Consider the following 57,671-nt stretch of genomic DNA (forward strand, 5'->3'; position numbering starts at 1 on the left):
ATGGAGCAGGTGGTAGCTTCAACGGCTACCACACTCACATTGATAATGATGGCACCATTTACACTAGCAAACTCAATCTTAAGTCGGCGGCAAGCGGTGGCAGGCAAGAGATCACATCCGACCGAACCTCTATTTACGACGATACCAATAGCTTAGTGTTCCGATTTGGGAGGCTAACTGAATGAGCGTTGGCGTGGAAGTGTATCCAACAGATTCTGGGGTATTCAGGCTTGATGAGTTAAGCCCCATCGCCTTGATTGATTTTATTCCCAATCTATCACATAGCCCTCATACATTAACTCGCTCATACCCAGCGCTTGCAGGCCATGTATCCGAGTTTTACGCGGTGTGTTCGTCGGGCTCCGTTATGAGCACTAGGAACGTGTTTAGCTTCAGCTACGACCTTTCTACCATGTCTATCACTCTGACCGTATCAGGAACGGTGTATTCCAACACTATTCACGGTTGGGAAATATACGCGAGGTTTTAATGACTGTTTACGGACTAGAAATGAAAAACAATCTGCATGGCATGCTGCGTTCGGACCAATCGATTATGGTGTGTGTGGCGCGTGGGTACATTGATTACAACAAGGGTACATCCGTGAATGGTAGTGGTTATAACGCCGCAAAGTACGCCGACCTTGGTCGAGTGACGCTAGAAAAGCTTGTCCCAGGCATGACGTTACTTCATCAATACGGCAGTGCTTGGAAGTGTCCTAAATATTCCTTTTATGTGCATTCAACGGGAGGGCACTGCGGCACTTGGGGTGGCAGTGCCAGCATTGGCCGTAGCAGTTATTGGGGCGAGAACGACAGTCATATTTGGGCGGAAAACTGGCGTCTTACGGCGGGTAATGGCAGTGCGTACAGTTCGAATTGGGTCAGTGGCCGCCTTTATATTCTCATCTTTGCGCCGTTTTTAGATATCCCAACGCCCGTAACGCCAAAGTGGGGCATGCAGATGTTTAATTCAAATAAGCAGCAGTCGTACAACACGCACTACATGCCCCATGTACTGAGAGGCTTATCTGATATCCCCCCGTATAGCTTGGATGTATTGGACTGGAATAACGGGATTGCACCACCAGATACCGTAGAACCTGCGCGATTACCAGCCGTTCCACCTATCACTCTGGGAGCCGCATCGAGAGGCCAAACAGGCACCACGCTGGTGACCTATTACGACCCACAAAACCACCGAGTTTCGGCTCGCTCTGCTGGCACGATGACCACGTCACAGCGGCAGCAATGGCGCTACGACATATACGGCAACAGCAAACCTCAATTCAAAGTGCCAATAATCCACGCCGCAGACTACTTTTAAGGAGATTCACTATGCCTTGGCTACATTTACCGTCCGTGACCGCGACACAAGGAAGCGTAACCGTTAACGTTTCTGGTGCGTTTGACACCCATTCGATTCAAGTTGGCGATGGGCTGTTAATAGGCCAATTTGCGTTGGTCGAAATTGCCGATATTCACTCACAGCAACTTACCTTAAAAGCGGCTTGGCCAAACGTGACTCAAACACATCGTCCAGCCGCGATTATCCCCACCGCCGCCGACTTCCAACTTGCGGCAAACATGCTCCGCGAAGCCATGACCACCACCCATGGAAATTACGCAGCAATGGAGCGATGGTGGACGGAAAACGCAGACATCGAGTTCACCGCCTACGATAGCTCAAAGCACAAGGTTCGCAGCGCCAAAAAAATGGACAGCGAAGCCAAGGCGCTAGAGCAATCATTAAGCCAAAGCGTAAGTGTATTAATGGGAGAACTGCGCTCTGGGATGGATAATTATTTGCTGAAAAGCGAAGCGCAAGTGGAAGAGTCTAGAGCGAAGAACCTGCGTAAGTTTCCTGCTAGTGGTTATGTGAATTTTGGTAATCATCGTAATGATAATTCAAATTATATAGCCATAAATAGCGGCCTATTCACTGAGCTTTCGGCTAAAAATCTTTTAAACCTTGGGTCAGGGGTAGGTAACTCCGGGTCTGCAAAAAAAGGAAGTTCTGATACTGATTGTTCAGTGATTCATATTGCTGGGACCGTTGCGCCAATTCGAAATATGAACGTCGTAGATACTGGGTATCAAGCGTCTCGCTTTATCTTCCCTGAACCCGACGACGGCACAGTTTCATTTGATTCAAAAACCGGAACTATCTTTGATTATGTGAACGAAGTTGATCCCAAGTATGGCAATAAGCCTACCGGAACGGCGGTAGAAATTCATAATGAGGCTGCTAGTCGGAATTTTGAGGGTTTGGTTAAGAATGGGGATTTTAGGTTGGGTGACGTTAATTGGAATAGGGCTAACGTGACTATAACCACAAGTGGAGTTACTGCCACAGCTGATAGTGCTTATATTTTCCAAGGGACTAGTCTAACGATAAATACAGATTACTTAGTAGAGATAGTCTGTACTCAAGGTTCAGGACAAGTACGCTTAGATACATCCGGGAGCGCTTTTGGTTATTTTTCCGTTGGTACAAGCAAGCTAATTATATCCACAGGTGGGAGCCTTACAGCCGCTCGCGCTCAACTTTTGGGTATGGTGAGCGGGACTAAAGTTACATCATTTTCAGTTCGACCAGCCACCAACCAGCCACGCATCGACCGCAAAGACTTGTCAATGTTCGAAATGTATGACGAGCTAGTGACGGACGATGAAATCTTTCCATTCGTTATTCAGAATGTGAATCGAAATGTTATTGCTGGCGTGCCTATGGTGTTATCAAAGCGCCCTCAATCCTATTTTTGGAACTTCGATAAAGAAACCGCCGACGGAACGGCAGCAAATAATAAATACTTCTGTTGGAAATGGTCAGCATTAACGCCAGAGCAAAAGGCAAAAGTGGCAACGTATTTAGGCGATGCGATTTATCTTGCTGTTACACCAGACGCTAATGGTAATGATGTTGTGAATACTCGTCTTCGTAATAAAGCTATTGCAGGGGCGGGTAATGGGGATTGGGAGACATTGCGCAGTTACGGGTCGCCACTTGCTTTCAGTGGTAATTATTTGATTTCCCCGCAAGGTGTTCGTAACTCCACACCGATTCATAATGCGCTATACCCTATCTACTCGGGTGTCGGTTACTCCCTGTCAATAACCAATGAAGTAGGGGTGTTTGCCGCGCAGAAGGACCGCTCGAATCCTGATGATACCTCGGCATACAAAGGTCGATGTTTCGCATATGTGAATGGTGTGCTTGATAGACTGAATAAAGGGGCCGGGCATATAGGAGTTAATGACAAAGGAACAAGAGCATGGAACGCTACTCACGCAGGGCAACATGCGGCTTGGTGGGCATCAAGCGCACCAAAAAATGTAACCACCGCAGACGCTTTCCATGATGCAACTCAGGATTACGCTACGAGAAAAGGCTACCGAGTAGATAGTGGCTATATTGGGCGCCCATCTTTTCACAAGGCTGGTAAGTTTTTCGACGCTGCTTATGCGTCGGGCGAGGGTGGTTTCATTGACTTGCGAATGTCAGCTTGGGACTCGCAGACTTATAAAGGGGATGTGAAAGAGAAGTTCAAGAACGGTAAGTATCGCGGGATGCAGAAGTTGGTTAAGACCACCGTCCATGTACCTGTCCAGTACGGCAGCCACCCAGATGCAACATGGACAGCAATTCCAGCATCAGGCTCTATATCGGTAGCAAAGCTTCGTGTGAGTACAGCTAAAATAATGACTAACACCGAGAAGGTCGATGGGTATGTATCCAATGGTACTAACGTATATCGTGTAACGAACAGACACCCTAGTACTGGTAGTTTAAGTGAGTGGTCTGTGTATCTTGTTGGTGATGATGGGTATACCGAAAAGAGGCGCACGTTAGATTTTTCACTGACTACACACTTTACTGTTACCAACAAACTAAACTCATCAATCTCAGGTGATTACACCGAGCAAATGGTGATTGCTGACCCTGCTAACATCCCGAAAACGGAAGCTCTTAAAGACGGTTGGGTGGGGACTTGGGGTGGAAATCCTCCATTCGTAAATAACGGCGTTATATTCACCAGAAAGAATTTAATTTCGACATCAAAAGTTACGTACTCGACTGATTCTGGTGCTATCTGGGGGACCGCCACATTAAGCGCAACCAATGTAACTAACACGGCAACAGGTTCTATATCTGATGCTGATGAAGTTAGAGTTTACACGTACACTGCTTTTGCAAAGCAAACAAAACCAGTTGCGAACGGTAAGGTTTATCGCGGTGAAGAAGGGGTTGGGGATGTGTTTGCTACAGATAACAATAACGTTATATACGGTGGGTTGCTTGGTGAAACATTGCTAGGGAAGGTGTTAACTTCGAATAACGATCAAGGCTTTGGAGTCTTCGGGGTTAACAAATTTATGTTACAGGGTGGCACTGGTGTTATCTTGGGTTCAAAGTACGCCCCTAGTCACGATGGAATAGACCTGTCACCTCCACAAAACAACAGCCCGGCAGTTAAAGTCCTTATTTCTGACAAAACAGAAAACCGAGCGTTTAATTTCCAGTTCAACTTTAATGAGTTGGTTTGGGGTTCGCCGACATATATAACTCAGTTAGGGTCAGCCACATCTTGGAGTGCAGGTTCGTATTACCAAGTTACGTCGGGAGCATATAAAGGTTACTACAAGTGCGAAGGAACCTTTAATGACTCGTTAGACGGTAATGCGCAGTTGCACAGGAAGCCAGACTTTAATCTTTACTTTAATGACAACCTAATACTTAGGAATTTAGGTAGTGCGAGTGGTTTCGGTGACGATGACACAATCAGAATCATAAGCAACACTGGTACGTTCAATAACTATAACGGTGATACTTGCCTATACGGTACTCATGAACCCACGCTACAAATCGGTTGGACATTCGATAACACCGCTGAAGCAGGGGAGGAATAACCATGCGCATTGATACCGATTACCAATCTCTATCTGATATCGACCCTGAAATTGTTCGCTTTTACGAAGAGGAAACACGCCGCCGCATTATAGGCCATGAAGGGGAAGGCGAAGATTCAAAGCCTGTTTATGAAGAGTACCTTGTTATTGTGTTGGTTAAACCAGATGAAGTGACTTATCAAGACGTGTCACAACGTCGAGGTGAGCGTAAATCATGGGAGGAGATCAAGGCCGAACTGGTGCGAACGATAGCGTGGGAGGATTTCCAAGTAAATCATGATGGCTATCTACAATGGAAAGCCAGTTACCAGCATTGGCAACAAGAACAACCCACAGAAATTGTCATCGATGCTGATGGCAATGAAGAGGTGGTGTTGATGCCTGCCCCAGTTCGCCCAGTTACCGATATCGAGCATCGTCGTGAGCAGTACCAACAACATGTCACACCCTACGATGAAAACTATGTGGCATCCTTGGGCGAGTATACCCGCGCATGGGATGACTCAGATTTTGTGGTGACCTTGTTACCACAAACAATCCCTAAACCCAATGCAGAGATAGTGGCGTACCATCAACGCATAGCGAAGGAAGAGAGAGACATCGCGGTAAATTCAGCGATTAAAGTACTCGATGTTGAATGGCAAGTGGGTAACAATGCTTTTGATATTCGCACAGTCATTGATGACGCAACGACTATCGGTGCCACCCAAGACGTATCTCAAAACTTTCGCTTAGCCGACAACAGCTGGCGCATGACAACACTAGAAGAGCTTAAAGGGGTGTTAAAGGCTTTCATTGACCGTAAGAGAGGGATTTGGTCAGTGTTTAGTCACTGGGATGCAGGAGACAAGCTGACGCCGTTTAAACCTAATTTATGATTCGAGAAATTTTTCAATCTATCCGGTTTCGTTTTTCAAACGGCGCGGCAGGCTACACGATAGCGAGGTTTTGAGTCAATGGTTTTTTCAAAAAAATAAAAACAAAATATTCTTAGAAATATCTTTACTTTCTTGGATGCCTTATCAGATATGAGGTGTTTTTAGTTATCCACCAAAATTGTGGATAAAGGTGTTAATTGCCCGGTACAAAAGTTATTAACTGACATAAATGAAAATAAGGAGTGTGAATAACTTGCAGGGGATGTTTGTAAAGTTATTGATTTTATTGCGTTTTTCTGGGTTTTTTAAATAATTTAGAGAGTTGAGTTATTCTCATAATTGAGAGTGTTCTAAAAATTTGGGGACAAGCCGTGGATGAAATTTACGATCAACACGTGGCAGCTTGGAGTAGGAGGGCGATTAATATACCTAAACTCGCGGAGAAAAGCGAGCAAAGAGTTGCAAAAGTAGCGGAGTAACGGCGACAATATGAGCGGGATAAACAAAGGACTCGGTATCATGGCAAAACACTTCGAATTAGTTTCAGATTATCAGCCCTCAGGCGATCAACCCGCTGCTATTGAGCAGTTGCTAGAAGGTCTTGATTCTGGTCTCGCGCACCAAACCTTGCTGGGGGTCACGGGTTCGGGTAAGACTTTTACCTTGGCAAACGTAGTCGCAACGGCACAGCGCCCTGCTATCATTCTTGCTCCAAATAAAACACTAGCTGCGCAGTTGTACGGAGAGATGAAGGCTTTTTTCCCGAATAACGCTGTAGAGTACTTTGTTTCTTACTACGATTATTATCAACCAGAAGCGTATGTGCCAACGACGGATACCTTTATTGAAAAGGACTCTTCCGTTAACGCCCATATTGAGCAGATGCGTTTGTCTGCAACCAAAGCATTACTCGAACGCAAAGATGCCATTATTGTTGCGTCTGTTTCTGCGATTTATGGTCTGGGTGATCCGCAGTCGTATTTAAAAATGATGCTACACGTGACTCGAGGAGATGTGCTGGATCAGCGAGATATTATCCGCCGTTTGGCTGAGCTTCAGTACTCACGTAATGATGTTGCGTTTGAACGTGGTCAGTTCCGAGTTAGAGGTGAAGTCATTGATGTATTTCCTGCCGAATCCGATCAAGAAGCTGTCCGGATTGAGATGTTTGATGATGAAATCGACTGTATTAGTCTCTTTGACCCGTTAACGGGGGTTGTCGTTCAACGTGACCTTGCCCGCTATACCATTTACCCTAAAACTCACTACGTAACGCCAAGAGAACGTATTCTTGAAGCGATCGAAGAGATAAAAGTAGAGCTAAAGTCTCGCCAGGCTTACTTAACCGAAAATAATAAATTACTCGAAGAGCAACGAATTTCTCAGCGCACTCAGTTCGATCTTGAGATGATGAATGAATTAGGCTTTTGCTCGGGCATCGAAAACTACTCACGTTATTTGAGTGGTCGTAGTGAGGGTGAGCCGCCCCCGACGCTATTTGATTATTTACCTGCTGACGGTTTACTCATTATCGACGAATCCCACGTGACAGTTCCACAAATCGGGGCGATGTATAAAGGCGACCGTTCTCGTAAAGAAACGTTAGTGGAATATGGTTTTCGTTTACCATCGGCACTGGATAATCGTCCGATGAAATTTGATGAATTTGAGATGCTGGCACCGCAAACGATTTATGTTTCTGCCACGCCTGGTAATTATGAAATGGAAAAATCAGTGGGTGCGGTGGCGGATCAAGTTGTCCGCCCTACTGGCTTGTTAGACCCAGAGCTTGAAGTGAGACCAGTCGCGACTCAAGTGGATGACTTGCTATCGGAAGCCAAGAAGCGAGCGGCAAAAGACGAGCGTGTGTTGGTGACGACGTTGACGAAGCGTATGGCAGAGGATTTAACAGAATATCTGAGCGAACATGGCGTACGTGTTCGTTATTTGCACTCTGATATTGATACCGTTGAGCGAGTAGAGATAATCCGCGATCTTCGTTTAGGTGTGTTCGATGTCCTTGTCGGGATCAACTTGTTACGAGAAGGTCTTGATATGCCTGAAGTTTCGCTGGTTGCCATTTTAGACGCCGATAAAGAAGGTTTCCTTCGCTCTGAACGCTCGTTAATCCAGACGATAGGTCGTGCCGCGAGGCACTTAGAAGGTCGCGCTATTTTGTACGCGGATAAGATCACTAAATCGATGGAAAAAGCGATGGGCGAAACTAGCCGACGTCGTGAAAAACAGCACGCTTACAATGAGCTTAATGGATTGGTCCCAATGGCATTGAAAAGAAATGTTAAGGATATTATGGAGCTGGGCAGCGCGACGAAAGCCCGTAATAAGCAACCGTCTAAGCAAGTACCATTATCAAAAGTAGCGGAGCCATCTCAAACTTATGTTGCAATGTCTTCTCAAGACATTGAGAAACAGATCCTCACACTTGAAGGGGAGATGTATCGCCATGCTCAGAACCTTGAATTTGAGCAAGCCGCCCAAAAACGTGATGAAATAGAAAAGCTTAGAGCACATTTTATTGCTAACAGTTAACAAAACTCGCCATCTTTGTTAGTGTGCTCAAATATTGGTCATAGAAGTGTTGGCCATAGATTAGAATTAGCCTTAGACGTTATGCTCAGTTTGCATTCGTTTATCATGATAGTAGTTAGGAATTATGCAGCAGATTATTAGTGAGCCAAAATCTCGGTATCTATTAATGGTAGAAGATACCGCTTCCGTTGCCGCGCTTTATCGCTCATACCTGACACCGCTCGGTATTGACATTAACATCGTTGGTAATGGGCGAGATGCGATCCAGAGCCTTGCTCACCGCACTCCAGATTTAATATTGCTCGATTTGCGTCTACCGGATATGACTGGAATGGATGTTCTTGATGCTGTTCGCGAAGTGAACCCTAATGTGCCAGTTATTTTCATGACGGCACATGGCTCTATCGATATAGCTGTAGATGCAATGCAACATGGTGCGCAAGACTTTTTAATTAAACCTTGTGAAGCTGACCGGCTACGTGTCACGGTGAATAACGCGATTCGTAAAGCGTCAAAAATGCGCAATGAACTTAATGAAACGGGTAGCCCAAGCTATCAAGGGTTCATTGGTAGTAGTCAGACAATGCAGGCGGTGTATCGTACAATCGATTCGGCAGCGACCAGTAAAGCCAGCATTTTCATCACCGGTGAAAGTGGCACCGGCAAAGAAGTATGCGCGGAAGCGATCCACGCGGCGAGTCGACGTGGTGATAAACCTTTTATTGCGATTAATTGTGCGGCCATCCCTAAAGACCTGATTGAAAGTGAGCTATTTGGTCACGTTAAAGGCGCGTTTACCGGGGCGGCCACCGATCGCCAAGGCGCAGCGGAGCTTGCCGATGGGGGCACGTTATTTCTCGATGAGCTGTGTGAAATGGATTTAGAACTGCAGACCAAATTACTGCGTTTTATTCAAACCGGAACCTTTCAAAAAGTAGGATCGTCGCGAATGAAAAAAGTCGACGTCCGCTTTGTATCTGCGACTAACCGAGATCCGTGGAGGGAAGTGGAAGAAGGGCGTTTTCGTGAAGATCTGTATTACAGATTATATGTGATACCGCTGCATTTGCCGCCGCTTCGAGAGCGGGGTGAAGATGTCATTGAAATCGCGTACTCATTGCTTGGTTTCATGTCGCACGAGGAAGGTAAGAGCTTTGTTCGTTTTTCTCCTGATGTTATTGATCGGTTTATTCAATATGAATGGCCAGGCAACGTGAGGCAGTTGCAAAATGTTCTGCGCAACGTGGTGGTGCTTAATCAAGGCAAAGAGATTTTATTGGACATGCTACCTCCACCACTCAATATTCCCGTTGAAGCGAAAGTGGTGACCATTGAGCCGGTCGCTAATATGGCCTTTCGACCGCAAGACATTGTCCCACTTCATCAAAGTGAGCGAGCGATCATTGAACAAGCTATCGAAGCCTGTGACGGAAATATCCCTATTGCAGCGGGCTATTTAAGTGTTAGCCCATCCACCATTTATAGAAAAATCCAAGCATGGAATGCCAGTGAGAAAAATACATGAATTATATGAATCACGATAAAGTGAAAAAATTAGGTTCTGAGATTGGAATGGATAATCTGCCTATTTTACTTGGTATTTTTACCGGGGAGCTCGTGACCTATCAAGATCAGTTAACAACAGGGACGCTGAGTGACAAAGTGGCGTGCATGAAAGAAATCTCCCATGCGTTAAAAAGTAGTGCGGCCAGTTTTGGTGCTGAGGCGTTATGTGATTTTGCGCTTGCTGTCGATAGTGATGCAAAAGAACATGTGTTGCAGAACGACCAAAGCCGTATTGATGCGATGCTTACTCACTTACACGCAACGCATGGACAATATACTGAATTCTTGAATGGTTTGGATTGAATCGAGAATGAACGTAAGCTCATAACAAACTTAAGCTCATAGCAAACCTAGCAGGGTAAACCCCTAGGTTTGTTATGGGCCATAATTTGCTATCGAACTTGAAGTGGTAAACTCACGGTTTGATACTCAATGAAGCATCTGAGACTACTCTGATGACAACAGCGAGGTGATAGCATGCTTGAGCTTTTCACGATCATGGCGCCAATCGCGATTTGGCGAAGCAAGAGGTCGCGTGATGCATGGCCAATCTTCCATGAGCTCCGGATGCACTTCTTCACCAAGAATAATATCTAGCTTTCGGCCTTGTAGCGCACGTTCGCACCACTCTAGTTTTTGCTTCAACGTCATTCTTCCTGCCGGTCCGTATTCAGGCGACAAGTTCTCGACAAAAACAATTTTTGCCTGCTTGTTTTGATTCATCGCCTTGCTGATGTCTGCGAGCAGTAATGGCGGCATAATACTGGTTAAAAAGCTGCCAGGGCCAAGAATAATACAATCGGCTTGTAATATGGCTTCCACCGCTTCTTTTGTTGCTGGCACAATTGGATCCAAGTCTAAGCGTTGTAAATCTTGCTCCATTTCGTCGACAGAGGTTTCACCAGTGACCCAGCTTCCTTCGACCGATAGCGCGGTAAGATCAGAAGGGTGTTCAGACATTGGAATAATATTGACGTCAACTTTAAGCATGCTCCGGATCAAGTCGATGGCCTCTAATGGACGAACCGACAAGTTATCGAGTGCGGTGAGCATGAGGTTGCCCAGATTGTGACCGTTTAGCTCTCCGGCGCCGCGAAAGCGGTATTCAAACATCATGGAGCTAATCGAAGGCTCGGTGATCAATTGATTGATACAGTTTCGAGTATCGCCCCATGCTATGCCACCTTGGCAGTCACGGATACGACCAGTGGAACCGCCATTATCGGTTGTCGCAACGATGCCCGTTGCGTTGGAACCAAAATCGGCTAATGCCGCCAACATACGCCCAAGTCCATGACCGCCGCCAATTGCCACGACTTTTTTTGATGAATATATGCTCATCTTATTCTTCTTTTATGAATTATCTTATCTATACAAGATAAGGGAATTTGTTCAACTGATATACTCAGCTACAATAAAAATGATGAATATGTAAGGTTTTTTTACATTAGAGGTAGAAAACCATACTGTAATTGAGTATTTTACTCATAAAGCTGTCCTCGTGAAAATAGCGAAGATTGCCATAACTCCGAGCTCTACGCGCTAAGTCTTCGCTGGTATAAGCCAAGATACGCCTCTAGAGCCAGTGACAAGTTGTCACCAGGGCAGAATTGGAAATGATTTTGCCTCCCGTATTTGGAAAGGTGTTCCGTGGCGCAACAATTTGAAGATAAATTCCATCGTAAGTTTTATTACTTGCGCTTGTCTGTTACCGATGTGTGTAACTTTAAATGCACTTATTGCCTCCCTGATGGCTATAAGCCGCCCGGTCAAAAACGACCGGCTTTTCTGACGCTTCCAGAAATTAAGCGCGTGGTTACTGCGTTTGCTGATTGTGGTACGTCCAAGGTTAGGATCACGGGTGGTGAGCCTAGTTTAAGAAAAGATTTCCCTCAGATTATCGAGACCGTTGCTAATACCCCTGGTATTGTTAAGGTCGCGACGACGACGAATGGCTATCGCATGGCTAAACAAGTCGATCAATGGCAGAGCGCCGGTTTAACCCATATCAATGTCAGCGTAGATAGTCTTGATCCTCGTATGTTTTACCAAATAACGGGTGAAAACAAGTTTGCAGAAGTGATGCAAGGTATTGATCGTGCGCTTGAGATTGGCTACAACCAAGTCAAGGTCAACGTCGTATTGATGAAAGATCTCAATGCCAAAGAGCTTCCAGCTTTCCTTCGTTGGATCAAAGATCGTCCTATTCAGTTAAGATTCATTGAGCTTATGCAAACGGGTGAGATGGATGACTTGTTTCAAAAGCATCATGTTTCCGGTGTCGACATCCGCAATCAACTTATCGCTAATGGCTGGATTTTAAAAGCCAGAAGCGAAAACGATGGTCCGGCACAAGTTTTCGTACACGCGGATTATCGTGGTGAGATTGGTTTGATCATGCCGTATGAAAAGAACTTTTGTGAAAGCTGTAATCGTCTAAGAGTGTCTGCGATGGGCAAGCTACACTTGTGTTTGTTTGGCGATCACGGTGTAGAGTTGCGAGATTTGCTACAGCAAGATACTCAAGAACAAGCATTGATCGAGCGCATTCAAGCGCAACTGCAAACTAAATCAGTGAGTCATTTCTTACAGGATGGAAATTCTGGAATGACACCTCACTTAGCTTCAATTGGCGGCTAGTTCGTACTGAGTCGCTCCATAAATTATAAATAAATTTTGATAGGGTGAACAAATCATGGGTCACGCAGAAAGTAAATTTGTGCCAGCTAACATTGCAGTGTTAACCGTTTCTGATACACGTACAGAAGACAACGACACATCGGGTCGTTATTTAGTTGAGAACTTGCAAGACGCAGGACATACCCTTGCGGACAAGAAAATTGTTATTGATGACATCTACCAAATTCGCGCCATCGTTTCACAGTGGATCGCGGATGAATCGGTACAAGCTGTGATGATCACGGGTGGTACGGGCTTTACGTCTCGTGATAGCACGCCAGAAGCCTTAGTTCCTTTGTTTGATAAGCAAGTGGAAGGTTTTGGTGAGCTGTTCCGTCAAGTTTCTTATGAAGAGATCGGCACATCAACGATCCAATCTCGCGCTATTGCAGGTTTTGCGAATCACACGGTGATTTTTGCTATGCCTGGTTCAACGGGCGCTTGTCGCACAGGTTGGACGAAGATTATTAAGCAGCAGATGGACGCGAGTCATCGCCCTTGTAACTTTATGCCACATCTAAGTATCTAAGGGAGCTGGAATGTCAGAGTTTACTCATATTAATGCGTCAGGCGAAGCCAATATGGTGGACGTTTCTGCCAAAGCAGAAACCGTACGCGAAGCTCGCGCAGAAGCGTTTGTTCACATGGCACCTGAAACATTAAAGATGATTACTTCTGGAAATCATCACAAAGGTGACGTGTTTGCGACCGCTCGTATTGCTGGTATTCAAGCAGCGAAGAAAACATGGGATCTTATTCCTCTATGTCACCCGTTGCTGCTATCCAAGGTTGAAGTTCAACTAGAAGCAATCGAAGCCGAAAACAAAGTTCGCATAGAGTCTGTGTGTAAGCTGGCGGGTAAAACTGGCGTAGAAATGGAAGCCCTCACTGCAGCGTCTGTAGCAGCGCTAACGATATATGACATGTGTAAAGCGGTGCAGAAAGATATGGTGATTGAAAACGTCCGTTTACTTGAAAAAACGGGCGGAAAATCGGGACACTTTAAGGTGGAATCATGATTAAAGTACTGTTTTTCGCACAAACACGTGAGTTGTTAGGTACTGATAGCGTAGAGCTTGAAGGTGAGTTCTCATCCATCGAAGCGGTACGCGCTCACTTAGCAAATCAAGAAGGTAAGTGGTCACTTGCTCTTGAAAGTGGCAAGTTATTGGCCGCTCGTAATCAAGATATTGTCGCGATGACCGAATCTGTGATTGACGGTGATGAGATAGCGTTTTTCCCTCCTGTGACTGGTGGCTGATATGAAGCCAAGAGTAACAGTACAAGCCGACGACTTTAACGTGGGTGAAGAGTATGACGCTTTAGCTCAAGGTACCGCATCGGGCGCTGTAGTGACGTTTGTTGGCAAAGTGCGTGACATGAACCTTGGTGATGATGTGGTTGGGCTTTCTCTAGAGCACTACCCAGGCATGACGGAAAGATCGCTGGAAGCTATCTGTGATGAAGCTGAAAACCGTTGGTTACTCAACGGAATCCGTGTGATTCATCGTGTTGGTGATATGGACGCTGGCGATCAAATTGTATTTGTTGGTGTATCGAGTGCTCATCGCGGCGCGGCTTTTGAAGCGTGCGAATTCGTGATGGATTACCTTAAAACCAAAGCGCCATTTTGGAAAAAAGAACGCACGACGCAATCAACGCGTTGGGTTGATTCTAGAGAGTCCGATGCTCAAGCTGCCTCAAGATGGCAACAAGAAGACTAAGTGTTTCAAGGAGAATAAGCGTTCAATGGCTTATTAAATAGGCAAACAAAAACGCTATCATTCAATTAAGCCATTAAATAGAAAAGCACACGTATCCAATAATCCGAATTGGATACGTGTGCTTTTTTGTATGTGCGGTTATCGCCACTCCCCAACAGTTAGTTGAGCGTATCTAAATAGGCGCTGATAACCTGATGAACACCATTTTCGCTGTTACTTGGCGCGCTGAATTTTGCATACGTTTTTACTTTCTCGTGCGCGTTATCAACGGCATAAGAATGATAGCTGGCCTGCAGCATTTCTACGTCATTAAAGTAATCGCCGAAACTCATGGTTTGTTCGTGTGTAAAGCCAAGCGTTTCTTGGAGGTGACGTATCGCTGTGCCTTTTGAAGCTTGGGCATTCATGACATCGAGCCAGATCTTGGCGCTGACGACGACTTGATGGTCATGGCCAAATTCTTTGTCGATAGCGGGGAATACGTGCTTTTCTGTACCATCAAAATGGCAAATGGCGACTTTAATGAAATCATCGTCAACACTGAGTAAATCTGAAACAGATTCACGACGGTGGTAGTACTTGGCAATCTCTTCTAGTGCCTGACTATCATCTGTTTCTATGTAGGCTGAACGCTTTCCACATAAAACGACATACGCGTTAGGGATTTTGCGAACTTCAGTAATGATGCGATGAATAGCTGACCTGTCTATTTCACAGCTATACAGCTCTTTACCTTGGTGCATGACAATCGTGCCGTTTTCAGCGATAAACATCATCTCATCTTGAATTGGCGCAAAGGTTTCTAACAGGCTGTAGTACTGGCGACCAGATGCAGCACAGAATAGGATGCCTTTGTCACAGATTTGGCGGTGTAGGTCCAAGAAATCAGCGGGCAGCTTACCTTGTGGATCAAGCAGTGTTCCGTCCATATCAGAGGCAATAAATTTTATGTTATTAGTAGGCATTCGCACTTTCTCGTTAAGGGTACTGGCCGATTATAAGATGATTCAGTTTCATGTCATAGCGTGAAACTGAATCGTTAAAGTGCTATTTGTTACATCGAGACGTTTTGTAACGAAAGTTACGATAGTAAGCGGAATATTTAAGTCCCATTTCTGTGTTGTACTCACCAGCCCAATTACTAATTTGTGGGTCGATGGCCCAAACATTCATCATGGCTCTGAGTTTCGTGTCCGATTTCATTGGAATCGGAAGGTGTTTTGAGTGCCTGACCTTATAAACAATCTGGCCATCGATAAACCAGCGGATGACGCGGTGGTTCCATTCAATAGCATAGGTATGGAAATCTTCAGAGGCATCAAAATCCAAATAATGAATGTATTCGTTTTTCTGTTCATAGCTATTATCGTTAGTCCAAAAGTTAAACTGGACTAAATTAGTATTGGAACCAAGAAATTCGATGTCAATTTCGTTGTGAAGCCCATTACCACCATCAGGTTGATCATAAGGACCAGCAAACAAGAAAAAGGCACTTATGACACCGTCGGCTTTTATCGGCTTAATGTCTACTTGAAAGCAGCCATTACCGTAAAAATCCAATGTCCTAATTTCCCCAGAAATGATATCCAAATAGCCATGATTGTCTTCAGTATTCTCTAAGTGTATCGCCATTCCACTTGGACTAAACTCAACTTGGCTATCTTGCCAGCGGTTTAGAAAGGGGTATCCATTTTCCCAATCGTGAGCGAGAAACCAGCGTGAACGGTCTAATTCATTGAAACCGTCTGAAAATGGGGTGTCAGCATATGACAGCGAGCTCAGCCCTGCGGTGAGTAGCACTAGGCATTCTTTTTTCATCAGTTATGTCCTTGCTTTAGGCGTCAATAATTCTTCCGTAAACATAACTAGTGTGACGGTTTCTAGAAAAAACTGACGTCTAGTTTTTGAGAAATAGCCAATAAGATGCTGAGCAACGTTATGATTACTCAGCGGGCAGCTAGCGTAAGTCATTGAGGTCGCACAGATATGATGAGGTATGTCGCTTTAGAAAATTAGAGCTTGCGAGAAGAGGCGGCTGAATTACAATTGGTGACTAGTTAGTTAACGCAAGATAAGGGAATGAGCTTGTCAATTATTAAAGAATGTATCAGAACCGTCGGCAGAGGCTCTCGCGGGCGAGGTCCACTAACACAAGAACAAGCCAGAACAGTCATGCAGCAATATGTCGACGGCCAAATCGACGATGATCAAGTGGCGATGCTGCTCATGCTCATTCGTGTAAGAGATGAGACCGCAGAAGAAATCGCTGGATTTGTTGAGGCATTGAAACCGAAAAATCACCATGTTCAAGCTGATTTCGATTGGCCTTTGTACGCAGGAAAGCGCGTAGGTCAAATGTCGGGTAAGCCTTGGCATTTACTTGCCGCGAGTATTTTGGCGGAAAACGGCGTAAAAGTGTTGCTTCATGGCGATCTGGATAAAGAAAGTGAGCGTATTCATGCTCGCGACTGCCTGTTGTCACTCAACATCACCAAGGCAGACGACATTGAGCATGCTGGGCAAATGTTAGCGCAGCAAAATATCGCGTATTTACCGCTCAGCCACTTCTCACCGTTAGCGAAACGAATGCTAGATTGGAAGCATCGCTACGGATTAAGAACGCCTATCAATACGGTGATAAGAGCACTGAATCCGGCAAATGCCCCCTATGGAATGAGAGGCAGCTTTCACCCTGGCTTTCAAGAGTTACATGCTCAAATAGAACACTTGCTCGTTCGTCATGCAGGAAGTGAACATGAATACAAGCGCATGTTGTCTTTTAAAGGACAGTCCGGGGAAACGGAGTTTAACCCTAAGGTAAGCCAAACCGTGTGGTGGGTAGAGGGCGATTCGGTGCATTCAACCTATATCGAAGAAACGATGCAGGACAGAGAAGTACCGAAATATTGTCCGTTTGAGACGCCGCAAGATGAATGGCAACTCATGGCCAATACCGTTGTGGCAACGCTAGCTGCGGCACTTTTCACCATGTCAGGCGATTATTCATTGTCGGTATCAAAAGCTGAATCGTATTGGTCTGCGTATTGTCGCAATACTTATACAACGGATTTAAGCCAGTCTTTAAAAACGTGCTAAACCATGAATAGCAGTTTGCCGTATTATTTGAGCTGACGGTTATCTAGGCGCTAGCGCACTGCTTTCCGAGTAACCAAATCACTCGTTTTGGTTACTCGCTATTGTGTCTGCCGCCATGCTAATCGTTTTATTCATTTTCCAAGGAATTCAATGAATGATGTCTAAAGTCAGCTTGTTGCAAATCGATGAAAACTCTCCGCTAATTAGTGCCTTAGCGTCCATGTTTCACTCTGAATGGCCTGACTTTAAGGTCAGTGACTTAGGTATTTCAAATCCAGAAGTCCCATTACCCATTGCTGCTTTATCAGATGGTAAGTTAATTGGTGGCTTGGCCTTTTCCCTATTTGAGGAGCCGGGATGCACTCATAAAGTCGTTTGGTTAAACGCCGTCTATGTTAGGTGTGATTTCCGTGGGCAAGGAATAGCAAGCCAGCTGATTCGATATGCTCAAAGACAACTCAAACCCTCTCAATCTGGTCTGTATGCATACACAAATGTTCCAGCCCTGTATCAATCACTGGGTTGGTCAGAGATTGATACAGAGTCGGAGCCAAACCATAAAGTCATGAGAGTATCTCGAACCCCTCAACGACAGGTTTAGAGCGCTTTAAAGGACAGACCCCGAAAGCATGATTTAGTTTCTATCGGTGACTTATTGCCGGGAATACTCGATGTAAAGGACGGTCGTGAAAGGTTTGTTAGAAATGCCTGAGCTCTCCTTACGTTCTATCCTAAGACTTATATTCTAATGTCTTCGCCCTCATTTCATACTTAGCCGAGCTAAACATTTACACACAGTTTTGTGTTAAAAATTTGTTGATACCAAGTATATTAATAATTACTCTGATGATGAATTATTGAGGAGAGCAAAGATGGCTACATTTCAATTTTACCAAAAAGATAAAGTACTATTACACTTGGATGTCAGTAGTCCATCATTTTTAGCAGAAAGTGAACAACTCATTGATCAAGGGTTTGAGTGCATTGGTGATATTGTAGAAGCCGAAAATAGTCAGATAGCGCATGAAAAATTTAAAACGATTCATGGTGATGAATTAAAAGTTTTGGCGAAATCGCAATTGGTGGTGGGAGTTGTTACCGCGGGAACTGCTGGGCTGTAAAGCTGAAGTATTGCGTCATATAGGCGTTAGTCAGTACAAATGTTTTTCAATTGCACTGACGTTCGCTTAAAGTCTATCGGTTAATAAGAGAGCTAAACCAATGGTCGTGGGTTATTATGGTTACTCTCTGTTTATCAAATCACATCGGTGCGTTGCATGAATTTCGCTTCAGCCTTTGAGTAGCACTGACCACCTAACATTCGGGTAAATTGAAATTGCCGTGTGTTGGTTGCAAAAGGCAGGCAGAAAATGAAAGCAATTCGAGGGCGTAAGCTTTAATCCCTCTCGTGCTAACTTCCTTACTTCCTTACTTCCTTACTTCCTTACTTACGTTATACCTTCATAAAGTGCTCTTCCAACGTTTCACTATTAGCTTCTGAAAGTAGCGTCATAAACCAGTCAATATCGAGCTCCGATAGGGTTGTTTTTACCACGAAGGCGCAATGAAGCGATTGTGATGTGAGATGTGCCTGCCTAAACCCTAGCGAAGCGTCACCCCCATCCACCGATAGTGTTTTCTCTGCGTCGATACGCATGTAATCAGTGAGTGCCACGATCAACTGCATAGGATTTTGCTGCGATGCAATCCGATATAAATACCCTTCGGAGACCTTTTGTTGCGCCCAATAGTCGATGTTACTCAGGTTCAAAGGGCGTTGGCTAAAGAGCAGGGCTTCACACCGTTGTGGCCATGCTGATAGGGATACTGGCGTGTGTTTGAATTCAGGTTGACCAGAGTTAACGTCTGAGTTTGGCTCAATGAGCGAACAAGGTTTACCGTTGCTGGCGGTTGAGTTGTTCCAATGTATCGGCATAAACAGCTGGTTTGGTGTCATAGCGGTAGAGCAATGAACACGGGCTTGAATGGCTGTTTGATTGTTGTTTATGCTGGCGATGTGTCCATGCTTAACGCCGAAGCGTTGTGCGGTATCGGGGTGAACGGTGACATACGGCTCAGGTGAATGGCTTGCCAGACTGGTTGATAATCCGGTACGGCTCATGGTGTGCCAGTGATCGCGTGCTCGTCCACTGTTAAGAATTAACGGTAACTCTCGAGAGGGGCTACTTTTCGGTGCCTGGTGGCGAACGGCAATAAATTGCGCACGCTTGTTGGGAGTAAAAAATTGATTATCGCTAAATAAACGTTGGTTGACGATCTTAGATTGTTGCTCTGTGACTGGCCATTGCTGGGGGGACAATCGGCTATAGCCTTTATCATCAAGCGAGGTGAGACCAATCAGATTGAGGTCGCGTTGGCCTGCCTCATTGCCGAGTGTTGTCATCATGGCGTATTCGCTGAAAATTTGTCCTTCATGCAAGTAATTAAACGCTGAGGCAAAGCCCATTTTTTTCGCGACCTGACTGATGATCCACCAATCTGGTTTTGCAAGCGCAGGGCTTGGCAGGAGGCGGCGTTGGCGTGAAATACGTCGCTCTGAATTGGTCACGGTACCTGACTTTTCACTCCAACCTTGAGAGGGGAGGATAACGTCAGCGAACTGGGTCGTTTCGGTATCTTGGATGCAGTCCGACACGACAACGAAGGGACACTGACGCAGTGCTGCTTGGATCTTTTGGCTATCAGGAAGGCTCACTACAGGATTGGTGGCCATTATCCATACCGCTTTGATTTTGCCAGATTCAATGGCATCAAACAGTTCAATAGCTTTTAAACCGGGCTTGGTGGCCAGTTGGCTGGTTTGCCAATAGTCTTGGATAAGGGATTGGTGTTGTGGGTTATCAAACTCCATGTGACTGGCGAGTGTGTTGGCAAGGCCACCCACTTCTCGACCGCCCATTGCATTTGGCTGACCAGTTACAGAGAAGGGCCCTGCGCCAGGCTTGCCTATTTTGCCTGTCGCTAAGTGACAGTTGAGTATGGCATTCACTTTGTCTGAGCCTTGGCTGGATTGATTCACGCCTTGAGAGTATACGGTGACGACCTTTTCAGTCTTGGCAAATAATGTATAGAAACGCTCAAGCTTTTCTAAATCAAGCCCTGTTACCTCTAGGGTGTTTTTTTCAGTGTTAGCCATCTTCAGCGCGGCATCAAAACCGTCGGTGTAAGCGTCGATATAGTCATGATTAAGGTGTTTGTGAGTACAAAGATACGCCAATAAGCCATTGAACAACGCCACATCGGAGCCAGAGTTAAGGGCTAGGTGCAGATCTGCGATCTCACAGGTGGCCGTCTCTCTTGGATCAATGACGACAATGTTCATAGTTGGGTTTTGCTGTTTTGCGAGGCGAAGACGCTGAAATAACACAGGGTGACACCATGCGAGATTTGAGCCTGTGATAATCACCAGTTCGGCCTGCTCTAGATCTTCGTAACAGATGGGAACCGTATCGGAACCAAATGCTCGCTTATGACCCACGACACTCGATGCCATACATAGCCGCGAGTTACTGTCGATATTACCGCTGCCTATGAAACCTTTCATCAGCTTGTTTGCTACGTAGTAATCTTCGGTAAGCAGTTGTCCAGAAACGTAGAAGGCGACGGAGTCGGGACCGAATTGCTCAATAGTGCGGGTAAACTGGGTCGCTACGTGCTCGGTGATGGTCTCCCAATCACTGACAGTGTCTACGTGTGTCGTAACCTTGCCAGATTCTTCTAGAGCATGGTTGACTGCTTCGGTGCTATTCGTGGGGGCTTTCGTCAATGAGCGAAAGAGTGGGAAGCGTGCTCGTCCATCTTGAATCACGGTCTCACCTAGCGCAATGCCCTTACTGCAAAGCTTGCCATAGTTTGATGGATGAGATTTATCTCCCCTTACTTCGAGCAATCCTTTCGCGGTAGGTCGTGCTTCTATTCCACACCCTACACCACAATATGGGCACGTTGATTTAGTCCAACTACCATCATCCATAATTTTCTCTCTCTGTTCAGAGTTAATCCACGATATGTATGAGTGAGCAAGTTCCGCGCCATATCGCCTTAAAGTATGGTGAGGCTAAGTTTTCACAATAAAAGTTATATAAATCAATGGATAAAAACAGTACCACTAAAGTGGTATGTGGTGATTTTTAGCCTATCTCTGAAGTAAACTTGAGAAGATGCACTGTTTTGGAAGTAAATGCACTAAAAGTGCTCAAAAATGGGGGTTAATTGTGTTTTTGGCGACAGGGCTTTGATTGAAGACTTCAGGGTTGTTGTTGGTAGTTAATTGTTTTTAAAGTGATTTGTTGATTATTTTCCATAGGGTCTGTTGTGTTGGCACTGTCTTTGCTCAAGCTATAGTAGACAAAATGAGAGTGAGTCATTGAATGACCATGGAGTGCTATATGAAAGGATTCAGCCATCACGCCACTGTTTCGCTGATTGGTGCAGGACCGGGAGATCCCGACCTGCTAACCATTAAAGCGATGAAAGCCATACAAGCCGCAGACACGATCATATTTGATAATTTGGTCAGCGAGCCGATTCGAGACTTATTTCCTAGCACAGCCACGTTAATTTTTGTTGGAAAGCAGAAAGGTTGTCACAGTTCGACTCAAGATGAGATCAACCAAACATTACTAGCGCGAGTGAATGCAGGTGAGCGAATTTGCCGGGTTAAAGGAGGAGATTCATTTGTGTTTGGCCGCGGTGGTAAAGAGATGCTGTGGCTTAGTCAACATGGTATCGACGTTGAGGTTATCCCTGGTATTACGGCGGCGTCCGGTTGCACAACGTATTCTCAGATCCCGCTTACCCATCGCGGGTTAGCACAAGGCTGCACATTCATCACTGCCCATGCAGAGCATGACTTAGAAGTGCGTTGGGATGCGTTAGCCAAATTGAACCAAACATTGGTGATATACATGGGCTTGACCAAGACGCAGCTGATATCCACGGCGCTTATTGATGCTGGCATGGATCCTAATACACCTGTGGCATTGATTGAAAAAGGTTGTTGTCCCGAGCAGCGTACGCTTATTGGTACGTTGGACGAACTGGATGCATTGAAGCAGCAGCACAAGGTGCAGTCTCCAGCGCTTATTGTCATTGGTCAGGTGGTGACCGTCGCTGAAAAAATGCAGTGGCTAGCACAACGCTCAATGAATGCCGTAATGGATGAATCAGCAGTCGACACTGAACTGCGAAGATTAAAACTGACAGCTTAATATTTTTAAAAGGAATTAATGATGAGTAAGCAGAAAATAGTTGTTGTTGGCAATGGAATGGTTGGCCACAAGTTTATTGATTCAATTATTTCGTCTGAAACGGCAGAGTTTCAGGTTATTACATTTTCAGAAGAGCCTCGTTTGGCTTACGACCGAGTACAACTCACGAGTTATTTTGATGAAGGAAAAGGAGCCAGTGATCTGGCACTAACGGACGCCAGTTACTATGAAGAAAACGGCATCCAGTACGTGCTAAATGACAAAGTAGTATCACTGGACACAGACGCTAAAACCGTTGTCACGCAAAGTGGTCGACGTGAAGCTTATGACAAGCTGGTACTAGCAACAGGGTCATTTCCGTTTGTGCCGCCCATCCCTGGTAACGATCAGGCTCACTGCCACGTTTATCGAACCATTGAAGATTTGGACGCTATTGAAGCATCAAGCAAAACCAGCAAGAGCGGCGTGGTGATTGGGGGTGGGTTGTTAGGTTTAGAAGCGGCGAATGCAGTTAAAAACTTAGGTTTGGAAACACACGTCGTAGAATTTGCCCCCCGTTTAATGGCGGTGCAATTAGATGATGGTGGCGGCGCATTACTGAAGCGAAAGATTGAAGATCTTGGCGTCACCGTTCATACGCAAAAAGCGACCACAGAAATTGTTGCGGGTAGTCATTCTCGCTATCGCATGAACTTTGCTGATGGTACTCACCTTGAAACGGATGTGATTGTTTTCTCCGCAGGTATCCGCCCACAAGATGAATTAGCAAGGCAGTCAAATATTACCATTGGAGAACGTGGCGGTATTGTGATTGACGATAGCTGCCAAACCAACGTCAAAGATGTCTACGCAGTGGGTGAATGTGCGTTATGGGATAACAAAATTTTTGGTTTGGTGGCACCGGGCTACCAAATGGCAAAAGTGGCCGCGTCACAAATTCTCAGCAATGGTCAGTCGGGTTCGTTATTTACTGGCGCAGACATGAGCACCAAGCTTAAGTTGCTGGGCGTAGACGTGGCGAGTATTGGTGAAGTGCATGGTCAAACACCGGGCGCGCAATCTTACACTTACAATGACGAAATAGAACAAGTCTATAAACGGTTAATTGTCTCTGAAGATGGCAGTAAAATCGTTGGGGCGGTATTAGTTGGCGACGCGGACGCCTACGGGACGCTATTGCAGTTAAAGCAAAATGATATGCCATTACCAGAAAACCCATCCGTGCTGATTCTACCAAATGTCGCAGACGATAGCGCGACAGGACTTGGCGTGGATGCATTGCCAGATTCGGCCGTAATCTGTTCTTGTTTTGATGTGACTAAAGGGGACATCAAACAAGCGGTGGCAAGTGGTTGTAATACGATGGCCGCGCTAAAAGAGACAACGAATGCGTCTACGGGTTGTGGCGGTTGTTCCGCTCTTGCCAAACAAGTTCTAGACAGCGAATTACTTAACCTCGGTGTAGAAGTCAATAACGATATTTGTGAGCACTTTGCTTATTCGCGCCAAGAATTGAGCGACATTGTGCGCGTCAACCAAATCAAAACGTTTGATGATTTACTGGAAACGCACGGCAGTGGGCTTGGCTGCGAGATTTGTAAGCCGACCGTTGGCTCAATATTGGCGTCATTCTGGAATGACTACATTTTGGAAGAGCAGCATATGGAGCTGCAAGACACCAATGATATTTATCTTGGCAACATGCAAAAAGATGGCACTTATTCGGTTGTTCCCCGTATTGCTGGGGGGGAAATTACGCCAGATAAGCTAATTGTACTGGGGCAAGTGGCAAAAGACTTTGATTTGTATACCAAGATAACCGGTGGCCAGCGTGTCGACTTGTTTGGTGCTCAATTAAACGAGTTGCCGCTGATTTGGAAGCGATTGGTCGATGCTGGCTTTGAAACAGGTCATGCTTACGGCAAATCCGTGAGAACCGTTAAATCGTGTGTGGGGAGTACATGGTGTCGATACGGCGTGGCAGACAGTGTGGGTTTCGCCATTGACCTTGAGAATCGTTATAAGGGGTTACGTTCACCCCATAAGCTTAAGTTCGCAGTCTCAGGCTGTACGCGCGAATGTGCCGAAGCTCAGTCAAAAGATATTGGTGTGATTGCCTCAGATAAAGGCTGGAACTTATACGTATGTGGTAACGGTGGTATGCGCCCTCGTCACGCCGATTTATTGGCAACGGATCTCGATGAAGAAACCTTGATACGGTATATCGATCGTGTGTTGATGTTCTATATTCGCACCGCAGATCGTTTGCAACGTACTTCGGTGTGGTTAGAAAATTTAGAAGGAGGCATCGAGTACCTCAAACAAATTATCGTCGACGATAAGCTTAACCTAGCCGAAGAACTTGAAGCCGATATGGCCACCAACGTTGGAAAATATCAATGTGAATGGAAAACCACGTTAGAGAACCCAGAAAAACTAAAACGATTCCAACACTTTATTAATACTGAAGAACTGGATAGTAACTTGCAGTTCGTCAATATTCGCCAGCAAAGATTCCCAACTAACAATAAGAAACAAGCGCTCATTTTGGAGCAACGTATTGATGTGGTTGAAGTGTAACCGCCAAGTTTACGTCAAAACATAATGGTGTTTACACCAGCAGAAAATAGATTTTGATAGTTAAGGAGAAGACTATGAGTCAGTGGTTAACCGTCTGTTCAACGGACGACTTGGTTCCCCATACCGGTGTGTGCGCCAGAGTGGAAGATAAACAAGTCGCGATTTTTTATTGTCAGCGTAGTGATGAGCTGTATGCGCTTTGTAATTACGATCCTTTTGGTCATGCCTATGTGATGTCCCGCGGCATTATGGGTTCATTTGATGGGCAGCCTTGTGTGGCCTCGCCCCTCTATAAGCAGCATTTTAACTTACAGACCGGGGTCTGCATTGAGGAACCTGCCATTAAGCTCACGCGCTTTGACGTGAGGGTGAGTGGTGGTGACGTGCAACTTAAATTGCCCATAGCGGCTTAAACGGTTCTATTAAGGAGCTCTGGTTGGGAAACTGATCAGTAAAAGGGATTTTATTATGGAAAGCACTAAGTTTAATTTGTTTTCATTTTCGGAAAAGATGAAAACGCTCCACCTCAGTTGGATGGCGTTCTTTATTACTTTTGTGGTGTGGTTTAACTTTGCGCCATTGCTGCAAATGGTCAAAACGTCACTTGGGTTGTCCACACAAGAAGTTAAAACGTTATTGATTCTTAATGTCGCATTGACGATACCAGCAAGGGTCATCATCGGGATGTTAACCGATAAATATGGCCCTAGATTGGTCTACTCTGCCTTATTGGCGGTGTGTTCAATACCTTGTTTTGTCTTTGCGCTGTCTGATTCGTTTATTCAAGCTGCAATAGCCCGTTTCCTGTTGGGTTTTATCGGTGCAGGTTTTGTTATCGGTATTCGTCTAGTTTCTGAGTGGTTCCCTCATGATGAGCTCGGCACTGCAGAAGGTATCTACGGGGGATGGGGCAATTTTGGCTCGGCGGCGGCAGCCTTTACACTGCCGACACTTGCGTTGATGTTTGGTGGTGAAGAGGGTTGGCGTTACGCGGTTGCTATTACGGGTTTGATGAGTCTTTTGTTCTCGTTTGTTTTTTATCGAAGTGTACAAGACACGCCTAAAGGTTCGACGTATTTTAGACCCAAGCACTTAACGGCGATGGAAGTCACGTCAAAAGGGGACTTTTTCTTCTTACTCATAATGAAAATTCCGATGTACGCAGCACTTGCTTTGCTTGCATGGAAACTGTCGCCGTCAAATATCGCCATGCTAAGTAGTACTTTGGTAAACAGTTTCTATGTAGGGTTGCTTGTTCTCTATGTGTATGAAGTTTCTCAAGTATGGAAAGTGAATAAGTCGGTGTTCTCTGAGCCGGTTCCTGAAATACATAAGTATAAATTTAAACAAGTTGCGGTATTAAATGTGCTCTACTTTGCAACGTTTGGCTCCGAGCTTGCCGTGGTATCCATGCTACCGCTATTTTTCTTAGAAACGTTTGAGTTAACCCCTGTTCTAGCTGGGATGGTCGCGTCGGCTTATGCCTTCATGAATTTAATGTCTCGTCCCGGTGGTGGCTGGATTTCAGATAAGTTTGGTCGTAAGTCAACTCTGCTGATTTTAACGGCAGGACTGGCAGGAGGCTATTTCATGATGGGTCAAGTAGACAGTGAATGGCCATTATGGCTAGCGGTTTGCGCTGCCATGGCATGTTCGTTCTTTGTTCAGGCTGGTGAAGGTGCGGTGTTTGCAACGGTGCCACTAATCAAGCGTCGTATGACTGGGCAGATAGCAGGAATGACAGGGGCTTATGGAAACGTAGGGGCGGTAGTTTACCTGACGGTGTTGTCATTTGTTGATTATCAAACGTTCTTCTATGTGATTGCGGGAACAGCCGTGCTTGGTTTTGTCACCTTGATGTTGATGGAAGAGCCAAACGGCCAAATCGCAGAAGTGAATGAAGACGGCAGCGTGACATTGATTAATGTCTCCCATTAATTGGAAATCGGGAGAGAGGGGATTGGCGTAGAATTTTCGAAACCATTCCCCACTCGTTCAAAGGCCTCGCTGCCACGGGGTTTTTGTTCGAATTGTCATTTGCTATTAAGCAGGGAATGAACGCTTTGCTTGCAGCGAGGAAATCATGGAAAGATCTAAGATGGAACACCAAGTGTCTTTATCGTTAAGTTTTGGCGGTGCGTCTTTAAAGGGACCTCGCGAAGAAAATCAAGATGCATTTGTGGTCCGTCATCCTGAAGAAAAAGCAGAAAAAGAAGTGAAAGGGACGATCGCGTGTATTGCTGATGGGGTGAGTTGTAGTGCCCACGGACAAAAAGCCAGCCACACCAGCGTGATGCAATTTGTGTCTGATTACTATGCGACGCCAGACAGCTGGAGCGTGCAGCATTGTGCCAGCCAAGTGTTGAAGTCACTTAATGCTTGGTTATATGAGTCAGGAGCAAAGGAGGCGCTTCGTCACAATGGGTTGGTGACAACATTTAGTTGCGCGATTTTTAAATCCAACACCGCGCATATTTTCCATGTTGGTGATAGTCGCGTATATGTATTTCGAGCTGGCGCTTTACGCCGACTCACCCGTGACCATCAGCGAATAAATGGTGGGAAAAATGCCTATTTGACTCGCGCCTTGGGGATGGATACCAAACTGGAAGTGGACTATCAAACGATAGAATTACACAAGGGTGACCAGTTTTTATTTACCACCGACGGTGTGCATGATGCGCTGGAAGACACATTGCTTTGTCAGGCGATGCTGAAAACACAGGCTGCTGCGGGGTTAGATTCGGTTCTAGAGGAAAAAGCGCATCAGTTATGTAAGCAAGCGATTGATACTGGTGGCCAAGACAATGCAACGTGCCTACTCGTCTCGGTGAATGACTTACCACAGTTAACGTTGTTCGAATTTCAGCAGCGAACGCTTAATCGGGTGATTCCGCCTGCTCTTAAAGTTAATAATCGAATAGATCACTACCGTGTGACAAAAGTTATACATTCGGGAAGCCGTAGCCATGTATATGAAGTGATAGATGAAACCACGCAACGACGCTATGTGCTGAAAGCTCCCTCACAACATTACGCCGATGATACCGACGCACTCGTGTGTTTTAGTAATGAGTACTGGGTCGGAAGTCGGGTGAATAACCATCGCATTATGAAGGTCTATCCACAGCCCGAATCATCGCCTTATCTTTATCATCTATGTGAGCGGATAGATGGAATAACACTGCGGCAATGGATGTATGACAATCCAATGCCGACGTTAAAGCAAGTAAGGTCGGTTCTTGATGAGCTCATAAAAGCGATTCGAGTCCTACAACGCCTTGATATGGTTCACCGAGATCTTAAGCCCGAGAATGTCATGATTAGTGATGATGGGTCGATAAAAATTATTGATTTAGGCGCAGTATCCGTCAAAGGATTGGAAGAAAGCCAGACAAGGAAACGTATTGAGAACCCTTTGGGCGCCGCCAATTATATAGCGCCAGAATATCTATTTGGCGAGTCAGCAACGACGACGTCGGACCTATTTTCAGTGGCGGTGATTGGTTATGAAATGTTGTGTGGGGCATTACCCTATAAAGAAGTCACGGCTTTGTCTGTGCAACAAGCACGGCATCAAAAGTGGCAATATCGAAGCATGCTCCAAACAAGGGATGATGTCCCGTTATGGTTTGAATTAGCTATCAAGAAAGCTTGTCACCCTTTACCTGCATCTCGATATCGAGTGCTGAGTGAATTTGTTACCGATATTACTTCACCCAACGCAATGTTGCTCAAGGGAGTAGAAGCCAGCCCGCTGATGACCAAACATCCGGTACTGTTTTGGAAAGGCATCGCGATACTGTTTGCGCTGATTGCCTTGGTTGAGTTCGTGATACTGACACAAGGCTAGCGGCGGATATGAGCAGAACCATGTCACGCTCTTGTGTCATTTAACTCGCATGAGCTGGTGTTGGGTAGGTCCAAGTTCGAAGACTAGGATTTGAGAGCGTTTCATACACTCAACTTGTTCGAGCATTGACGAGGAATAGCCCTTACGTTGCATCCACTCTAAAGAGGTTTTGAAGCTGTCTTCGTTGACCACATAAGATTGATCTTTGAGTAGCGACTCTGAAACGTGAACGACCCAAATCCGAGAACGGTATTCAACGGCGTCGGCAAGTACCGCGAGTATTTTCTTAAACAATGGTAATAATCCTAAATGTAAAACAGAGGCACAGCTTTGAGATTGTTACAAATTTCTTGTCGGGAAGATAGGCAAAGCTGCCGTTTTCGTCTTACGCTTAGTAAAAAGGAAGGGAATCGAGTGAGGGTTGATAGACACGACCTATGGATAAAATTACTCATTCCAGTTTAGCAAAATCGACAAATTAGACGACAATGAAAATAACGAAGTAAGTTATTGGGGATTAAGGAGAACATCATGGAATCTTTAAAAGTAAGAGATTATATGACCCAAAGAGCAATCACGTTTACCGTTGATATGCCGTTGAGCGCCGCTTTAGATAAGGTGATGGAATCAAAGCATCTAGGTGGACCTGTTATTGATGAAAATGAAAAAGTGATTGGCTTTATTTCGGAACAAGATCTTTTAGAAAAGCTGGTGAAGGTCACATACCACTGTCAAGATACCCACACTGTGGGAGATTGCATGTATAAAGAAGTGCTATCCGTCACGCCTGAAATGTCGATCATTGAACTCGCAGACATGATGAAAGTAGGGAAACCGAAAGTGTACCCCGTTATCGATCAAGGTCGATTAGTTGGAATGATTTCACGCCGAGACGTATTACAGGCAATTGGTAAGAATTTGAAAGAGTGCTTTAAGCACCCAGTGTAGAGCGTCTCGCTTTTCAAATGATTTAAACGGTTAGTAGGCGCGAAAGCGCCTTATTTTTTGGTAACGTGATACAAAGGATTGTGATGACAGAGCCATCGGCTAAGTTTCTAGAAGGATCAACCATGCGCCACATCCTTGTGATGTCGGGCGCTGGTTCCATCGGGTTAATGTCGTTATTCGTTGTTGATCTGCTTGATATGCTGTTTATTAGTATGTTGGGTCAAGTTGAGCTAGCCGCTGCGGTGGGGTTTGCCGGAACGTTAACGTTTTTTGCCACATCTGTCTCTATTGGTACGTCTATCGCTATGGGCGCACTCATGTCGAAAGCGATTGGCGCCAAAAATACCGCCTTTGCTAAGCAAATAGGCAGTAGTGTCTTAGTGATTGCTTTCGTTATTAGTGCCATTGTTACGGCGATAATGTGCGCGTACATTCCTGAACTGCTTACCGCTATCGGGGCTGAAGGTCGTGCTCATGAAAGGGCAGAAGCGTACCTATGGATTATCATGCCGAGTAGCCCATTGATTGCGCTAGGTATGGCAAGTGGCGCGGGGCTGCGCGCTGCTGGTGACGCTAAGCGTTCTATGTGGGCAACGCTCTATGGTGGGTTAGTGAATGCGGTTTTAGACCCTTTGTTCATTTTTGGTTTTGGTTGGAATGTTGAAGGAGCGGCTATAGCGTCGGTTATCGCGCGCTTCACGGTGTTTTATTTCTCGTTTATGCCACTTCTCAAAGTGCATCAATTACTCTCTGCACCACAATTGCATCAAGTCATCAAGAATAGTCGAGTGATACTCGCGATTGCGTTGCCTGCCATTATCGCTAATACGGCAACGCCCATCGGCAATGCGATTGTGACCACGTCTATCGCACAATTTGGTGAAGACTTTGTTGCCGGTTATGCGGTTATTGGCCGTTTGATACCGGTTTGTTTTGCGGTCATTTTTGCTTTATCTGGTGCGGTAGGTCCGATCATCGGACAAAACTTTGGCGCGCTTAGAATTGATAGGGTAGAAGAAACCCTACGTAACTCTCTGATTGTTACCACCACCTATACGATAGTGGTTTGCCTCATTCTGTACCTTGTCAAAGATTACGTCATAGCTGCCTTCTCTTTGACGGGGGATGCTGCCTTGATAGTGGTGACGTTTGCTACTTATGTCGCGATCACGTTTATTTTTAATGGTGCGTTATTTGTGGCGAATACTTCTTTTAATAACCTTGGTCGACCACTCTATTCAACCGCGCTAAATTTGGGTAAAGCGACAGCGGGTACTTTACCGTTTGTTTATCTCGGGGCACATTGGTTTGGTGCATTGGGCGTTCTCTATGGACAAGCCATTGGTAACATCGTGTTTGGCGTGTTGGGGCTGATTGTTCTTAAGTATCATATTCTGGAATTGCGAAGAACGGGGCAGTGCCAACAAAACAAAGATCCGAGTTTGACCAGTGTGAACTCCCAGCCTTTCTGTACTCATGATGCGGTCTTAATTGAAGATGTGGCGAAAAATAAACAAGGAACGTCACCTGTTTCCATGATTGACTAATTAATCCTTGACCTTGGAGTTAGCTCCAAGGTTTAAACTTGTATTAACAGATACTGGTTTATGTCAATCAAGGAGATCCTCATGTGTAATAAACATGATGCATGCCGTACTCAAAAAATTAATGCCATTCGTCCAGTAGGCGCGAGTTGTAGCACACCAACCATAGGCTCTATTTCATCCGTTGAAGAGGCATCATCAAGCTGCTGTTCGACTGAGGGGGAGTGTCGTTCAAATGAACCCGAAGAACCCCACGCCAGAGGTGGGGATATAGGGGGTAAAGGTGAAGATAAAGAGACCAAAGATGAAGATAGAGAGACAAGCGTCTCCCTTCATTCATGGAAAGTCGTGGGAATGGATTGCCCAGCATGCGCCCGAAAAGTGGAATCTGCCACAAGCAAAATTCCAGGAGTAGTTAGCGCTAAAGTACTTTTTGCGACGGAGAAGTTAGTCGTTCGAGTGAATGATGTGGCGCTTGTGCCCAGTGTAGAGTCGGCGGTGATGAATGTTGGTTTTACGCTTCAGTCACTTAATGGCGGTCCCTCTTCCAATACCAATCAACCCCCTATTCAATCGGGTTGGAAAAAAACGCTATTCGATAATGCCCATATTTTAGCCATCTCGTCAGGAATGTTGGTTGCTGCGTTGAGTCGCTCTTCTTTTCCGCAAGTGAGTGAGTGGCTGTTTATCTTAACCTGTTTGTTAGGGTTAATGCCCATTACTAAAAAAGCGTTTCAGCTAGCAAAATCGGGTACGCCCTTTGCGATAGAAACACTGATGAGTGTTGCGGCAATTGGCGCGCTGTATCTCGGTGAAACCGTTGAAGCTGGCATGGTGCTGCTATTGTTCTTGATTGGTGAACGCCTTGAATCCTTTGCCGCCTCAAAAGCAAGAAGTGGCGTACAAGCTTTAATGTCACTAGTACCTGAAGCTGCCACGGTGGTGATCGACGGCGTTCGTTCCAAGAAAAGTGCCTCGGAGTTACAGCCTGGCGATATGATTGAAGTCGCACCGGGTGACAGGTTGCCTGCAGATGGTGAATTGGTTTCGACTAGTGCCAGTTTCGATGAAAGTGCATTAACTGGTGAGTCTTTGCCTGTTGAACGCCTGATTGGTGACAATGTAATGGCAGGTGCTGTGTTGACTGACAAGGTGGTCATATTAAAAGTCACCTCGAAGCAAGGTGAAAACGCGATTGATCGAATCTTACATCTCATTGAAGAAGCGGAATCTCGTAAAGCACCGATTGAGCGATTTTTAGATAAGTTTAGCCGCTGGTATACACCGTTAATGATGCTAGTGTCTCTTGCTGTCATTATTACGCCACCTTTGTTGTTCGCTCAGCCATGGGAAACGTGGGTATACCGTGGATTGGCACTGTTGTTGATTGCTTGTCCATGTGCACTGGTGATCTCTACTCCTGCCGCGATTACCTCTGGTTTAGCAGCGGCAACGCGACGTGGTGCCCTCATTAAAGGTGGTGCGGCGCTAGAGCAACTCGGTAACGTAAAAGCTATCGCCTTTGATAAGACGGGAACATTGACATTAGGTCGACCTCACGTAACGGATACGATAGCGCTAGTAGACTTTACGCAGGATAACCTGCTTGAGGTTGCTGCTGCGATTGAAGCTGGCTCTAACCACCCTCTCGCGACGTCGTTGGTTCGTTATGTTGAAGACAAAGGTCTAACGATTCCAGAAGCAACGGAAAAGAGAGCGTTGGTGGGGGTTGGCATCGAAGGGATTGTTCATGATAAGCACTATGCATTGCTTGCGCCAAGTAAAGTGACGTTCGAACTTACCGTTGATACGCAGTCACAGATCGCCCTGCTGGAAGATCAAGGCAAAACAGTGGTAGTACTCACCAACCAAAGCACGACTTCAATGAATGAAGGACAGGAACTTGGTCTTATTGCTTGGCGAGATGAAGTAAGGGCTGACGCGGCTGAAGCAGTAGAAAAGTTGGCTAAACTGGGTATTAATACCATCATGCTAACGGGTGATAATGCTCGCAGCGCCCACGCGATTGCCACGCCATTGGGTATGGACTACAAAGCGAGTTTGTTACCTGCCGATAAAGTCGCCTATGTCAATGAGCTGGCTCAGCACCAACGAGTTGCCATGGTCGGCGACGGCATTAATGACGCCCCGGCGATGAAAGCGGCAAACATAGGTATTGCGATGGGAGGGGGAACCGATGTCGCATTAGAAACAGCGGATGCGGCGTTGACTCACAATCGTTTAGCGGAACTTCCAGTGATGGTTGAGCTGTCTAGAGCCACGCTTAATAACATCAAACAGAACGTGACATTAGCATTAGGGCTAAAAGCGGTGTTTTTGGTGACAACCTTGCTTGGGATGACGGGTCTTTGGGTTGCAGTGCTTGCTGACAGTGGTGCGACAGCCATTGTTACCTTAAATGCATTACGACTACTTAGACATAAATCGAAATTAGACTAAGCTAGATAAGTCATTATGGATGTGCCCACCTCATTTTGAGGTGGGCGTTTAGTTTTTATAGCAACAATTGGCCGCCACCCCCCCCAAGAAAGTGTGATGCCAAACGATTTAATTTGTAATTTCGTGCAATTACCTTTCCCAAAGTGTGATCTGTGAGCGGAAAGGCTCACGGTTATCTTATAAGCTTGATCCCATAACTAAGAAATAAGAGGAACCACCCTATGTCCCAAGCTGTTTTCCATTTAGGCGTAAACCAAGATGATCTTCAAGGTGCAACGTTAGCGATTATTCCTGGCGATCCTGCTCGCGTACAAAAAATCGCAGAGTTGATGGATGAGCCTGAGTTTTTGGCCAGCCAACGTGAGTACACGGTGTATCGTGCTAAGTTAGACGGTAAGACAGTGGTCGTATGCTCTACTGGTATCGGTGGTCCTTCGACTTCTATTGCGGTAGAAGAATTGGCACAACTTGGCGTGCGTACTTTCCTTCGCGTAGGAACTACGGGTGCGATCCAACCGGATGTGAATGTGGGTGATATGATCGTCACGACGGGCTCGGTTCGTCTTGATGGCGCAAGCTTACATTTTGCCCCAATGGAGTTCCCTGCGGTTGCTGATTTTGATGTAGCAACGGCAATGAAACAAGCGGCTATCGAAGCTGGCTCTACGGTACATACCGGCGTAACGGCTTCAAGTGATACGTTCTACCCAGGCCAAGAGCGCTATGATACGTTTTCTGGCCGTGTTGTGCGTCGCTTCCAAGGCTCTATGGATGAATGGCAACAAATGGGTGTGCTTAACTTTGAAATGGAGTCGGCAACCTTGTTGACCATGTGTGCAAGCTCAGGTCTGAAAGCGGGTTGTGTGGCAGGTGTGATCATCAACCGTACACAAAAAGAAACGCCAGACCATGACACGTTGAAGAAAGCAGAAACGCGTTCTATTAAGATTGTGGTTGAAGCGGCGCGTAAGCTGATTTAGCGCGTGATTTAAATAGCAGATACTAATGAAGAACCTCCTATATGGAGGTTTTTTTGGTTAGAAATAACAGGTATAAAAAAACCTCTCACCGAAGTGAGAGGTTTTGTTTTCTATCCGTTAACGCTTAAGCTTTAGCGGTTTTCTTTTTCTCGATCTCAGCTTTTGCTTTTACAAAACGCTCTGGAAGGATTTGCGTTGCAAATACGTCTTCTACTGTTTCAGCACGTTTGATTAGCTCGGCTTCGCCGTCTTTAACCAGTACTGTTGCAGGGCGTGGCAGTGAGTTGAATTGGCTTGCTTGAGACTCTGCGTAATGACCCACATCCATGATAGCAAGTACGTCATTTGGTACTAGAGCTGGCATCGTTGCGCCGCTTTCCCAGATTGATGGGATACAGATAGGGCCCGCGATTTCAGTGGTTTTAGCAACAAGAGGTTGAGTCATCTTGTTAGCTGGAAGTACAGGGTTTTTAGACTCTTGAGACTCAACTAGCGTTGCTAGGTAAGTAGACGCGTCCACCATGGTGTAGGTGTAGTCCATCTCTTGGTCATCTTTCACTACGTAAACAGAAGTCARTAGCGTACCGATGTTACCAGCGATGTAACGGCCTGGTTCTAGCCACAGTTGTGGGATCTCGAAACCTTCTTTGTTGAACTCTTCAAGCATACCAGTACATACGATTTTCGCGTAGTCTTCGATGGTGTTTGAGTTCATCATGTGCTCTTTGCTACGACACTCTGGTTCACGCTCACGTGGCCAACCGCCGCCTAGATCAACTTGGAAAGGTTGCACGCCACACTCGCGAGAGATTTCGATAACGTTGCGTGCGTATTCGCGGTAAAGCGCATCCCAACCTTCAGGTTGCTTAGAGAAACGACCTAGGTGAGTGTGGAAACCGTAGAATTCGAATACGTCGATTTCTTTAACGCGGTTAACAATTTTCTTTGCTTCTTCTTTAAGAAGACCGAATTTGATCCACTTCATCGCGCCGATGAAGTTAGGGAACGGGTATGCATCTGGTTCGAAGTCGTTGAAGAAATCGTCAGGGATAACTTTTAGGCGAACCGCGATGCGAACTTTTTCAGCTGGCTTCACTTCGCGAGCAATGCGCTCAACGATTTCAATCTCTTCATAAGAATCTAGGTGAACCGCGTAGCCGTATTCAATTGCTTTACGGATAGCAAGCTCAGGCTTAACCGTGCCGTTAAGTGCAATCGTTTTTGGATCGGCGCCAGCGTAGTGAGTTGCTTCAACTTCACCAGGACCGAAACAGTCACCGCCTACGCCTTCTTCGTTACAAATAGCACGAACCGCGAAGTTAGTGTTTGATTTGATAGCAAACATCACGTTTACCGGCTTAGGCCAGTAGTTACCGAATGCATTTTTAACGCGACGTAGGTTGTTACGTAGTGTGTCTTCGCTTAGTACGAAAAGCGGGCTACCGTATTGCTCGATAAGGTCAGTTGCTTTACAGCCACCGATTAGTAGGTCGTCGCCTTGAGTGCTTAGTTCGTCTGTAGGAGTAAGGATGTTCTCTAGACGCTCAGCGTAGTTCATTGTTGCTTTTTGCTCTGCAAGCAATTGTTTTTGCTCTTCAAGAACAGTGCTTAGGCGATTTACGCTCTCTTCTAGGCGGTTTTGATATTTCATCTTCGACCCTTATTGGTAGTCAACTTTATATGTAATGAGATTCAAGCACTTAGGCCAAAATCTCTTTATTGTTTCGTTGAGATGAAGTTTAGATTAAGGAGATATTAAAGCATTTCACTGGGCGTCAAAAAATCTTACGCTAAAGTGGTAATTAGAGTTGCAAATAAAAGAAGAGGTATTCACTGGCTGAATGTTTGCGTTATTTGATACTGAGGTAGTGCTAATAAAAGTGGTGAGCATGATAGGTATTGGCAATAAAAGTGATGGGGTAAATAACAACAGGGTTAAATACGTCAATCAAGTTACTGTGCTGTTACCTTTATTTCTAAGTAACTTACCACCAGTGCTATTGCTGTTACTGGATCGATCTACATTCATTCTCGCTTTAATATTAATGACTTTGCATTGTTTAAATTCAGCGAAAGTGTGACTTGAATAACGATATATAACAGCTATCAATGTTGATTTGACTGAATTATTACTGTTCAAGTGAAGTTACGGTAAAACGTTCAAAAAAATTGACTCTCAGTGAAGTTAAAACCGAAATCAAGTGGGCTAAATTAATTCCATCCTTTGAAAGGAATAAAAATTAAGCGGACATATTGCTCCACAGTATTAAGCGCTTTATTCCTGATAAGAATCTATCGAAATAGATAAATAGAGAGCTACATATTGAGCTCATCTATCTAATTAAAAGGTATCGCCCCTATGTACAATAAAGACTTCTTTATTAAGCAAGCTCAGAAATTCGGTAAAAAGCAACGCATGGTTGTTGCAGCAGCTCACGATGATGCAACATTAGATGCAGCGAATAACGCATTTAAAGAAGGTATGGCTGACGTCATCCTTGTTGGTGAGCGTGCGCTAATCAATGCAGCAGCTGAAAAAGCGAACGTTGACTTGGCTAATTTCGAAATCATTGAAGCTGACGGCCTTGAAGCAACTGCAGCAGCAGCTGTAACAGCAATTGCTGAAGGCAAAGGCGACTTACTAATGAAGGGTCTAATTGACACTTCAATTCTTCTAAAAGAAGTGCTTAAAAAGGAACACGGCCTACGTACTGGCAATGTTCTTAGCCACGCAGGCGTACTTTTCAAAGAAGGCGGCGATAGCTTCCACGTATTTACTGACGCTGCAATGAACATTGCTCCAACGCTTGAGCAAAAGAAAGGCATCATTAAAAACGCAGTTCAACTTGCACACTCTGTTGGCATCGAAGAGCCAAAAGTTGCGAACCTATGTGCGAAAGAAAAGCCATACGACAAAATGCCAGCAACGATGGACGCAGCTGAACTTCAAAAGATGAACCAGAATGGTGAAATTGAAGGCTGTATCGTTTCAGGCCCTATCTCTCTAGATATCGCAGTATCTCAATATGCAGCAAACCTAAAAGGTTGTACCGATGCGGTTGCTGGTCAAGCTGACATCCTAATGGTCCCAAATATCGAAGTAGGCAACGTATTTGCTAAAGCACTTCAGTACATGGCTGGCTTTAGCATGGCGGGTGTTCTACTTGGTGCTCGTATCCCAGTTGTTCTTGTTTCGCGTGCAGACGGCGAAGCTGAGAAAACCGTTTCTATCGCGCTTGCGTGTTCTGTTGCTGCTCTAAGCCAACAGAAAGAAGCTGCAGAAATCTCTGCGTAATTACAAATAGAAAGTCACTAATTCAGGTTAACGAAGAAATGAAAATTCTAGCTATCAACCCAGGTTCTACCTCTACAAAAATCGGTGTTTTCGAAGGCACTACTGAGCTTTTCGAAAAAACGCTACGTCACAGCGCTGAAGAACTAGCGCCATTTGGTGCGGTTGTTGCACACCAAAAAGCGTTCCGTAAAGAAGCGATTCTAGCGGCGCTTGAAGAAGCTGGCGTTAAAGCATCTGAGCTTGCAGCTGTAGCATGTCGTGGTGGCGTACTTAAGCCAATCGCTGGTGGTACTTACAAAGTTGAAGATGCAGTAATCGCAGACCTTCTAGAAGCTCAAATCCAACACCCAGCGAGCCTAGCTGCGATCATTGGTAAAGAGATTGCTGACGAGAACGGTATCGACGCGTTCTTCACAGATGCGCCTGTTACTTACGAGCTATCTGAGCTTGCCTCTTTCTCTGGCCATAAAGCAATTAAGCGTAAGGGTCGTTTCCACGCACTTAACCAAAAAGCTATCGCTCGCCAGTTCGCTGAAGAGCAAGGCAAAAAGTACGAAGACGTAAACGTAATCGTATGTCACATGGGTGGTGGTATCACTGTTGGTGCTCACATGGGCGGTCAAACTGTTGACGTAAACGACGCAGTTTCTGAAGGTCCTTTCACACCAGAGCGTTGTGGCGACCTACCAACTCGCGAACTTATCGACCTTTGCTTCAGCGGCGAATACTCGCACGCAGAGATGAAAGCGTTCATCCAAGGTAAAGGCGGCGCATTTAGCTACACAGGTAGCATCGACATGCGTGAAATCGAAGAGAAAGCAGAAGCTGGCGACGCTGAGTTTAAGCTTGTGACTGACGCAATGGCTTACCAAGTATCTAAGCAAATCGCTTCTATGGGTGCAGTGTTCGGTGGCGAAGCTATCGACGGTATCTTGCTAACTGGCGGTATTGCTTACAGCAAATACATCACTGCTGAAATTGCTAAGCGCGTTTCATTCGTAGCACCAGTTAAAACGTACCCAGGTGAAGTAGAGCTTGAAGCTCTTGTACTAGGTACATTGCGTGTAGTGAACGGCGAAGAAGCTGCTCAAACTTACGCTTAATAAAAACTGACGCTTAATAAAATGGCGGCGCTTAATGAATGAGTGACGCCTAACTAAATAAAGATTAGAGCAGGTTCTAGTGTCTGCTCTGCGAAAGTGGACAACCACTTAATACTTTACAGAGGTAATAAACATGTCTTTTGATATCGATAATGCACAAGGTGTATTCACAACTGTTGAAGCTGCAATCGCGGCAACTCACAAAGCTCAAGTAGAATTCTACGCAACGTCTACTAAAGAAGGTCGTGAAGCGATCCTTACTGCTATGCGTGGCGCTGTTCTAGCTAAAGCTGAAGACTTCGCAAAAATGGTTCGTGAAGAAACTAAACTTGGCCGTGTTGAAGACAAAATCGCTAAGCACCAACTAACGGCTGCTAAGACTCCAGGTACTGAAGTTCTAGAAACTAAAGTATGGTCTGGCGACCACGGTATCTCTCTAGAAGAGCGTGCACCATACGGTGTTATCGGTGCTGTTACTCCAGTAACTAACCCAACTGAAACTATCGTTAACAACGCTATCTCTATGCTAGCGTCTGGTAACGCGGTAACGTTCAACGTTCACCCATCTTCTAAAGTTGTTTCTGCAGTAATGATTGATCTTCTAAACAAGACTATCGTTGAAGCAGGCGGCCCAGCTAACCTAATCACTATGGTTAAAGAGCCTACTCTAGAAACGCTTAACGAAATCGCTAAGTCTCCTCTAATCAACATGCTTGTTGGTACTGGTGGCCCAGGTCTAGTGAAAGCTATCCTACAATCTGGTAAGAAAGGTATTGGCGCAGGCGCTGGTAACCCACCTGTAATCGTAGACGCTTCTGCTAACCTAGACCTAGCTGCGGCTGGCGTATACGGCGGCGCATCTTTCGATAACAACCTACTATGTATCGGTGAGAAAGAAGTATTCGTTGAAGATTCAGTGGCTGATGAATTCCTAGCTAAGCTAGAAGCAACAGGCGCTTACGTGCTTTCTGCAGAAGAAGCTGAGAAGCTAACTGCACAAATCCTGACTATGGACGAAATTGACGGTGCTAAGCCTTGTACTGCTCAAGAAATCGCACGCGTTTGGCACCCAGTTAAGCAACACGTAGGTCAAGACGCTGGTGAAATCCTGAAGTCTATCGGTGTTGAATCTGACACTCGTCTAGCGGTAATGGTTGTTGAGAACGATCACCCACTAGTACACGTTGAGCAAATGATGCCAGTACTTCCAGTGGTTCGTTGTGCAAACATTGACGAAGCTATCGAGCGCGCAGTAGCGGCAGAGCGTGGCAACAAGCACTCTTCTTGCATCTACTCTGGTAACGTTGAGAACGTAACTAAGTTCGGTCGTGCAATCAACACAACAATCTTCGCTCACAACGGTCCAACACTATCTGGTGTAGGTTACAACGCTGAAGGTACTTCAACGTTCACAATCGCTGGTCCTACTGGTGAAGGCATCACGAACGCACTGTCTTACACTCGTGCACGTCGTTTTGCTATCGCTCAAGGCGGTCTACGCATCGTTTAATCAATTTACCCCGATTGATGACAACGAAAAAGCCGAAGCATTTTGCTTCGGCTTTTATCGTTTTAACAGGGAAAGAGCGGGGAGGAGCGGTTCTCTGAACCTAGGAAAGAATAGTGCCTAGTTCCTAGGTGGTGTGATCTAGAATAAATCGTAAATGCCTTCTTCTATTCCGTCGATCAGTGATTGACGTGTCTCAACTGCGTGATCATTCGGGCGCGACATCTCGCCAAAACTTTCGAAATACATGCCATTTGGATGCTTCACAACAACTAAGTGTTCCTGTCTTAACTGATGCCTAACTAGGGTTTCAGGGATAATTGCCCAACCTAAATTATCAACGACGGCTTCTAATACTTCTTGGTGGTTAGAAAAGCTAATTGTGCTACTTGAAATTGGTCTGAAGTCTTCGTGAATCTCTTCAAATAAATGCGACAAAACAATTTGGCGATGAGCACTAATGTCAGTAGACGTGACGTTATTTAATTGTGCTAAGGGGTGTTTAGGAGAGCAGACCGCCATCATTCGAATTCGATGTAACGAGCGAACTTTGATTTGAGGATCATCACCAGAGCTAAAGACTAACCCGTAGCCAAGTTCGACATGCCCATCTTTTACTAGCGTTGGAATATCGGCGCTGGAGGCTTTTATTGCCGTTAGTGACAAATGAGGAAAGTTGTCCGATAGGGCAACGAGCTGCTGACGCCAAAAGGTAGAAGGTAGCGTATCATCATAGGCAATACGTATTTTGTCGCTGTCCCCTTGACGAAACTGTTCCGCTTTTGAGTATAGGCTTTCCGCCATGTTTAATATATTACGACAGTCGGGGAGTAAGGCTTGTCCGGCATCGTTGAGTACGAGTCTATTACGGGTTCTTTCAAATAGCTCAACACCAAGCTCATCTTCTAGACTAGAGAGAGCCATGCTTAGTGAAGTGCGGGTCTTGCCCATCATGGTGGCGACTTTGGTTAACGAGCCATGTTCGGCAGTTAATGCAAATACGCGCAGTTTAGTTAGGTTCATAAGGTAGGCTCCAGCCTTAAATGTAGCGATATTTTGATCCGCTACTATTATTTTTATCATCTCTTTTTAGAGTATAGCAATATTGGCACTGAGTGAAGCGTTATGTTGACAGTGGCGTCCGGACCCTATATCACTTTATAGGTAGAGTCATTATGATGAATTTGATTAATAAGCCTACCAATTGAATGGCTAATAATTTGGCTTTGATGATAACGATAAACGCCGGATTATAAGTTCAAATAACGAAATTGTTAAGCTTACTTATAAAGTGTAAAAAATGGATTTTTTTTGCGGTTTATTTTTGTCTATTCACATTACATAGTGATTTACCTACGAGGTCTGTAATATGTTGAAAAAACTTGGCTTAGAAGGCTGGTTCTCAGCGCATTTTGCTTATGGCATAGTTCAAATCGTATTTATACCAATGATGGTACCGTCTTTTATTCTTGCTCGTACGGGGAGTGCGACTCAAGCCGGTCTTGCAATGGGGTTATTTGGTATTGCGGGGTTATTAGCGCCGTTAATTGGTTTAATGGCTGATAAATTTAAAGCACACCGACTCACACAGGCATTAGGCTTGATTGCTTACATGCTAGCGGGTGGTTGTTTTGTCATTGCTGGCGAAAACTTCACGTTCATGGCGGCAGGTTCTGTACTTTTTGGTGCTGGCTCTGCGATTATGCTGATGCTTAACCCAGTATTTATTACCTTTGCTGGTCATGATGCGAAAACAGAAGCTATGAAGTTGGGGCGTATGTCTCAGGTTCTGATTGTTGGTTCTTTGCTTTCTGGTATCGGGCTTGCAGCAGTCACTGACGCTGGCTGGACGTACGAAGCACGTTTCATTGCGATGATTATTGCGGTAGCGGTACTTTTCGTCATCACTATTGCGACTAACAAGGCCGCCGCTCAACGCATTATTGATAATGCAGACGCGATGGCAGCAGAGGCGGCGAAAGAAGACGCACCGAAAGTGAGCTTATTTAAAGTCCTATTTTCTAACTTCGGTCTGTTTTTAGTTGCGGTTGGTATTTTATGTGCTGGCCAAGGGGCATTTCAGGCTCAATATCCAAACTTGATGGAAAATGGTTACGGTGTAGCACAGTCGCTATCTGCAGCAACCTTGTCTGTTGCCGCTGTACTTGGTTTGTTCGTTCTAGTATTGGCTGAAAAATTTGTTGCCAAATATGGCTCTATTAGCTTGTTTAAGCTGTGTGCTGTAATTTCTATCGCGGTGATTGGTGCGCTTTACTTCATTGCTGAAGCCGCTATGGTTCTACCGTACCTCATTCCACTGGCTTTGGTTTTGGTGTACCTACAAGGTATAACTATTACAGATATGATCTCTCCTGCAATCGCAGCTCGTTTAACACTTGTTGGCGGTGGTTACACTCAAGGTTTGATGATGTTCTTTATCTCACTAGGCTTTGGTTTAGGGAGTGTGGTAAGTGGTGTAGCCGTTGATGGTTACGGTTGGTCAGCGCTTCCTCTTGCTATTTTGGGACTGACGGTCATTTCTTATGTGTGCATCTTGATTGTTGCGAGTAAGCAAAAAAAACAGTTAGTCAAAGAGCAGTCAAGCCATGAAGCTACCGCTTAATTGCCTATAATGAAGGAAAAAGCTTGGTCATATGACCAAGCTTTTTTTTATCTAGAAAAGTCGGACTGTTAATGCGTGGTTTGTTAGTGGGGTGTTAATTGTGTAGCCCGTTGAGATAGTTTGATGTTGATGTTTGTTGTCAGTGGGTTGAGTTTTTTGTAGGTAATATACTATTGGAATGAAATGCCTCCCCCTATGTTACTTCTATGGTTAATAAAGACAATTATACTTGCGGCCATAGAGAAGAATGACTGCTAGTACAGTGGTCTGAATTATAATTGTTCGTTACTTTCACTTCGCGATACCGGTCGAAATGTAAGTGAACAATGGCATTAGAGGTGATGACATGTTGAAAAAACTCGGTCTAGAAGGGTGGTTTTCTGCCCATTTTGCATACGGTATTGTTCAAATCGTATTTATTCCTATGATGGTTCCATCATTTATTCTGGCCCGGACAGGTAGTGCCACTCAAGCTGGTCTTGCTATGGGTTTGTTTGGTCTAGCGGGTCTATTTGCTCCTCTTATCGGAATTCTTGCCGACAAATTTAAAGCACATCGTTTAGCGCAAGGTTTAGGCCTAGTATCCTACTTACTGGCTGGTGCAGCTTTTCTGGCAGCAGGTGAAAATTTCGCATTTATGGCAGTGGGTTCAGTACTATTTGGTACAGGCTCGGCGATTTTGTTGATGCTTAACCCTGTGTTTATCACGTTTGCTGGTTACGATGAAAAAACCGAAGCGATGAAGCTCGGCCGAATGGCACAGACGCTCATTTTTGGTTCGCTGATTTCCGGTGTGGCTTTGGCTGCGGTAACCGGAATGGGTTGGAGTTTTGAATTACGCTTTATTGCCATGATGGTTCTGGTTGCAGTATTGCTGGTTGTAACAATGATGAGCAACAAGCAGGCGGCTCAGCGTATTGTTGATAATGCGGAATTGATTGCTCAACAAAATAGTGAAGATGATGGCGCAAAAGTTGGTTTCTCTAAAGTCCTATTTTCTAACTTTGGTCTGTTTTTATTAGCCGTTGGACTACTATGTGCAGGTCAAGGTGCCTTCCAAGCGCAGTATCCGAACTTGATGGAAAATGCCTACAGCGTTGCACAATCTATGTCGGCTGCGAACCTTTCAATCGCTTCGGTTCTTGGCTTGATTGTTTTGGTGGGTGCGGAAAAATACGTAACTAAGTTTGGGGCGTTGAGCCTGTTTAAGCTTAGCTGTGTGGTATCGATTGTGGTAATTGCGGGTCTGTACTTTATTGCAGAAGCCGGATTGTCTCTTGGCTTTATTATCCCACTGGGTCTTGTTCTAGTGTACCTACAAGGCATTACTGTGACGGATATGATTTCACCAGCTATTGCAGCTCGTCTCACGTTTGTTGGCGGTGGATTCACTCAAGGGTTGATGATGTTCTTCATCTCACTTGGCTTTGGTTTAGGTAGCGTAGTAAGTGGTATTGCCATCGATGGTTGGGGCTGGTCAGCGTTACCTTTCGCAATTCTTGCGCTTACGGTTGCCGCTTATGTTTGTATTCTTATTGTCGGCTTCAAGCACAAAGCGACCGCAAAAGCAGAATCTTAAGGTGGCCTATTTAAGGCCTAGCCGAGAATAGATGCTTAAAAGTGAAAAAGCTTGGTGATATCACCAAGCTTTTTTTATTTGGAACGTTATTATTTGGAAATAGATGAAAGCATTACGACAACGCAGTTTGTTCATCTGCACCGCCCGCGCCTTTAAACCATAGGCTTAAATGGTGTTTAAGCGATTTGAGCTCGTCAGGGCCAATAAGCGCCAAACCAAGATCTTCTGCTCGAGTGATGTCGTTGTGTCGCAACGGGCGGAAGCTCACCAGCATTGCACGTGCTTGCAACCCGCCTAATAGATCTCGTAAAGATTCAAGTTTATACAAGGTGTCATCGCCATCATCTCGCATGCCTTTGGTTTTGCATTCAATGATGTGTAACTTGTTGTTGACCACAGAGGCAACATCAAGCTCATTACGAACTTCTCGCTCACCCAGTTGACGATAAACTTGAACGTTGAGCGAACGGTCTTGGATGGTTGGCATGTCATCTTGGATTTGTCTCACCGTGCTATGAACCAAATTTTCTAGCCATTCCCCGTTAGAAAAACGTCTTGCATCTTCACTGATAAACGTGAGTACACCGTTCTCATAAGAGGCGATTTCTAGATCAACCAGATCACTGATGAGCATGTTGAGTTCGCGATAGCCTTGTTGTTTATCAGATAGCTCGACATCGAGTTTTTGTTCTTTACGACATGTCGTCGCTAGGTAGTTAAGGGTGGCTAAGCCCGGCCCCAACTCAAGCGCATTGCCTGCCCAGCGTTCGCCAAGGGCATACAGCTTTTTATCCAGCTGAGGTGGTATATCGTATTCGGTGAACTCGCCACGAGCACCAAACACGGTGAGGTAATCTTTGATAGTGATATGATCTTGAACTTGTGCGTCTTCAGCGCCTTCAGGGTATAACCAACACATGCGGTCGCTACTCGGCTCAACAACAAAAATTGGCCAGTGGTAGGTTCGAAATACCTCGTATACAGACAGTAGTCGGTGCCTTAGCCCACAACTGGCATTGAGTTTTACTTCGACGTTTTTGTCTTTCAGAGTCTTAGCGAGTCCAAGTACCGACTGCTTGATCGCTGAAGTGTTGGCTACATTCGGTATTTCGAAAAATTCCGAGGTAATTTCGCGTTGCGCGAGTACGGAATGAAGCCGTTCAAACATGTCAAACTGCGACTTATCACCAATAAATATGATGTGTCGACTTACCGTTCTATCATCTAAAAGTGGGGTGACAAGACGAATAGGGTCTTGGTCAATGATACCAACATGAACAGCCATAATAATTCCTTCAACGTTTGGCTTGCTGAAGAAGTAGGAGAGAATGACGCCTAAGTCATTAAAAAGTGGAGCAAGCCATACCCAAGATATAACGTCGCTTGATACAAAAAACAAGGGCAGGCTCGTAGGAAAGCCTGCCCTGGAACAATATTTAACGTGTTTCTTACCTAAAATAGTGTTGCGTTAGATTAAAAATACCCAAAAGAGGGGGAGTCGTTACTTGTTGAGTTTTATTTGCCTCTACAGTTTAAAGCGGTGAACAAGCTCACCTTGTTGGTTTGCAAGGCTAGTCAAGTTTTCGCTGGTAGAAGCAATTTCCGACATGGCTTGATAACTTTCATCGGCGATATGGTTGATCTGTTCGATGTTTTGCGCAATGTCTGCCGTTGTCTCACTTTGCTCTGCGGCGGCTTGAGAAATGTGCGTACTCATTTGGCTAATTTCGATAATCAGTGCCTGAATTTCTTCCATCGCGCCATTGGCACTTGAGGCTTGTTCAACGGACAGCTCCATATCTTGCATACAACTCTCAATCACCTTTCCAGCACTTTTTGAGCTACTTTGTAAGTTGCTGATCATGGTTTCAATTTCACTGGTAGACTCGGTAGTTTTTTGCGCGAGTACACGAACTTCATCGGCTACTACGGCAAAGCCTCGACCTTGCTCTCCCGCTCGTGCTGCCTCAATGGCTGCATTAAGCGCCAATAGATTGGTTTGCTCTGCAATATTACGAATGACATCTAAGATGCTGCCAATTTGACTGCTCATTTTTTGCAGTTCGCCAACGGCTTCAACCGACTCATTGAGTCTTACTTCAAGCTGATTAATGGTACTGATGTTAGTGCTCATGATTTGACGACCAGACTCAGAGGCCGTTTCAACTTGGTGTACTTTTTCTAACGAGTTTTGTGCGCTGTTTGCCACTTCCTGCACTGAATGTGACATTTCTGTCATAGCCGTCGCGACGTTAGCCGTTTGTTCGCGTTGAGCACTTAACTTACTTTGTGCGTTGCTCGACGTGCTCTGGTTATCACTTGCCGTCACGGTAAGGTTATCTGAGGCGTCGTTCAATTTAACCAATACATTATGCAGGCTATCCGCTAGTGTATTGATGTGGTTACCTAAACGACGAAACTCGTTGTTATATTTCACATCAATGCGCTGTGTCATATCACCTTCAGTCAGGCTTTCAAGCGCTTTTAATGTACTGTTGAGCGGCTGGCGAACACTTTGTGCGATATGGTATCCAATAGCAATAGCGATGAGAGAGACCAGCAGACCAATGCCGATCGCTTTAAGAACGCCTTCATCGTATATCGTTCCGGCTTCAGACAGTGAATAATTGAGGTTGGCGGTGGCGGTATCGCTGAAGCCGTGGAGTGTGACCATGGCGCTGTCCACTTCTAGGGCAAGGTTCTCAATGTTTTGGTATAGAGCGGCGCGCGCAATCAGGTAGCTGTTATGCTGGTCAAGCACTCCACCTTTTTTACCCACATCCTTACTAAACTGCTCGACGGATTCATCAAACACTTTTTTTAGTTCTGGCATTTGCGTCACGAGTCCGCGATAGGCGTAGTTAAGGTGCGTTACCGCTTTGCGGTTTTTATCAACGGCTTGCTGGACAAACTCGGTATCGCTGCTGGCGAGCGCGTCAGAGGTAATGAGTTCGGCGTCTTTTAATTTAATAAAGTAGCTTTTTGCCATGACCTTAACTGAGATACTCGAAACGTCGTCGACATATTCTTTCATGCCGACCGATAAATCAGAATGAAGCTTTTGGAAGCGACGGGTTGATTGTTGAACTTGTTCCTGAGCGATGAACATGGATTGATAGTTATCCATGGCTTCTTGCGCTTCTTGACCATAGCGGGTGTGTACTTCGCGTAACTCACCGATTCGAGCTTCTAATTCTGGAACGTTAGCACTGGCCTGTGCGAGTTGCTCTAGCACCGAGCCAAAGACGTCCATGGATTCAGAAAATTCGTTACGTCGCATCGTCATGCGTTCTTCATTTTGTGTGGTGAGAAAGTCTTTGAACGACTTGTCTGCAGAAAGTAGCTCGACACTGGTTTGGTTAGAGAGTGAGACTAAAGGTAGGGAAGTTTTGGAGACGGTACCAAAATATTGGTGTATTTGACTCATTCCATTGAGCATTATCGCGATAGTTATAACAAAAAGAACGACGATGAGTGTAAACCCTGCGTACATCCGCCTAACAACTGAACCCTGCATACCTGTTCCCTCTTAGTGTTTTGCAGCAATTTAAAATAAACAACCTTGGACGCGTTACCTGATGTTCGGTTACCGAATTTAAGGTACTTGTCTCTCTGTCTCTGATATCGTTATCGTTAGAAATAACAAAAACTGAAATATAAATGAGATGCGGTGCTACGTTTTATGACGCACACTGCAAAAATATAACAAAGTGCCGTTTTGTTAACTTTTCTTTGGCGATGTCGCTAATAAATAAGCGAGTTAGAAGCGAACGAAATACAGTAAAAACAATTTCCTATCGATTCTAGTAGAATTGTGATTCTAACGCCCATAGTGCATACTTCTGTGTAATAGCAAAAACGATAAGCCAAAGCGGCATGATCAGTAATCAATTTGGAGCGTCTTCATGGCTGAAGAAACGATTTTTAGTAAGATAATTCGCAAAGAAATTCCGGCAGATGTTGTCTATCAAGATGACCTAGTTACAGCCTTTCGTGATATCAATCCTCGTGCTCCAAGTCACGTATTGATCATCCCCAATAAACTTATTCCTACGATTAATGACGTTGAAGCTGATGACGAAGCGATGATGGGGCGTATGTTTACGGTTGCTAAAAAAATTGCACAAGATGAGGGGATTGCGGAAGATGGTTACCGTCTGATCATTAACTGTAATGCTCATGGTGGGCAAGAGGTTTACCATATTCACATGCATTTGGTGGGGGGGCGCCCTTTGGGCCCACTGCTACTGAGTTAATCCTTTTAGGCTAAAAGGTTGTGGTGCTTGTTACCTTAATGATTAAGATAACAAGCACTTTTTGATATCTAAACATCATTTGAATGTGTCTATGCTAAAACGTCGTGTTAAACACACTTTGGTTGTTCTCCTCTCTATTAGTTTAACTGCCTGTGCTGGCCTGAGTGCTGGTAACTTATTTAGCCACTACTCCCAGCAAAATGCGGTGGTTTATCAATCGATAAAAGCCGGGCAATATCAAGATGCCCAAGCTGCGTTACCACAAGATATTGTCGCTGGAGATATTCTTGATAATTTTGAAAAAGGTCGTGTCGAGTTTTTAAATGAAGCTTATCCGCAAAGCAAGTCTGCTCTGGAGCTCAGTGATAAAGCTGTGCGTGTACAGCAAGATAAGGCATTGATTTCTATTTCGGATGCGGCGACGAGTGTTGGTGCTTTAGCGGTTAATGACAATATTACCGAGTATGTGCCGCCAGACTATGAGTTGGGTTTTTTACACCTTTACTTAGGGTTAAACTATATTCAAAAGAATGATTTAGAAGGTGCTTTGGTTGAAGTGCGCCGTGCAAATCAAGTGCAAGAGCGTGCGAGGCAATCAAGAGAGAAAGATCTGAGGTCGGCTGAAAGCGAGCTTAAAAATAAAGGGCTATCGCCAAATCTTGGTTCCGTGCTGTCTCGTTACCCCGACGCGGGTAGCAAATTACAAGCCGTACAGAATGGTTATCTACTGTTTCTCTCCGGTCTTTTGTATGAAGCGTCGAATGACTTAAATGGCGCGTATATTGATTATACGCGAGCTCTAGCCGTTGCACCGGATAATCAAGCGGTGATTGATGCTGTGATGCGTGTGGCAAAGCGTGCCGGAAGAAATCAAGCATTAGCAAAGCTAGAAAAGCAGTACGGCAAACAAGCGTCCATGAAAAATGGTGAGGGCCGAATCGTGGTGCTTGAAGAGCGTGGCGTTGTGGCAGCAATGCGAGCTTGGAATTTGTCTTTGCCTGTTTATGACAGTCAAGGTAACACGGCGATATACAGTATTGCATTACCTCATTACGTTCCTGCTGTGCGGGCTAAATATTCAACAATGAGCCTTGATGGTCAAGCTATTGATGGCGACCAATTAGTTGATGTTAACCTGATGGCTCAGCAGCAGCTAACAGAAAATATGCCGAGTATCTTGTTACGCCAAGCTTTGCGTGTGTATGCCAAAGATCAAATTCGTAAGAGTACGGCGAAAGATGACGATGTGGGTAATTTATTGTTTAATGTATGGAATACGCTTACAGAGCAGCCCGATACAAGAAGCTGGCAAACATTGCCAAATACTGTGAATAGTAATAGTCGCTTTGTTAAAGCAGGGTCGCATACCATCGTTGTCGATGGGCAAGACTATACTTTTGATGTACGAGATAAACAAACCACACTTGTTTGGGTGTCGCGCCAAGGTGGAAGTGCCACCATTTGGCATAAACAATTAGGAAGGTTGTAATGAAAAAATGGTTATTGAGCGTGGGTATTCTACTGGTGTTGGTAGGTTGCTCATCAAGTAAGACTGCGGGCATCAAAATCGAAGGGCAGACTCAAGCTGTGCTCTACGGCGATGAAGCGATGGGTAGCAAGTTTTCTATTGATGACATTTCAACGATCGATACTAACGGGCATGCTCGCGGTATTGTTAAGCTTGCGAATAAAACATCGACTGACCAGATCATTCAATATCGATTTTATTGGTACGATCAACAAGGTTTAGAAGTGAATACCAAGCAAGCACCTTGGAAGCGTGCGATTTTACGTGGTGATGAAACCATTACCCTCTCTGAGGTGTCTATTAATCCAAATGGCAAAGATTTTCGCGTACAATTGCGCGGAGCAGATAAATAACGTCACTCTAGTTCGTTGGTGAATAGGTTATTGATGAATAGCTCATGAATGACGGATTCGGCAACGAATAGGTAAACGTTGTAAAAGTAGCAAGACTAAGGAAAAAACATGAAAAAAAGTATTATTGCTTTGTTGGGTTTAGCCGTGATTCTTGGCGGTTGTTCAAATAAAGTAAGCTATGGTGACTCACAGGCAACAGAAACAACAACGATTGATTTTGGCTCTACAGATTTACAAAAAATCGCCGGTGAAATGGTCGATAGCATGTTGATGTCTGGCTCTGTATCTGCAATTACAAGAGATTCACGTCCGATTGTATTTGTAGAAAGAATTAAAAACAAAACGACTGAGCATATTGATACAGAATCCATTACCGATAGCATTAGTACAAAAATGTTGAATTCAGGTAAGTTCCGTTTTGTGGATATGGATCGTGTAGAATCAGTTCGCGAACAGCTGAACTTCCAAAACAATGACGAATTAGTGAATCAAAGCACTGCAATTCAATTTGGTAAAATGGTCGGCGCACAATACATGCTTTACGGTAACCTGAGCAGTATCGTAAAAGAAGCGGGTAGTGACAAAGATGTTTACTACAAGATGACGATGCGTTTAATGGATCTTGAAACTGGCCTTATTGAGTGGGCAGATGAAACAGAGATTCGTAAACAAGAATCACGCTCTGTACTTGGCTTCTAAGTCGCGCTCTTGTCGATGTTAGATTGGCAGCAGGCTTTGCAACAACAGCCAGAACTTGCCCATGCGCAAACTGTGCTTAATGAAGTGCCCTTAGGGGCACTTCAGCTTTCTGGCGGGTTAACCAACCGGACATGGAAGATAGCGACCAAAACCCATGGTTGGACGGTTTGGCGTGGTCATACAAAGATAAGTGCTGCATTTGATATCTGCCGAGTCAATGAGCGAAACGTTCTGCAGGCTGTACAAACGCTGCTACCCACTAGCCAAGTCCTTGGTGACAATGCGCACGGAGTGTTGTTATCGTGGTTAGAGGGGAGGCCGATTTCCTGTGCAGAATTGTCAGCGGAGAAGGTTATCTCGCTATTGGCTCATATTCACACTTTTAGTGGTGATAGCATAGATGGTGACAGCATCGGTATCCGCCGATTTGATTACACGGAGAAGGTTGATCACTATTGGCATCAACTCAATCCAAGTATCTATAAGTCACGTTATCAAGAGCTATACGTTAAGTTACGAATTCCCCCCGCGCTCCACTGCAATCACAGTGCGTTATGCCACTTTGATTTTGCTCACCACAATCTCATACGTAGCCATCAATCAATCGCCGTGATTGATTGGGAATATTCAGCAATAGCAGACCCAAGGCTCGACCTCGTATTGACGCTTGATATGCTGGATATGGATTATCCCCAAGGACTTAACTGTTACTTACAGGCGTATGGTCTTAGTGACCCAAATGCGGTGATCGACCGCGAGCAATGGTTAAGTGATATGAATGCCTGGTCGGCTCACGCTCAGATGATGGCATTGCTGTGGTACGTATTAGCTGCTCAGCTTTGGGATAATGATGACTTTCTAATCGATGCAGAGTCGATTTATCAACGATTATGCAGAAGTGATCACTGTTTGTAATTTCTCTTTTCTTAAACAACGGAAATTCACTTTTAAATTAGGATGGAAGTGGTAGATTTAAGGAAAGCGTACCAGTAAGGAATGATTGAGAGGTACTATGATTATTTATCTTCATGGCTATGATTCAAGTAGCCCGGGCAACCACGAAAAAGTGTTACAACTGCAATTTATCGATGATGACGTACGGTTCGTTAATTACAGTACTCTGCATCCTAAGCATGACATGCAGCACTTACTTAAAGAAGTACATAAATTGGTTGAGCAGTCTGATGACAGTGCACCATTGATCTGCGGTGTTGGACTTGGTGGTTTTTGGTCTGAACGCATTGGTTTTTTATGTGGCATCAAACAAGTCATTTTCAATCCTAACTTACGCCCAGAAATCAACATGCAGGGGCGTATAGACCGCCCAGAAGAATATGAAGACATTGCGACGAAATGTGTAGAAGAATTCCGCACTAAAAACCGTGGCCAATGTCTGGTTATTTTGTCGAGAAATGACGATATTCATAATAACCAGAAATCAGCCGATGAACTTCAAGATTACTACAACGTGATTTGGGATGAAGCAGAGCCGCATAAGTTTAAGAAAATATCTCAGCACTTACAGGCGATGAAGGCGTTTAAAGAGTCGTAATACTTAACAGGCGCGGTACTTAAGCGCTTTAGTCGTTTAAGAAACATCGCATCTAAGATATAGCGCCCAAGAAAATTAGAGCTTAACAAAACGTGATGTTTGACGATTAAAAAGCAGCGAGATTCGCTGCTTTTTTTGTGCCCGTTGCATCGATAGATGTTGATATCGTACGTAACGGCATCCAAATGACTAATAACTCAGCGAATAGATGCGGAATTGAAAAATAATTCCATTCAATAGTTGCGGACATTGATTTGCTCTATATAATAAATTCACTCTACATTTGTTGATAAATGTCAAAAAAAGTTTAGAGCAAGAAGAAAACTTGCCCAGAAAAACCCGTTGTGTTGAAACATTAACCCAAAACGTGAAGTGAAACGGCTGTTGTACCGAATTAGGGTCGCTGAAGACCATGAGCAATTCGCTCATAATGAAAGAATTTTTAGTTGTTCGAGTGACTCGGGCGACTCACCCCATTTTTTCACTTTTTAGAGGATAGCCATTTTGACAAATATTGTTGTTGTAGGCGGAGGCGCAGGCGGATTAGAGCTTGCGACTAAATTAGGCCGCACACTAGGAAGAAAGAGACGAGCGAACATCACGTTAGTTGATCGTAAAGCCAGTCACTTATGGAAACCGCTTTTGCACGAAGTCGCAACGGGCTCTTTGGATGAAGGTGTTGATGCTCTTAGCTACCGTGCTCACGCAAAAAATCATCATTTCGACTTTCAAATGGGTAGCCTAAAAGCGATCGATCGTGGCCAAAAGCGCATTGAATTGGATGAGCTTAAAGATGAACACGGAGCGTTGCTTATGCCCGCTCGTGAGATTGACTATGACATTTTAGTGTTAGCAATCGGCTCTAAATCCAATGATTTCAATACTCCAGGTGTGCGTGACAACTGTATTTTCCTTGATAGTCCAGAGCAAGCTCATCGTTTCCGTACTGAAATGAATAATGAATTCTTGAAATTGCACGCCAAAAACGGTCGAGGTACGGTTGATATTGCGATTGTCGGCGCGGGTGCAACGGGTGTTGAACTATCAGCAGAGCTACATAATGCGGTGAAAGAGCTGCGTACGTACGGTTTTGGTGATTTAGATTCGAGCAAGCTCAATGTTAACCTTATTGAAGCGGGTGAACGTATTCTACCTGCTCTACCACCACGAATTTCATCGGCCGCACACTCGGAATTGACCAAGCTAGGCGTTACTGTTCGCACCACAACTATGGTGACACAGGCAGACGAAACGGGTCTGACAACAAAAGATGGCGAGCATATTCCTGCACAAATTATGGTTTGGGCTGCAGGCATCAAAGCGCCAGATTTCATGAAAGATATTGCCGGTCTTGAGACCAACCGAATTAACCAGCTTGTGGTAAAAGATACATTACAAACGACTCGCGACGATGACATCTTTGTGATCGGTGATTTGGCGCAGTGTACTCAGGCTGATGGTTCATTTGTGCCACCTCGAGCACAAGCAGCACATCAAATGGCCAGTCGTGCATTTGGTAACATTGTGGCGAAACTTTCTAATCGTGAACTAAAGGCTTATCAGTATAGTGATCATGGTTCGTTGGTTTCCCTAAGCCGCTTTTCAACGGTCGGCAGTTTGATGGGCAACCTAACGAAAGGCTCAATGATGGTTGAAGGTCGTATCGCTCGAGTGGTGTATATTTCTCTGTACCGAATGCATCAGGTGGCGTTACATGGTGTGATCAAGACTGGTTTGATGATGTTAGTAGGTCGAATTAACCGAGTACTTAGACCTAACCTTAAATTACACTAGGATATATCTGGTTATTTATTGGCTTTAGATGCGCATACATAATCAAGATGAATAAGGCACCCAATATTGGGTGCCTTATTTTTGGGGTGGAATAATGGAATACACCTGCCCCTGTTTTGGTCGACCATTAAATATAAATCGGTTCTCAGCAAGGCACTCATAGGTTGCGCCAACTCGCGTTGCTAACGCCTGGCTGGGTTCATTGTTAGGATCGCAGACAATCTCTAGTCGTGTCAGTAATAAGCTAGCAAAACTAAATTCAATTAACGCCTCAAGTCCTTCCTTCGCATACCCTTTAGCGTGCGAGGCATCCGCTAACCAGTAACCTAAGCTGCCCATATTGAAGGTATGGTAAAACTCGTTAAGTGCCACCATCCCTACAAATTTATCCGTTTCTCTTTCAAAGAGGCCAAAACCAAACGCGTTAGCTTTCACCCAATTGAGTCTTGTTGCGGAAATAAACTCGTGTGCTTCTGCATCACTAAACTCAGTGTGGCACCAGTCTATCCATTGGTGTAGAGAAGGAGAGTGACGAATGATGTGGGCAAACTCAGCAGCATCACTCAGTTTGAGCAACCGCATAGAGAGACGAGGGGTGTATATTGCGTAATTTGCATTCATAATCTGGCTGGGTCATGAAGAATAAAAGGCCCAATAATAGGGCCTTTTTTTAAAGTTAATTGGCGACTCTTCGTACTTGGATAATCATCCCCAATAATGGGTGGTCTAAGTAGTGAGTTTCGTTACTGCGCATACGTCTCTTTTGGTCGAGACGATAGTCTTTCAAAAAGGTTTGTATTTCTGTTTGTACGGCAACGTCCTGCAAGTTACCTGCAATGACATTGGCATCCTCGGTAATTGGTTCAGAAATAGGCGCTGCTACTTCTTCGCTACTTACTGCTGCAGAGGTGGTTAAAGGGTCAGAATCCGCAACTTGCGTCGGGCCTGCAATCACGACTTCTTTGCTACTTGGGGCTTTTAAGTCAAGTTGAGCTTCTGTATAGAGGTAGTGCTGAACATAAACCTGTAGCTTACCGTCAAGTTCATATAGTGGTTTATCGATCGCGACTTCTGTCACTCCGTCAACAGGTGAGGAATGATTATCGTCATTGCCTTTTTCTGAGCCATCTACATTAAAGGTTGAAGAATAGTCTTTACCTGCACGAATATGAAAGGTTGGCGCGTAGGCTTTACTTTGGTCGCCCTGTCGCCATGCTTTGTGAAACAGTACCGAGTAGCCTGCGTGTTTCTTAAGCTTTTCTACTTCGCCAGTTAGTTCGTAAGCAGAATATGGCAGCATTTTAACGCCTTTGGATGCGCGATAATTGGCATCGGTTATTGCACCACTGCGTTTAAAGTCGATTTGTGCAATATCATTAGGCCAGGATTCGTTTACTTTTTCAGGATTCACGGCGCGCTTAAAAATGATCACTTCAATATCAAATTGTCGCTGTGCCAAGCTCGGCATAGAGACTAATAGGAGCAGCAGTGGTATCAACTTTTTCATTCTTTCTCCATTGATTAACGCTATCATTGCGTTTAATCACATTATATCAACTAATGTAGGGTGTTGCCGAGACAATTCATGGCTCGTCTGCACACACCCATTAGGCTCTAGCTATCAACTTACGTATCAATCTAGTTGGCGCTTTAGTACTAGCGATGTGGGGCCCGATTTTTCTCAAACTCTTCCAGCATATTATTTAGGAAATTAAGTCGCTTACGGCGATCCGTCAAGCTTTCTATGAATTTGAACTTGGTTGGCCCTTCCATGGCAAACTTATTGGGCTGTGCTTGCAGCAGTTTAACTAAGAAGGTCGGATCTATGTCAGCATCAGGATAAAATTCAATGTATCCACCTTTATCGTGCGCTTCCAGTTTTCTGACTTTAAGGCCGGCGGCGCGTAATTTCATTGCTGAGATAGCCAGTAGATGTTTTGCAGCGTCCGGTAGTAAACCGAAACGATCGATCAGTTCGACTTTCAGTTCACTTAGTTCTTCATTATCAGAGACGCTAGCAATACGCTTATACATGGAAAGGCGCATGTTGACATCTGGAATGTAGTCATCAGGTAGTAAAGCTGGGATACGAATTTCGACTTCTGTCTGCTCACGGAGTAAGTCATCGAGTGAAGGCTCTTTGCCTTCTTTCAGCGCTTCTACTGCTTGTTCAAGCATCTCCATGTAAAGTGAGAAACCAACCGATTGAATTTGTCCGCTTTGTTCATCGCCAAGCAGTTCACCGGCACCGCGGATTTCTAAATCGTGGGTGGCAAGGGTAAAGCCAGCCCCCAAATCTTCTAGTGATGCAATGGCATCTAAGCGCTTAATTGCGTCTTTAGTGACAGCCTTTGGATGCGGGGTCAGCAAGTATGCGTAAGCT

General features: G+C 45.0%; 50 protein-coding genes and 1 riboswitch (2 of these 51 cut by a window edge). Of the genes, 37 read left to right on the plus strand and 13 right to left on the minus strand.

Translation table 11 applies throughout. The features are described from left to right. From L4D05_RS03770 to L4D05_RS03805, 8 genes are all read left to right on the plus strand, one after another. Positions 1 to 185, plus strand: the final stretch of a protein-coding gene (locus tag L4D05_RS03770; RefSeq protein WP_428793076.1) for a phage tail tip protein J-related protein. The gene continues 3,280 nt to the left of window position 1, outside the view; the window shows 185 of its 3,465 coding nt (coding positions 3,281-3,465); its start codon lies beyond the left edge, outside the window; it ends in the stop codon at positions 183 to 185. Beyond that, positions 182 to 490 carry a hypothetical protein gene (locus L4D05_RS03775; RefSeq protein ID WP_428793077.1) on the plus strand — a complete coding sequence of 103 codons (309 nt, stop codon included), beginning with the start codon at positions 182 to 184 and terminating at the stop codon, positions 488 to 490. Before L4D05_RS03770 ends, L4D05_RS03775 begins: the two co-directional genes overlap by 4 nt. A gap of 20 nt (positions 491 to 510) precedes the next feature. Beyond that, positions 511 to 1,326 carry a hypothetical protein gene (locus L4D05_RS03780; protein ID WP_428793078.1) on the plus strand — a complete coding sequence of 272 codons (816 nt, stop codon included), beginning with the start codon at positions 511 to 513 and terminating at the stop codon, positions 1,324 to 1,326. Positions 1,327 to 1,337: 11 nt separating this feature from the next. Next, positions 1,338 to 4,910 carry a hypothetical protein gene (locus tag L4D05_RS03785; protein WP_428793079.1) on the plus strand — a complete coding sequence of 1,191 codons (3,573 nt, stop codon included), beginning with the start codon at positions 1,338 to 1,340 and terminating at the stop codon, positions 4,908 to 4,910. A gap of 2 nt (positions 4,911 to 4,912) precedes the next feature. Next, positions 4,913 to 5,788, plus strand: a complete 876-nt coding sequence (locus L4D05_RS03790) for a hypothetical protein (RefSeq protein ID WP_428793080.1) — start codon at positions 4,913 to 4,915, stop codon at positions 5,786 to 5,788. Positions 5,789 to 6,307: 519 nt separating this feature from the next. After that, the gene (uvrB, locus tag L4D05_RS03795; RefSeq protein WP_428752415.1) at positions 6,308 to 8,338 is read left to right on the plus strand and encodes an excinuclease ABC subunit UvrB; all 2,031 of its coding nucleotides are present in this window, start codon (positions 6,308 to 6,310) and stop codon (positions 8,336 to 8,338) included. Positions 8,339 to 8,462: 124 nt separating this feature from the next. Then, a complete protein-coding gene (gene luxO, locus L4D05_RS03800) occupies positions 8,463 to 9,863 on the plus strand; it encodes a quorum-sensing sigma-54 dependent transcriptional regulator LuxO (RefSeq protein ID WP_428752286.1) in 1,401 nt (466 codons plus the stop codon). Then, positions 9,860 to 10,207, plus strand: a complete 348-nt coding sequence (locus tag L4D05_RS03805) for an Hpt domain-containing protein (protein WP_428752285.1) — start codon at positions 9,860 to 9,862, stop codon at positions 10,205 to 10,207. The genes luxO and L4D05_RS03805 overlap by 4 nt, the downstream gene beginning before the upstream one ends. A gap of 144 nt (positions 10,208 to 10,351) precedes the next feature. On the opposite strand, the gene yvcK is transcribed toward L4D05_RS03805, so the two are convergent. Then, on the minus strand, positions 10,352 to 11,245 hold the full coding sequence (gene yvcK, locus L4D05_RS03810) for a uridine diphosphate-N-acetylglucosamine-binding protein YvcK (RefSeq protein WP_428752284.1): 894 nt from the start codon (positions 11,243 to 11,245) through the stop codon (positions 10,352 to 10,354). Positions 11,246 to 11,418: 173 nt separating this feature from the next. Then, a riboswitch (molybdenum cofactor riboswitch) is annotated at positions 11,419 to 11,566 on the plus strand. Here yvcK and moaA point away from each other — a divergent pair. From moaA to moaE, 5 genes are all read left to right on the plus strand, one after another. After that, positions 11,555 to 12,544 carry a GTP 3',8-cyclase MoaA gene (gene moaA, locus L4D05_RS03815; protein WP_428793081.1) on the plus strand — a complete coding sequence of 330 codons (990 nt, stop codon included), beginning with the start codon at positions 11,555 to 11,557 and terminating at the stop codon, positions 12,542 to 12,544. (Overlaps the previous riboswitch by 12 nt.) Positions 12,545 to 12,599: 55 nt before the next feature. Next, positions 12,600 to 13,112, plus strand: coding sequence for a molybdenum cofactor biosynthesis protein B (gene moaB, locus L4D05_RS03820; protein ID WP_250616973.1), 513 nt, complete (start codon positions 12,600 to 12,602; stop codon positions 13,110 to 13,112). Between the two features lie 10 nt (positions 13,113 to 13,122). Further along, positions 13,123 to 13,602 carry a cyclic pyranopterin monophosphate synthase MoaC gene (moaC, locus tag L4D05_RS03825; protein ID WP_239941082.1) on the plus strand — a complete coding sequence of 160 codons (480 nt, stop codon included), beginning with the start codon at positions 13,123 to 13,125 and terminating at the stop codon, positions 13,600 to 13,602. Further along, complete coding sequence (gene moaD, locus L4D05_RS03830) at positions 13,599 to 13,844, plus strand: molybdopterin synthase sulfur carrier subunit (protein ID WP_428793082.1); 246 nt, start codon at positions 13,599 to 13,601, stop codon at positions 13,842 to 13,844. The genes moaC and moaD overlap by 4 nt, the downstream gene beginning before the upstream one ends. Position 13,845: 1 nt before the next feature. Beyond that, positions 13,846 to 14,307 carry a molybdopterin synthase catalytic subunit MoaE gene (gene moaE, locus L4D05_RS03835; RefSeq protein WP_428752281.1) on the plus strand — a complete coding sequence of 154 codons (462 nt, stop codon included), beginning with the start codon at positions 13,846 to 13,848 and terminating at the stop codon, positions 14,305 to 14,307. A gap of 158 nt (positions 14,308 to 14,465) precedes the next feature. On the opposite strand, the gene L4D05_RS03840 is transcribed toward moaE, so the two are convergent. Together L4D05_RS03840 and L4D05_RS03845 are read right to left on the minus strand one after the other, a co-directional pair. Beyond that, the gene (locus tag L4D05_RS03840) at positions 14,466 to 15,272 is read right to left on the minus strand and encodes an HAD family hydrolase (protein ID WP_428793083.1); all 807 of its coding nucleotides are present in this window, start codon (positions 15,270 to 15,272) and stop codon (positions 14,466 to 14,468) included. Between the two features lie 82 nt (positions 15,273 to 15,354). Then, entirely contained in the window at positions 15,355 to 16,125 is a 771-nt protein-coding gene (locus L4D05_RS03845; protein ID WP_428793084.1) for a family 16 glycosylhydrolase, read from the minus strand. A gap of 267 nt (positions 16,126 to 16,392) precedes the next feature. On the opposite strand from L4D05_RS03845, the gene L4D05_RS03850 reads away from it, so the two are divergent. The 3 genes from L4D05_RS03850 (at position 16,393) to L4D05_RS03860 (ending at position 18,524) form a co-directional block, all read left to right on the plus strand. Beyond that, complete coding sequence (locus L4D05_RS03850) at positions 16,393 to 17,403, plus strand: glycosyl transferase family protein (protein WP_428752414.1); 1,011 nt, start codon at positions 16,393 to 16,395, stop codon at positions 17,401 to 17,403. Positions 17,404 to 17,560: 157 nt separating this feature from the next. Then, on the plus strand, positions 17,561 to 18,004 hold the full coding sequence (locus tag L4D05_RS03855; protein WP_428752413.1) for a GNAT family N-acetyltransferase: 444 nt from the start codon (positions 17,561 to 17,563) through the stop codon (positions 18,002 to 18,004). 271 nt (positions 18,005 to 18,275) lie between these two features. Continuing rightward, on the plus strand, positions 18,276 to 18,524 hold the full coding sequence (locus L4D05_RS03860; protein WP_428752278.1) for a hypothetical protein: 249 nt from the start codon (positions 18,276 to 18,278) through the stop codon (positions 18,522 to 18,524). Between the two features lie 332 nt (positions 18,525 to 18,856). Here L4D05_RS03860 and L4D05_RS03865 read toward each other — a convergent pair whose 3' ends face one another. Continuing rightward, positions 18,857 to 21,397 carry a molybdopterin oxidoreductase family protein gene (locus L4D05_RS03865; RefSeq protein ID WP_428793085.1) on the minus strand — a complete coding sequence of 847 codons (2,541 nt, stop codon included), beginning with the start codon at positions 21,395 to 21,397 and terminating at the stop codon, positions 18,857 to 18,859. 415 nt (positions 21,398 to 21,812) lie between these two features. Here L4D05_RS03865 and cobA point away from each other — a divergent pair, with 415 nt between their 5' ends. The 5 genes from cobA (at position 21,813) to L4D05_RS03890 (ending at position 29,067) form a co-directional block, all read left to right on the plus strand. Further along, a complete protein-coding gene (cobA, locus tag L4D05_RS03870; RefSeq protein WP_428793086.1) occupies positions 21,813 to 22,634 on the plus strand; it encodes a uroporphyrinogen-III C-methyltransferase in 822 nt (273 codons plus the stop codon). A gap of 21 nt (positions 22,635 to 22,655) precedes the next feature. Beyond that, a complete protein-coding gene (gene nirB, locus L4D05_RS03875; protein ID WP_428752412.1) occupies positions 22,656 to 25,214 on the plus strand; it encodes a nitrite reductase large subunit NirB in 2,559 nt (852 codons plus the stop codon). Between the two features lie 74 nt (positions 25,215 to 25,288). Beyond that, a complete protein-coding gene (gene nirD / locus L4D05_RS03880) occupies positions 25,289 to 25,627 on the plus strand; it encodes a nitrite reductase small subunit NirD (RefSeq protein ID WP_428752275.1) in 339 nt (112 codons plus the stop codon). Between the two features lie 55 nt (positions 25,628 to 25,682). After that, entirely contained in the window at positions 25,683 to 27,152 is a 1,470-nt protein-coding gene (locus tag L4D05_RS03885; RefSeq protein ID WP_428793087.1) for a NarK family nitrate/nitrite MFS transporter, read from the plus strand. Between the two features lie 145 nt (positions 27,153 to 27,297). Then, on the plus strand, positions 27,298 to 29,067 hold the full coding sequence (locus L4D05_RS03890; RefSeq protein WP_428793088.1) for a bifunctional protein-serine/threonine kinase/phosphatase: 1,770 nt from the start codon (positions 27,298 to 27,300) through the stop codon (positions 29,065 to 29,067). 36 nt (positions 29,068 to 29,103) lie between these two features. Here L4D05_RS03890 and L4D05_RS03895 read toward each other — a convergent pair whose 3' ends face one another. After that, a complete protein-coding gene (locus tag L4D05_RS03895; RefSeq protein WP_428752272.1) occupies positions 29,104 to 29,361 on the minus strand; it encodes a hypothetical protein in 258 nt (85 codons plus the stop codon). 237 nt (positions 29,362 to 29,598) lie between these two features. Between L4D05_RS03895 and L4D05_RS03900 the strand changes: the two genes are divergently transcribed. From L4D05_RS03900 to udp, 4 genes are all read left to right on the plus strand, one after another. Further along, positions 29,599 to 30,015: a CBS domain-containing protein gene (locus L4D05_RS03900; protein WP_265675230.1), complete on the plus strand. Its 417-nt coding sequence runs from the start codon at positions 29,599 to 29,601 to the stop codon at positions 30,013 to 30,015. Positions 30,016 to 30,098: 83 nt separating this feature from the next. Further along, complete coding sequence (locus tag L4D05_RS03905) at positions 30,099 to 31,562, plus strand: MATE family efflux transporter (RefSeq protein ID WP_428752271.1); 1,464 nt, start codon at positions 30,099 to 30,101, stop codon at positions 31,560 to 31,562. 81 nt (positions 31,563 to 31,643) lie between these two features. Further along, positions 31,644 to 34,019 (plus strand): zinc/cadmium/mercury/lead-transporting ATPase, encoded by a 2,376-nt coding sequence (locus tag L4D05_RS03910; RefSeq protein WP_428793089.1) that lies wholly within the window; start codon positions 31,644 to 31,646, stop codon positions 34,017 to 34,019. A 221-nt stretch (positions 34,020 to 34,240) separates the two neighbouring features. After that, positions 34,241 to 34,999 (plus strand): uridine phosphorylase, encoded by a 759-nt coding sequence (udp, locus tag L4D05_RS03915; protein WP_265675225.1) that lies wholly within the window; start codon positions 34,241 to 34,243, stop codon positions 34,997 to 34,999. A 124-nt stretch (positions 35,000 to 35,123) separates the two neighbouring features. Here the strand turns inward: udp and L4D05_RS03920 are convergent, their stop codons facing one another. Continuing rightward, entirely contained in the window at positions 35,124 to 36,650 is a 1,527-nt protein-coding gene (locus L4D05_RS03920) for a diaminopimelate decarboxylase family protein (RefSeq protein WP_428793090.1), read from the minus strand. A 708-nt stretch (positions 36,651 to 37,358) separates the two neighbouring features. Between L4D05_RS03920 and L4D05_RS03925 the strand changes: the two genes are divergently transcribed. The 3 genes from L4D05_RS03925 to L4D05_RS03935 all read left to right on the plus strand — a co-directional run bounded on the left by L4D05_RS03925 (position 37,359) and on the right by L4D05_RS03935 (position 40,907). Continuing rightward, positions 37,359 to 38,294: a bifunctional enoyl-CoA hydratase/phosphate acetyltransferase gene (locus L4D05_RS03925; protein WP_428753604.1), complete on the plus strand. Its 936-nt coding sequence runs from the start codon at positions 37,359 to 37,361 to the stop codon at positions 38,292 to 38,294. A gap of 38 nt (positions 38,295 to 38,332) precedes the next feature. Next, the gene (gene buk / locus L4D05_RS03930) at positions 38,333 to 39,397 is read left to right on the plus strand and encodes a butyrate kinase (protein ID WP_428793091.1); all 1,065 of its coding nucleotides are present in this window, start codon (positions 38,333 to 38,335) and stop codon (positions 39,395 to 39,397) included. A gap of 133 nt (positions 39,398 to 39,530) precedes the next feature. Continuing rightward, positions 39,531 to 40,907 carry an aldehyde dehydrogenase gene (locus L4D05_RS03935; RefSeq protein WP_428793092.1) on the plus strand — a complete coding sequence of 459 codons (1,377 nt, stop codon included), beginning with the start codon at positions 39,531 to 39,533 and terminating at the stop codon, positions 40,905 to 40,907. Between the two features lie 138 nt (positions 40,908 to 41,045). Here the strand turns inward: L4D05_RS03935 and L4D05_RS03940 are convergent, their stop codons facing one another. Beyond that, entirely contained in the window at positions 41,046 to 41,927 is an 882-nt protein-coding gene (locus tag L4D05_RS03940; protein ID WP_428753608.1) for a LysR family transcriptional regulator, read from the minus strand. A gap of 346 nt (positions 41,928 to 42,273) precedes the next feature. On the opposite strand from L4D05_RS03940, the gene L4D05_RS03945 reads away from it, so the two are divergent. Continuing rightward, positions 42,274 to 43,527, plus strand: coding sequence for an MFS transporter (locus L4D05_RS03945; RefSeq protein WP_428793093.1), 1,254 nt, complete (start codon positions 42,274 to 42,276; stop codon positions 43,525 to 43,527). Between the two features lie 346 nt (positions 43,528 to 43,873). After that, positions 43,874 to 45,106 carry an MFS transporter gene (locus L4D05_RS03950; protein ID WP_428793094.1) on the plus strand — a complete coding sequence of 411 codons (1,233 nt, stop codon included), beginning with the start codon at positions 43,874 to 43,876 and terminating at the stop codon, positions 45,104 to 45,106. A gap of 112 nt (positions 45,107 to 45,218) precedes the next feature. On the opposite strand, the gene L4D05_RS03955 is transcribed toward L4D05_RS03950, so the two are convergent. Both L4D05_RS03955 and L4D05_RS03960 read right to left on the minus strand, forming a co-directional pair. Beyond that, the gene (locus tag L4D05_RS03955; protein WP_428753613.1) at positions 45,219 to 46,391 is read right to left on the minus strand and encodes a DUF1887 family protein; all 1,173 of its coding nucleotides are present in this window, start codon (positions 46,389 to 46,391) and stop codon (positions 45,219 to 45,221) included. A gap of 240 nt (positions 46,392 to 46,631) precedes the next feature. Next, positions 46,632 to 48,623, minus strand: coding sequence for a methyl-accepting chemotaxis protein (locus L4D05_RS03960; RefSeq protein WP_428793095.1), 1,992 nt, complete (start codon positions 48,621 to 48,623; stop codon positions 46,632 to 46,634). A gap of 388 nt (positions 48,624 to 49,011) precedes the next feature. Here L4D05_RS03960 and hinT point away from each other — a divergent pair, with 388 nt between their 5' ends. The 6 genes from hinT to ycfP all read left to right on the plus strand — a co-directional run bounded on the left by hinT (position 49,012) and on the right by ycfP (position 53,494). Then, a complete protein-coding gene (gene hinT, locus L4D05_RS03965) occupies positions 49,012 to 49,362 on the plus strand; it encodes a purine nucleoside phosphoramidase (RefSeq protein WP_428793096.1) in 351 nt (116 codons plus the stop codon). A gap of 91 nt (positions 49,363 to 49,453) precedes the next feature. Next, positions 49,454 to 50,851 carry a COG3014 family protein gene (locus L4D05_RS03970; protein WP_428753619.1) on the plus strand — a complete coding sequence of 466 codons (1,398 nt, stop codon included), beginning with the start codon at positions 49,454 to 49,456 and terminating at the stop codon, positions 50,849 to 50,851. Then, positions 50,851 to 51,243, plus strand: a complete 393-nt coding sequence (locus L4D05_RS03975; RefSeq protein WP_428753621.1) for a YcfL family putative periplasmic lipoprotein — start codon at positions 50,851 to 50,853, stop codon at positions 51,241 to 51,243. The genes L4D05_RS03970 and L4D05_RS03975 overlap by 1 nt, the downstream gene beginning before the upstream one ends. A 108-nt stretch (positions 51,244 to 51,351) precedes the next feature. Then, entirely contained in the window at positions 51,352 to 51,942 is a 591-nt protein-coding gene (gene lpoB / locus L4D05_RS03980; protein ID WP_428753622.1) for a penicillin-binding protein activator LpoB, read from the plus strand. Positions 51,943 to 51,957: 15 nt separating this feature from the next. Beyond that, positions 51,958 to 52,857, plus strand: a complete 900-nt coding sequence (locus L4D05_RS03985; RefSeq protein WP_428793125.1) for a phosphotransferase — start codon at positions 51,958 to 51,960, stop codon at positions 52,855 to 52,857. A 97-nt stretch (positions 52,858 to 52,954) separates the two neighbouring features. Further along, on the plus strand, positions 52,955 to 53,494 hold the full coding sequence (gene ycfP, locus L4D05_RS03990) for an alpha/beta hydrolase YcfP (RefSeq protein WP_428793097.1): 540 nt from the start codon (positions 52,955 to 52,957) through the stop codon (positions 53,492 to 53,494). A gap of 106 nt (positions 53,495 to 53,600) precedes the next feature. Here the strand turns inward: ycfP and L4D05_RS03995 are convergent, their stop codons facing one another. After that, on the minus strand, positions 53,601 to 53,744 hold the full coding sequence (locus tag L4D05_RS03995) for a hypothetical protein (RefSeq protein WP_428793098.1): 144 nt from the start codon (positions 53,742 to 53,744) through the stop codon (positions 53,601 to 53,603). Between the two features lie 254 nt (positions 53,745 to 53,998). Between L4D05_RS03995 and L4D05_RS04000 the strand changes: the two genes are divergently transcribed. After that, positions 53,999 to 55,288, plus strand: a complete 1,290-nt coding sequence (locus L4D05_RS04000) for an NAD(P)/FAD-dependent oxidoreductase (protein WP_428793099.1) — start codon at positions 53,999 to 54,001, stop codon at positions 55,286 to 55,288. 75 nt (positions 55,289 to 55,363) lie between these two features. Here L4D05_RS04000 and L4D05_RS04005 read toward each other — a convergent pair whose 3' ends face one another. The 3 genes from L4D05_RS04005 to mfd all read right to left on the minus strand — a co-directional run. Then, the gene (locus tag L4D05_RS04005; protein WP_428793100.1) at positions 55,364 to 55,909 is read right to left on the minus strand and encodes a GNAT family N-acetyltransferase; all 546 of its coding nucleotides are present in this window, start codon (positions 55,907 to 55,909) and stop codon (positions 55,364 to 55,366) included. A 55-nt stretch (positions 55,910 to 55,964) separates the two neighbouring features. Beyond that, positions 55,965 to 56,795, minus strand: a complete 831-nt coding sequence (locus L4D05_RS04010; RefSeq protein ID WP_428793101.1) for a peptidoglycan binding protein CsiV — start codon at positions 56,793 to 56,795, stop codon at positions 55,965 to 55,967. A 149-nt stretch (positions 56,796 to 56,944) separates the two neighbouring features. Further along, positions 56,945 to 57,671, minus strand: partial view of a transcription-repair coupling factor gene (mfd, locus tag L4D05_RS04015; RefSeq protein ID WP_428793102.1) — the final stretch only. 2,732 nt of this gene lie beyond the right edge of the window; 727 of the gene's 3,459 nt are visible here — the last part of the coding sequence; its start codon lies off the right edge, out of view; its stop codon occupies positions 56,945 to 56,947.

Source organism: Vibrio nomapromontoriensis (genome assembly GCF_050337205.1).
GTDB classification, from domain to species: Bacteria; Pseudomonadota; Gammaproteobacteria; order Enterobacterales; family Vibrionaceae; genus Vibrio; species Vibrio nomapromontoriensis.

Bases quoted from the DNA above. Each gene is read 5' to 3' on its own strand.
- L4D05_RS03995 (WP_428793098.1), bottom strand. From the start codon at position 53,744: ATGTCCGCAACTATTGAATGGAATTATTTTTCAATTCCGCATCTATTC.
- L4D05_RS03860 (WP_428752278.1), top strand. From the start codon at position 18,276: ATGGCTACATTTCAATTTTACCAAAAAGATAAAGTACTATTACACTTG.
- udp (WP_265675225.1), top strand. From the start codon at position 34,241: ATGTCCCAAGCTGTTTTCCATTTAGGCGTAAACCAAGATGATCTTCAA.
- L4D05_RS03985 (WP_428793125.1), top strand. From the start codon at position 51,958: ATGTTAGATTGGCAGCAGGCTTTGCAACAACAGCCAGAACTTGCCCAT.
- L4D05_RS03900 (WP_265675230.1), top strand. From the start codon at position 29,599: ATGGAATCTTTAAAAGTAAGAGATTATATGACCCAAAGAGCAATCACG.
- L4D05_RS03935 (WP_428793092.1), top strand. From the start codon at position 39,531: ATGTCTTTTGATATCGATAATGCACAAGGTGTATTCACAACTGTTGAA.
- L4D05_RS03890 (WP_428793088.1), top strand. From the start codon at position 27,298: ATGGAAAGATCTAAGATGGAACACCAAGTGTCTTTATCGTTAAGTTTT.
- L4D05_RS03780 (WP_428793078.1), top strand. From the start codon at position 511: ATGAAAAACAATCTGCATGGCATGCTGCGTTCGGACCAATCGATTATG.
- nirD (WP_428752275.1), top strand. From the start codon at position 25,289: ATGAGTCAGTGGTTAACCGTCTGTTCAACGGACGACTTGGTTCCCCAT.
- L4D05_RS03865 (WP_428793085.1), bottom strand. From the start codon at position 21,397: ATGGATGATGGTAGTTGGACTAAATCAACGTGCCCATATTGTGGTGTA.
- moaD (WP_428793082.1), top strand. From the start codon at position 13,599: ATGATTAAAGTACTGTTTTTCGCACAAACACGTGAGTTGTTAGGTACT.
- yvcK (WP_428752284.1), bottom strand. From the start codon at position 11,245: ATGAGCATATATTCATCAAAAAAAGTCGTGGCAATTGGCGGCGGTCAT.
- L4D05_RS03785 (WP_428793079.1), top strand. From the start codon at position 1,338: ATGCCTTGGCTACATTTACCGTCCGTGACCGCGACACAAGGAAGCGTA.
- cobA (WP_428793086.1), top strand. From the start codon at position 21,813: ATGAAAGGATTCAGCCATCACGCCACTGTTTCGCTGATTGGTGCAGGA.
- moaB (WP_250616973.1), top strand. From the start codon at position 12,600: ATGGGTCACGCAGAAAGTAAATTTGTGCCAGCTAACATTGCAGTGTTA.
- L4D05_RS03945 (WP_428793093.1), top strand. From the start codon at position 42,274: ATGTTGAAAAAACTTGGCTTAGAAGGCTGGTTCTCAGCGCATTTTGCT.
- ycfP (WP_428793097.1), top strand. From the start codon at position 52,955: ATGATTATTTATCTTCATGGCTATGATTCAAGTAGCCCGGGCAACCAC.
- L4D05_RS03975 (WP_428753621.1), top strand. From the start codon at position 50,851: ATGAAAAAATGGTTATTGAGCGTGGGTATTCTACTGGTGTTGGTAGGT.
- L4D05_RS03955 (WP_428753613.1), bottom strand. From the start codon at position 46,391: ATGGCTGTTCATGTTGGTATCATTGACCAAGACCCTATTCGTCTTGTC.
- L4D05_RS03790 (WP_428793080.1), top strand. From the start codon at position 4,913: ATGCGCATTGATACCGATTACCAATCTCTATCTGATATCGACCCTGAA.
- moaE (WP_428752281.1), top strand. From the start codon at position 13,846: ATGAAGCCAAGAGTAACAGTACAAGCCGACGACTTTAACGTGGGTGAA.
- L4D05_RS03805 (WP_428752285.1), top strand. From the start codon at position 9,860: ATGAATTATATGAATCACGATAAAGTGAAAAAATTAGGTTCTGAGATT.
- L4D05_RS03840 (WP_428793083.1), bottom strand. From the start codon at position 15,272: ATGCCTACTAATAACATAAAATTTATTGCCTCTGATATGGACGGAACA.
- L4D05_RS03960 (WP_428793095.1), bottom strand. From the start codon at position 48,623: ATGCAGGGTTCAGTTGTTAGGCGGATGTACGCAGGGTTTACACTCATC.
- moaC (WP_239941082.1), top strand. From the start codon at position 13,123: ATGTCAGAGTTTACTCATATTAATGCGTCAGGCGAAGCCAATATGGTG.
- L4D05_RS03925 (WP_428753604.1), top strand. From the start codon at position 37,359: ATGTACAATAAAGACTTCTTTATTAAGCAAGCTCAGAAATTCGGTAAA.
- L4D05_RS03950 (WP_428793094.1), top strand. From the start codon at position 43,874: ATGTTGAAAAAACTCGGTCTAGAAGGGTGGTTTTCTGCCCATTTTGCA.
- L4D05_RS03905 (WP_428752271.1), top strand. From the start codon at position 30,099: ATGACAGAGCCATCGGCTAAGTTTCTAGAAGGATCAACCATGCGCCAC.
- uvrB (WP_428752415.1), top strand. From the start codon at position 6,308: ATGGCAAAACACTTCGAATTAGTTTCAGATTATCAGCCCTCAGGCGAT.
- hinT (WP_428793096.1), top strand. From the start codon at position 49,012: ATGGCTGAAGAAACGATTTTTAGTAAGATAATTCGCAAAGAAATTCCG.
- nirB (WP_428752412.1), top strand. From the start codon at position 22,656: ATGAGTAAGCAGAAAATAGTTGTTGTTGGCAATGGAATGGTTGGCCAC.
- L4D05_RS03940 (WP_428753608.1), bottom strand. From the start codon at position 41,927: ATGAACCTAACTAAACTGCGCGTATTTGCATTAACTGCCGAACATGGC.
- L4D05_RS03775 (WP_428793077.1), top strand. From the start codon at position 182: ATGAGCGTTGGCGTGGAAGTGTATCCAACAGATTCTGGGGTATTCAGG.
- L4D05_RS03855 (WP_428752413.1), top strand. From the start codon at position 17,561: ATGTCTAAAGTCAGCTTGTTGCAAATCGATGAAAACTCTCCGCTAATT.
- L4D05_RS03970 (WP_428753619.1), top strand. From the start codon at position 49,454: ATGCTAAAACGTCGTGTTAAACACACTTTGGTTGTTCTCCTCTCTATT.
- L4D05_RS03845 (WP_428793084.1), bottom strand. From the start codon at position 16,125: ATGAAAAAAGAATGCCTAGTGCTACTCACCGCAGGGCTGAGCTCGCTG.
- L4D05_RS03910 (WP_428793089.1), top strand. From the start codon at position 31,644: ATGTGTAATAAACATGATGCATGCCGTACTCAAAAAATTAATGCCATT.
- luxO (WP_428752286.1), top strand. From the start codon at position 8,463: ATGCAGCAGATTATTAGTGAGCCAAAATCTCGGTATCTATTAATGGTA.
- L4D05_RS04010 (WP_428793101.1), bottom strand. From the start codon at position 56,795: ATGAAAAAGTTGATACCACTGCTGCTCCTATTAGTCTCTATGCCGAGC.
- L4D05_RS04005 (WP_428793100.1), bottom strand. From the start codon at position 55,909: ATGAATGCAAATTACGCAATATACACCCCTCGTCTCTCTATGCGGTTG.
- lpoB (WP_428753622.1), top strand. From the start codon at position 51,352: ATGAAAAAAAGTATTATTGCTTTGTTGGGTTTAGCCGTGATTCTTGGC.
- L4D05_RS03885 (WP_428793087.1), top strand. From the start codon at position 25,683: ATGGAAAGCACTAAGTTTAATTTGTTTTCATTTTCGGAAAAGATGAAA.
- buk (WP_428793091.1), top strand. From the start codon at position 38,333: ATGAAAATTCTAGCTATCAACCCAGGTTCTACCTCTACAAAAATCGGT.